Raw genomic sequence first — 57,671 nt, 5'->3', positions numbered from 1 at the left:
GGAAGGGCTGAACGGCATCGCCATAGACTATCACCGCTTTGTGGATGCGGTGCTTCCCACCACCCTGTGGCCCCGTTACGGCATTGTGCAGGATCGTGAATATCCGGCATGGGACTATGGTTATCATCCCGCCATGCTCAGGAAGTTCAAGGAGCAGTATGGCTATGACCCGCGCGAGCAGGCAGACCCTTCGCTCGATGTGAAGTGGCGTCAGTTTCGCTGTGAACAGATTACGGAAGTGGCGAACATGATAGCCGAAACAGTACATTCTTACGGCAAGAAGATGGCGGCTTCTCCCTTTCCTACACCGAAGATGGCTTCGCGCATGGTACGTCAGGACTGGAAGAAGTGGAATCTTGACATTGTGTTCCCAATGGTCTATCACACTTTCTACACAGAAGATGTCAGCTTCATCTCCGACTGCACTATCGAGAACGTGCGCGACAAGAATGCCATGACTACCCTCTATTGTGGAATGACTGCTACCAACGGGCCGGAAATGTTCCGTTGTATGGACGCCGCCCTTGATAACGGGGCGCAAGGCATCGCTGTCTTTACGGTGAACAGCCTGCGCTCTCCCGAGGTGCGGCGGCAGTTCAAGGCCTATGCGGACAGTGCAAGAACCGTGCGTCGGGCAAATGGCGGTGTGCTGAAAGCGGTTCACTCCACGGTGGCGGATGCCAATCCATTCAGTCACCAAGGCGTGATGAAGTTAGTGCGGCAACGCATGCGGCAACTTGCGGCCAAGTCGGCGGGCAAGACGGAACTTGCACCCCTGTCTCTTGGCGAGTACGAGGAAATGGATTCTTATGATGCCACACGTCGTTACCGGGTGGTGGACGCTAACAGTAAGACCGCTTTCTGCGTGACATTCTATCTCTATGGCGATGTGCTTTCCGGCTGGGATGTGACGGTGTCCGATGCCTTCTGAGGCATTTCATTGCTTTTACGTCTCACTTATATTAGGCTGATAGCTGTGTGTTTTTCTCTTTTTTTTCATACCTTTGCGGCTCGAAAGACAGAATTTGAGGAAAAGATATGATTACCGCAGAACAACTGAAAGATATCAAAGAACGTACCGAAGCGTTGAACCGCTATCTTGACATCGAAGGCAAGAAGATTCAGGTGGAAGAAGAACAGCTACGCACCCAGGCTCCCGGCTTTTGGGAAGACCAGAAGGCGGCCGAAGCCCAGATGAAGAAAGTAAAGGGCTTGCAGCAGTGGATATCCGGTTATAACGGAGTGAAGACACTGACGGACGAGGTGCAGTTGGCGTTCGACTTCTATAAAGACGAGCTTGTGAGTGAAGAAGAAGTTGATGAGGCCTTTGCCAAAGCGTCGGCCGCCGTCGAGGCGCTCGAACTCAAGAATATGCTTCGCGAGGAAGCCGACCAGATGGACTGCGTCCTGAAGATCAATTCCGGCGCCGGCGGCACGGAAAGTCAGGATTGGGCCAATATGCTGATGCGCATGTATCTGCGCTATGCCGAGACTCACGGCTACAAGGCCGCAATAGCCAACCTTCAGGAAGGTGACGAGGCGGGCATCAAGACCTGTACCATCGAAATCTCCGGCGACTATGCCTACGGCTATCTCAAGGGGGAGAACGGTGTGCACCGCCTGGTGCGTGTTTCTCCCTACAACGCCCAGGGCAAGCGTATGACTTCTTTCGCTTCCGTGTTCGTCACTCCGTTGGTGGACGATACCATCGAAGTAGATATCAAAGTAGCCAACATCTCGTGGGATACCTTCCGATCCAGCGGGGCGGGCGGACAGAACGTGAACAAGGTGGAGTCGGGCGTGCGCTTGCGCTATCAGTTCAAAGACCCTTATACCGGTGAGGAAGAAGAAATCCTGATCGAAAATACCGAGACGCGCGACCAGCCCAAGAACCGTGAGAATGCGATGCGGCAGTTGCGCTCCATCTTGTACGACAAGGAGCTTCAGCACCGCATGGCGGAACAGGCTAAGGTGGAAGCGGGTAAGAAAAAGATAGAATGGGGCTCACAGATACGTAGCTATGTCTTTGATGACCGCCGTGTGAAAGACCATCGCACCAATTTCCAGACCAGTGACGTGAACGGAGTGATGGACGGAAAGATAGACGGCTTTATCAAGGCATATCTGATGGAGTTTGCGGGAAGTGCCGAGTAGTGCCGTTCATGATAATTAAAGCGGAATGATTCTTGCTGCAGGATGGACGATGCGGATGTGCTACACATCCGCATCGTCTATTATCAAGAAGCGGTCCCTAATTCCCATGAATCTTTCCATTAGTAGCAATCACGTTTGCTATCTGCAAGGGGTACATGCCTTCGGGCAAGTCCTGCGCCGCGCCGCCCGCCGGTTCATCGTTGGCACAGGGGTGAGCATGAGGCACACTAAATTAAATTTGTTCCTTCATTCGTATGCGTTCCTACCGGCATATTGGGAAAAACGAACGTCCCGCCCTTCTCCTTGCGGTGAGAGGGGCGGGACGGGAAACTTTCTTTGTATCTTTTGATGAATATCAGTCTTGCATACTGTTCTTGTTATCTGCCAAGTCAAAATAGAGCAGACGTGTCATTTCGCCATCGTCTTCTTCCAAAAGCGGAAGAAAGCCGTTCTTTTCGTAAAAGGGCATGGCGGAACGGTAGGCATCCACCGTGACGAAGCGGCATCCAGTCTTGTTGTCGAAGATGAAAAAGGCTTTGATGAAGTCTATCAGGAAAGCGCCCAATGCTTTTCCCTGATAAGTATGGTTCACTCCCAAACGGCAAAGCTTGCTTGCCGGATAGCTTTTCATGCGTTTCTCATTAGGAAAGCGTTTACGGCGAAATCGGTTAAACTCTGTTTTATCCGTAAAGTCGGACAATGATACACGGTCGTTTGCCAGACTGAAATAGGCGGCTACTTCTCCGGTTGTCTTATCCTCGAATACGTAGCTCACAGCCAGTAGCGCTTCCCGATAAAACAAGGACTCATTTAAAATAAAATCGTTCAGATCTGCGTCTCCGCAATCGAACGATTCTATTCTTTCATCAGATTCCAGTTTGCGAATCTGAAACGTGGATTGTATGTATTCGTTAGTCATCTTTCCCTTTTTTGAAGATACTCATGGCTATACGATAATGTTCGCGCACGCGCTCTATTTCTTCCTTCGGCACGGTGCGTTTCTGCTTCATCCGCTCCTCAAACCGCCGGGCATCATTGCCGAAGAGTATCGGAGTTTCTTTGATGGGTCTTGCCATAACTGTTTTCCTTTCTTTCTGTTTACGTGTGCAAAGATACGCACAATTCCTTGCGGCACAAAGAAATGCAGTGGAAAGTTTCTCGTTTCCCAATATGTCAAAAAGCGTTTCGTAGCCTTGTTTTCAAGCATATATCTCAAAGGCCTTTTACCAAAACTTCATTGCCTGTTTTTGGGATATTAGGGAATCTGCTTATTTGGCAATCTGTATAAGGGTCATCACTTTGTGTAGTGAGATCCACGGTCGTTGTCCCTTCTTTGTTCACCATAATCGTAAAAGAGTACATCCTCCCGGCTTCAGTAGTTTCAATGGCAGTCGTTGTGGCAGAAACGGTATTGTCCCCGGCGGTAATCTCGAAGCAATCGGCGGCAAGCGTAGTTCCGGGCACAATGTTGGCTTCATAATAAGTCTCGCCGTCGTAGGTGGCCTTGCACATGGTGATAGAGCCGTTGCCCGTACCGGGGATGACTTCTCCATTATCGCTGATGGTGCAATCGGTGTATTGGTTCTTTATCGTCACGGTGGCATCACTTGTGGAATGCCAATAAAGTCCCTTGCCACTTACGAGGGTAAGGCTTGTTTTATCGCTATCCGGCGTATATTGTCCTTTTGTCGTATAGGACGTACCGTCAGCCTTTGTACCACTTAGCTGCACCGTTATTTCTTCACCGCCTTCCCATAGGCTGCTCTTTCCGTCCGCACTTTCCGTCACACGGCTTTGCGGGCTGTCTGCGCCCCACGGCTCGGCACTGCTTTCTGCTGTTACGCTCACGCCTGCTATCTGCAAGGGGTACATGCCATCGGGCAAGTCCTGCGCCGCGCCGCCCGCCGGTTCATCCTGCGAGCAACCACCCATTATCAAGACGGAGGCCAGCAGCTATATTGTATGGAAAAGAATGTTTCTGTTCATTCGCTTACATTATTATAGATGGTTCATTCTACTTTTAGTCTTACTTTGTCATCTGGCAATACATCCCGTCTATCATGGAAAGGAACTGACAGCGTTGGGCATGTCCGTCGGGATGCTTGTAGCCCACGTGCATCCAGGTAGGCACTCCCTGCTTGTTCTCGCCCTCAGAAATGAGTTGGTCAAACGGATGTCCGGCGGACAGAAACCGACGGCAGAAATGCTTGAACTCCACCATCTTGTTGGTTTTCATGGCAGGCGTATCCGACTTTCCATATACCGGAACCAAGTCGAAGGCATAGCCGTGGCAATGCGCGGAAGTGGTGGAGCCGCCCACCGCTTTGTTCAGTGCCGGGCCGCGATAGCCCGAGGAAATGCGGATGCCGGGCGTGCCCAGTCCATTCTCATTGCAATGCTGTTCCCACGCATCGTGCAGCGAGTCTATCAGCGTTTCTATACTCTCGATGATGTGCGCCTTGTGTTCTGTACCCGGTGTATTGTCTATGCCTTTGGCAATCGCCGTATTGGAATGTGTACAATCCTCCATTGTAAAATGTTTCATAGCTCAAATCTTTAGCTGTTTATATTTAATTTGTTCCTTCATTCGTATGCGTTCCTACCGGCATATTGGGAAAAACGAACGTCCCGCCCTTCTCCTTGCGGGGAGAGGGGCAGGACGAAATAATGGGGGGGATGAAGCAAGGTTTACAGCAAATCCGTAATGGCTTTTGCCGGAATGCCCAACTTGGAGAAGGCGAACATCTTTTTTCCCAAGTCCTTCAGCGAGGCTCCGATGTGGTACACATCCGTACTGTCTATTATCAAAAAGCGGTCGTGGGCTTTTTTGTAGGCGTGCACCGCTATCGGAGGATATTGGCTGTTGTGCCGCTCCAAGTCCAGTTGAAGCTGTCGGCCTATTGTCTGTGTGTAGATGTCGGCTGTCACTCCGTTGTTCCGCTTGCTGAACATCAGTAGTACGGATTCGTCCACATAGTTATCTATCAGCAGGATGGACTTCTTTGCCGTCCGTATCAAGTCTGTGGCGAACTTGTAGGCATCGAACAGTTGACCATCGTAGAAGATACCCTCTATGGGTGGCAGCGAGGTGCGCACGAAAAATTCTACTTTATCTGTCAGATATTCAATTTGTTTATCATGCTTTTGAAGTCTTGTATCCATCTGTTCCAACCGATGATTGACAGAATAACCTTTCAGCAGATATTCTTTCAATACCATATTCGCCCATTGACGAAATTGCGTACCTCGGTAGCTCTTGACACGGTAGCCTACGGAGATGATAACATCAAGATTGTAATAATCCACCTGATAGCTTTTGCCATCGGAGGCAGTGTAGGCAAATTTTGCCCAAACTGACTTTTTCATAAGTTCACCTTCCTTGAAAACATTACGAATATGCTTGCCTATCACGCTAATATCTCTGCCAAACAATTGCGACATTTCATCGATTGACAACCATACAGTCTCGTTTTCCAATCGCACTTCCAGTTTCACCTCGCCATCGGGCTGATAGAGTATGATTTCCCCTTGATTCTCCATTTATAATGTTTCTGTTTTGTTCGGTGGGTAAAGGTAGTATATTTTATCTGCCTATCAGCCAATAGCTATTGCTTTCTTTCTTTATTTCGTTTTCCCAACATGTCAAAGAGCGTTTCGTAGCCTTGCTTTCAGGCATCTATCTTCATTATCTCTTTGTTTCTTTCAATTTATACTTTCATTCGTATGCGTTCCTACCGACATATTGAGAAAAACGAACGTCCCGCCCTTCTCCTTGCGGGGAGAGGGGCGGGACAGGAATAGATTATTATCTTTCTATATAAATCAGGCTTGTGTATCGGCCACAGTTTCCAAGTCAAAATACAGCAGGCGTGCAGTATCTTCCTTGTCATCATCATTCAAAGCCACAAAACCATTCTTCAGATAGAACGGAACTGCGTCCGCATAAGCATCCACCGTCAAGAAACGGCAGCCGGTCTTATTGTCTGTTATGAAGAAACTCTTGATAAAGTCCACCAAATAAGAACCGAAGTGCATACCTTTTGCCGAAAAGCTGACTGCCAAGCGACATAGTTTACCGGCAGGATAACTCTTCAGCCGTTTATCGTTGACAAAGCGATGCTTGCGGAAACGGTTGAACTCCGTTTTGTTCTCAAAATCACTCAATGAAACACGGTCGTTCGCCAAACTGAAATAAGCTAATAGTTCTCCTGTCGGAATATCCTCCAAGATATAAGTGACCGCCAACAATGCCTTGCGGTATAGGGAGGCTTCTTTTAAAATGAATTCATTCAAGTCCGCGTCTCCGCAATCGAATGACTTCATATCTTCATCCGGTTGCAGCTTACGAATTCTTACTTGCTCGTAATTCATCTTCGTATTTCTTTCCGTTTTCAAACCACTGCATCACTACGTGGTAATGCCTTAGCCTTCTTTCTCTTTCTTCCGGAGATTCTTTGGGCGGATTCTTCATCCGTTCCTCAAACCGGCGGGCATCTTCACCAAAAAGTATAGGTGTCTCTTTTATCGGTCTTGCCATCGTTGCTTTCCTTTCTTTTATTGAACGTTGCAAAGGTAGTGCATAATGAACGAACCGCCAAAGATACAATACATTATATTCTTTTTCCCGTATCGTTTTCCCAACATGTCAAAGAGCGTTTCTGTTTTTTTCTTATTTAATCCCTATATTGAATGCTCTACCATTTCAGTATGAACAGTTTTAACTTTCTTATGTCTGCCATAATTATCATTTTTAGCTATTACTGATTTTGTTCCATCGGGTTACAAATCCTGATACTCATGATCGGCGAATTACAAATTCGCCGGAACGGGCACTGCTGACAGCTTGTTGCAGCCCTTTCAGTATATCTGATAGTGCGTATTTCGGTTTCTTACTGAATATTCCGACGGTTATCATCTTTAAAAGACATTCATTCTTTTGTGAATATGACGTATTTGCACTATCTTCGCACTCAAACAAAGCGTGATAATGGAAATTACTTTTGAACAAGAATATTTGCGCGATATGTACCGCACGGGGAAGTCAACCGACAAAAAACATCGGTTTCAGCCTGAAATTATCCGCAAATACAGAAAGGTTGTCGATATTATGATAGACCAAACTGACACCTCGGATTTAAGAAAATACAATGGCTTGAATTACGAGCAACTGAAAGGAGACAAGTCCGGGCTTTCTTCCGTAAGGGTAAACGACCAATACCGCATTGAGTTTGAAGAAAAGACCGTTGGCGAACAAACCATTGCCTCGATTTGTAATATAACAGAATTGTCTAATCATTATAAATAAAGAAATTATGATTACTATTAAAGGGGTTGCCCCAGATATGATTGCAAACAACATTGAGCCTTTCGAGCCAACCCACCCGGGCGAAGTTCTGAAAGATGAGATAGAATACCGTGGCATTTCACAACGCAAACTTGCCGCAGAAATGGGTGTGTCATACACGCAACTGAACGAGGTGTTGAACGCAAAGCGTCAGTTGACCGTGGAATATGCCTTGTTGATTGAAGCCGTATTGGATTTGCCTGCCGAGCCCCTGATTAAGATGCAAGCACGTTACAATATGCTTACCATGAAGCGCAACAAGACCTTCGCCCAACGTCTTGAAAAAATCCGCAAGGTTGCGGCAATGCTGTAAACTCAAAAAATCCGATTGGATTGACTATGAGGATTTTTAATCCGGATTATTATTTCGGATAACAACCCCTGATACTCACGACCGTTGAATTGCAAATCGGCGGGCGGAATGACTGCCAACGAAGCATAAAAATAGAAACGGAATGATTGGTTATTTGAATCTTTAGGCTATATTTGCGCTATTACTTTCATCAGCATTTGGGGATATGGAAAATCCGTGGGTGATAGCTTCTGTAATAGTAGCATCAGCCGTCACATTAATAACCGGTCTTTGGCTCGTAAAGACTAAAAGCGGAAAGGAGGAGTGAATATGGGAGCAATAGCAGTTTCAGTATTTGTTACGATTGTAGCCATTATCGGTGCGATATACTTCAAGCACCAAGACAAGCAAGCCGGAGCATGAAGCTCCGGCTTTTTCATTATAAACTCTGATACTCAATCATTCGGATGACATACCCGGAAGGACGACGACGACATCCGCCGGGACGTATGATATATACGGAAGGACGGACAGAGGAAAGGCGGACTACTGAGCGAACATAATCAGGCTGCATTGGGTACGACCGAACCCGGACAGATAGACGTCGTCTTTCACAAATGTCAACGCGTCAGCAGAGTTAGGTCCAGCAGGACTCCGCAACCAATACTTGCCCCTAATGCCTGCTTGGTAGAAGACGTAGTAGCCTGTTGCAGGCAAGAAAAAGTATTTGTCGATATCTTTTGCTGCAGGACGACCAGGCGTAGCGGAAACTTTATTCTTCAATTCTGTATCCGAACTTAGATTTATATGTTGCATCTTCATCAGCCACAAGCCGGAATGATAAGTAGTTGTTGTACCATTGCTCCCACTAAGAGTGAAAGTCTGCTGATTTTCACCTGCATCCCCTGCGTCCCAATAAACACCTGCAGTCAAATACTTACAGGCCTCATCCCAAGTAATAGCGTCCTTACAAGAGTTGATGGCTATCTCTTTCTTTTCGAATTCGTCAAAACTCTTGTCGGGTGTCCAAGAAGTATCATCATCCCAATAGAAGTAATTAGCAATGGTAAATCTACCTACGAAATTAGCCGGTCTCTCCGCTGCAATGTCGTAGGTATAGCAATTCGCTGCTTCCATTGTCAGGTTGGTTGTGTTATCGGCACTCTTGGGAGTATAGTAGTAGATGCCGACATTGGGTACATCTATCTTGACGAAGTTATCGACTACTTGGCCGGGCAGCAGGAGCACTTCGTAATACTCTCCGTTTTTGTAGGGAGTAATGTCTTCGGCTACGGCATCGGATGCAGCTTGAATCTCTCCATTGGCGTAAGTGGTCTTGGCAATGCCTTTTACTGTGACGGTGGGGGTCATGTCTTGCAGTTTGGCGATGGGGTTGATGCCTTCTTGTGTGATGGCGTTTCCCGTCAGCTTGAAGCGGAACTTTGCCAACTTATGCGCGAACGGCAGTGATGGCGTGGTGTTAAAGGCGGCCGTTGCGGTGGCCTTCAGCACGTAGGGCAAAGCACCGGATTGGTCTTTCAAGTAGTCGGAAGTGGCAGAAGCAGGATACCATGCGGTGATGGTCTGTCCCGGTGCGTTGCTCTGCCAATAGACGGGCGTGTTTGCGGCTTGTGCATTGATTGTGCCATCAGCTTTTAGGGTATATGTACCCACTGTGCCGTTGCCTATCTGCACTTTAATTGGGTCGCCATCCGTCCACTTGCTGCTATGAACACCGTTGTCGTCATAATCAGATACACGTGTTTGCGGTGTTGCCACCACTTCGCCCCGCGTGGCGGTGAAGGTCAGCGGATACATGCCTTCGGGCAAAGTTTCCACGGGGTTGTCCGTCATGTCTTCGCTGCTGCACGAGGCAAGCGTGGCGGTGACGGCCATTGCCAGCAGCACAATAGCGCGGACGCTGCGCCTGCGGACAAAAAGAGAGAATGTTTTCTTGTTCATATACGCTTAATTTTAGATTTCGTTCCTTATTAAGCGTTCTGTATGAAAGGGGGAGTGTTGGAGGAGGGGCTATTCGTCCGCTTCGTCGTCTACAATCGTTTCCAAATCGAAATAGAGCAGACGGGTGTCGGCATCGGCATCTTCGTCGTTCAAAAGGATAAAGCCATTCTTCAGATAAAAAGGTATCGCATCAGCGTAAGCGTCTACGGTAAGGAAACGGCAGCCGGTCTTGTTGTTCACTACAAAATAGCTTTTAATGAAATTCAAAAGAAATGAGCCCAAGTGCATTCCTTTCATTGATGAGCTAACTCCTAAACGGCATATTTTCACAGCAGGATAACTTTTCAGACGCTTCTCGTTGACAAAACGATGCTTACGGAAACGGTTGAATTCTGTCTTATTGGCAAAGTCCGTCAAAGACACCCTATCATTCGCCAAACTGAAATAGGCAGATACCACGCTGCTGTCTTGTTTGCTTTCCACGATGTAGCTGACCGCCAAAAGAGCTTGCCTATAAAGAGCTGATTCCTTCAAAATAAAATCGTTCAAATCTGCGTCTCCGCAATCGAACGATTTCACCGTTTCCTTTCGTTTCAATCTACGTATGTCATACGCAGATGCAAGCTGTATTCTATGTTGCTGCTCCATGCTGATTTATACTTTTAGCATCTTCATTGCAGTTTCATAGTCTTTCAGTCTTCTTTCCCGTTCTTCCTTTGTTTCCTTTGGGGGATTCTTCATCCGTTCCAAGAATCGGCGGGCATCTTCCCCGTAAAGTATCGGGGTTTCCTTAATCGGTCTTGCCATTTTGATTGTTCTCCTTTCTATTGGTTTTTGTTTTCCAAGACAAAGGTAGGCTTTTTTTCCTAATCTCCAACACAATCTTTCAAAGAACGCTTGTTATTCAACTATTTGTGTGCCACCGGCAGCGGCGAAGCTGCCCGTGTGCTACCTTGTGGGGTTGCTCGCTCCGGGCTTGCGCACTAAAGTGCCCGGCGATGGCTGTGGATTGTAAGGCTTTATTATTGCATTTCGGCGTTGCCAGTGCCTGTTTTTGGAGTCCACGGAGTGATTGTGGAAGTTATGTCCAATGAGGTCAGATTAACCGTTATCGTATAGGTGTAAACATTGCCGGAGGTAAGTGCAACACTGTTGATGGGATTACCACTACCGTCTTTCAGGTCTTTTGAAGTCAACACTCCGCCATTTGCCAACGTCACTTCAATGAAACTGGTTTCAAGTGTCTGCGGAACAACGATGGCACTTCCTGATAAGGCTGAATTGGTCTTGGCCTTAACGATGATGCCTTTAGCATCTCCGCTGGCTGTGGCTGCTATAGTTCCGGCACTCGGATTCAATGTAGTGGAAGGTAGCACATTCTTCAATGTCACAACGGCATCGGTTAAACTCGGTGCTCCACTGCCTTGCACCAATGTTATGGTGACCTTGGAAAGTAGATGTGTGAAAGTAAGTGTGGTGGGTGAACTGGTCCGGGCTACGGGATTCTGTGCAGGCTTTCCATACATCAAGTCACTCGCCTTGTAGTTCGCATCATCGTTTTGGTTTTCTTCTACGCTGAAAGTAAGGCTTGTGGCAGCGATATCAGTTACCTTTCCCGACGGGTAGTAGGCATAGATATTCACGCCGTTGCCACTGGCGGGGAAGTAGGGCTGACTGCCGGTGGGAGCACCCATTACACCATTGCTCCCCGTTGTATAAATCAGGGGCTGGCCATAGATAGTGGTAGTGGTAGCATCCTGCCCTGCTTGCGTGTTTTCACTGATAAACACATCAATTTTCTCTCCGCTGGCAAACTGGCTGCCTTGGATGTCGGTGGCAGCACGTGTGTCGGTCTGCTGCACCGTCAGCCCGCTACTCAGGCGGATTTCTCCTGCCCAGTTATCGCTCTCATCGTCATTGTTGCACGCTGCCAGCACCGTTGCGGCAGCAGCCATCATCATCATAAATTTTGCTTTCATTGTCTTTTTACATTTAAAAATTAGGGAAAATATTATTCTGTTTTTAGTTTCTCTTTTTTCCGGTTTCCTCAACGGGTTAACTGTAACCAGTCTCCTCTACCGGTGGTGTGGTATTATTCCGCACTGCCCGTCTCGCCTTCTTCACCGTTGCCCGCAGTCCAGTCGGTGACGGTGGAAGTCACGTTGACGGCGGTCTTGGTCACGGTAATCTTGTAGGTGTACTTCATGCCCGCCTTATACTCTAAGGACAGCTTGGCACTGTGAATCTCCCAAGTGAACGGCGTGTCGATGCCTTCCAGCGTGAAGCGCAGGTACATGCCCTCGGTGGAAGCATTGGGCAGCACGATGCCCTCGGCGGAGGTTCCGTCGGCATTGGTCAGCAGGGTGATGTCTTTAGGCTCTGCCGGAGTAGCTACGTTCACGTTGCCGCCATTCACCACGTCGTAAGTGGCGAGGACGGGCTGGTTGGTAATCTCCACTTTCAAGTCTTTCATGTCCTCGGCGGTCAAAGATGTGCCGTCGGGCAGGATGGTCATTTCCAATTTCACTAATTTGTGGGCGAACTCGAATGCTACGTCCGCATCGTTCTTGTTCTTGCCCGTCACTTTGGCGGCTCCCATCAGGTCGATGGCTTTCTGTGAGGTCTGCGTAGTCACGTCCACCGGATAAATGCCGTTCGCAATGGTTTCCCGGTAGGGATAGTAGGCGGCGAAGTCTCTCGTATCTCCGTTTATCGGGAAATAGATGGTGTTGGCGGCATCGGCCTTGAATGTGCCGCTTGTGCCGTTTTTTTCGGTGGTGTACTTGCAGTTCTCCGCTTCCGCCGTCTTATCGTTCAGCATGTAGATGCCGATGGCATCACCGCTTTCCCAAGTGTTGTTGTAGGCACGGGTTTGCATATGGATGCCGCTGCTCACTTGCAGAGCCACGCGGTCGCCACCGTTCGGGGGCGTTCCCTCGTTGTCGTTGCCGCAACCTGCCATCAGCAGGAGGGCGGTTGCCATAAAGATGTTCTGTTTATTCCTTCTCATATTTTTTATTATTTGGTTTTTATTCTCTGTTATTTGATTTCTAACTATCACCTAATTCAAGTTTTGCAAGTTCCTGTTTTCGGGAGTTAAGGAGTTAAGAAGTGAAGGAGTGAAGGAGTGAAGGAGTTAAGCCGATAGTCTTGTGATTTATTACCTATTAACTATCATCTATCAACTAAAGAAGACTATCGGCCTTTAACTCCTCAGCCCGCTTGCGGGCGATAACTCCCTCTAACTCCTTCTAACTCCCTTAAAAAAGACAACTCCTTCTAACTCCTAAAAGTTTTGCTACTTGCGAAACTTGAGTCAGTTTACCGTAATGCCCCCGTTATCCACCGTGTTCCAGTCGCTGATGGTGGCGCTCACACCCAGCTCGGCGGGCAGCGTCAGCGTGGCATCCAAAAACAACGGCTCGATTTCTCCGCTGCCGAAGTTCTTCAGGGCTTCGGTGAGGTCGGTCTTGATGGTCTGCACCGTGCCGTTGGTAAGGGCTACGGCGATGTTCAGTTCCTGCTTCTCACCCGTCATTACGCCGAGCAGTCGCAACGAAGCCGCCAATACCGGATTTCCCGTGGCGCGGGTTGTTTTGCAGGCGACAGACGGCGATGCCGAAGTCCCTGCACGTGCCTTTCCGTAGGCGGCAGTCCCTAATGTGAATACGGGGACAACCGCCTTTCCTTCCGTTGCTGCCACGTTTCCGGTAGTCAAATCCACGGACGGAGCGATACCCGTCAGCGTGGCGGTGGTTCCGGCTATGCGCTGCTCGTCGCCGTTGTTCAACTTCAGCGTTAATGTCAATGTGCGGATGTGCTGCATCATGGGTACGGTCACTTTCAGCGTATCATCCTTCGGTATAGTCAGCTCTTTGGCCGCCGAGAACAGGAAGCCCGGCATGGGGTTCAGCGTTCCGTCTTCCAATGTGTTCACCGTGGCGGTGGTCCCATTGATGGTGATGCCGTCCGCTTGGTGATAGACTAACAGATGTTGAGTGCTTGGGGTAAGCAGCGACTTAAAGAGGTTCGTTTCGCCGCTTACCGTCTGCTCCTCGCCGCCCGTGCTTCTTGTGGCAGGCTCCACGCTGCCGATACGCAGGATATAGCTTTCCGGCAGCACGGCATCCGAGGATCGCCCCGTCCAGTCGGTGGTAATCTGCACCGCACCCTTGTCGGGATGCGGGGTGTTGTAAAGCTCGTCCTTCACGCAAGCGGTCTGCAAGAAAACCGCCGCTAAGGTAATCACTGCGGCACATGCGGAGAAAACCGTTTTACGAACAGCGTTTATTCTTGATGAGCGTCCGTTTTCTGTCATTCTTTTCTGTATTCTTTCCATATATCTCTTCTCCTTTTCTTTCAAAACAGTTTCCACATCAGTGTCACTCCGGCAGATACCGGGCCCCACCGGTTCTTGCTTTCGCTGCCTTGCTTCACCCTCACGCCATCGATGACCACGTACTCGTCATAGTCGGTACGAATGTAGCCCAAGCCGAGCGAGAAGTCTATTGCAAGTGCACGGCTCAGCGGCAACTGCCATCCGCCCGTGATGCCGCCGCCCTGCAAGTCGCCCTGCTTGCCTGTGTCGCCAAGCTTGTAGTTGAACTCTCCGAAACGGTACATCGCTCCGAGATAGGCGCGTTTCTCCTTACCTATATAATAGCGCACTTCGGGCGACACGCGCCAAAGGGCATAGCGGCGGTTCTTGTTGTCCCAGCTCCACGAGGTCCGGCTTCCGTTTACTAAAATGCCCACGTTGCGGTTGATGCGCCACTCCACGCCGAGGTCGGGGGTGAGCGTAGCCCAGCGCAGCAGGTTGGCACGGAGAGCCAATGTATAGGGGGTGGCTTTCAAATCTGCCAAGACAGAAGAGGACTCGGCGGCTTTCAAATCTGCCGAAACAGAAACGGTGTTTTCCGAAACGGATGCATTTTCCTCCGGCTCTTTCTCCGTAACCGCTTGTCCGGCCACAGCCGAAGCGTTCTCTTCTTTCGGCTGCACCGTCGGTTTGTCTGCATCTTCCGTAAGAGTAGCCGGGAAGATGATTCTCACCGTCACAAAGTCGCCGCCTTCGGCATGGTTGCGGGTGATGAAGCACTCCTCACGCAGCCCGTTGTGCAGTATTAGCAGTTCACTTTTCACCCGGTTGGAGCGCAGCTTCGCCACGGCAAGGTTAGCCTTTGCGCCCGCAAGGGAACTGCAATATCCGTCCACGTGGAGGGGCAGCCTGCCGTCCGCGATTTCCTGCCGGTATTGCCCTACAAACCGGGACAGGCGTTGCATCTCGGACAGGTTGTCCTTGTAGGGAATGAAAAACACGTCTTTCTGGGGTACGAACCGGAATTCGTACACGCTGTCCGCCTCTGCGCTTTGGCTTTGCGCCCGCAAGGGCAGCACTGACAGCATGACAAGCGGCAGCCACATCATTCTTTTCAACATTCTATTTATGATTTGGATAAATTCAGCAGGAGACACGGGGGCTTTCATCCGGTTCACGGCGGGACGCTTGTGGGGAGGCGCAAAATCCTTCACGCCGGGATAGGCACAACTTCCCGCTATGCCCGTTGTCACTGCACCCGCTGTTAGGACAGGGCAGTTAGAAAGTGTTGGATGTAGGAGAATACCTCTGCTATTAGAAAGTGGAAGGGCTTGTTTTTCAGCCGATTTTTTATTATAGAGAGGTGGTAAGAATGTGTGTGTGTGTGTTTACACAAATATCGGAAACCGCCAAATTATCAGCGACATATTTTTCCTGAACAAGAATATATTCTATTCCTGCAAGAGAATTTCTGCTGTATGTCATTGTTCCGTTCATCTTTGTTTCCGCCCTTTTCACATGTATGAAGAATGAGCTTGGGGCATAGTTGTCGGTAAAGTAAGTAATGAAAATATTGTTAAGCAACTTTAGCGGCTTATTTAACATAAAAAAATCTCTTTTTGTTCTAAAAGTGTTCTATGCTGTTGGTGCATAAAGAGAATGTGGAAGACCTTTTTTATCGGGTTCTTCCACATTCTCCGGTTCTTGTCCGCGTTTAGCGCATCGTTGCATGCACTCCCAACGTGCTGGCGATGGCGGCAATAATGGTTCCTATTACTTTAAGGATAGTCTTCCAGTTTTCTTTGCTTATTTTCATGATGTCATGGTGTTTTTGGGGTTCGTTATAATTCTTTTGCCACGTCAAAGCACGGGCACTGCTTCGTCCATTCGCATGCTTCCACTGTTCCGTTGCCGTCGAGGTCGGGGCTGAGGTCACGGTGTCCGCAGAGGCGGGCGTTGCGGAACTGCTTCAGCAATTGGTGTATCAGCAGGCGCAGTGCCCACCGCTGTTCCGGCGTGCGGGTGTCTTTGGGGTTGCCCTCTGCATCCAGCCCGCCTTCATAGCAGACGCCTATCGAATGTGCGTTGTGTCCGCGGCAGTGCGCGCCGGCCAGTTCCAGAGACCGCGTTCCGAGCACGGTTCCGTCGCGGCGGATGTAGTAGTGGTAGCCCGTGGTGCTGAAACCGCGGCGGCGGTGTTCGGCTTCGAGGGCTTGGAGGGTGAGCGCGTGTCCCTCACGCGTGGCGCTGCAATGCACCACGATGTAGTTGATTTTTCGCATGTCGATGATGTTTTTTTGATGATTGGTGTTTGATGTTCTGTCATTCAAGATTGTCGGTGTTTTGCCGTTGTGTTGTGTCTGCCTCCGTTTCTTGTTCGGAGGGGAGTGGCGGCCGTGTTAGCCTAATGGATTCTCGTTCTCGTCACCACCGCCCGAACCGCTGCCCGATCCGCTGCCTGTGCCTCCTGCGGCTGTGGTGTCTTTCAGGTCGAAGCGCACGCACTTCACGCCGCTGACCAGCGAACGGGTGGATACACTGCCATTGGCCTGGCGGGTGGATGCAGGCAGAAACCGCACGTGCAGCGAGGCTTGTGTAGCCGATACCTTGGTCTCGTCGGCCACGCCGTTCTGGGTGGATTTCATCACGAGGCGGAAAGTACCGAGCCCGTCCAGCGTCACGCTTTCGGACGACTGGAGGTGGCGGGTGAGCACAGTCACCAGGTTGTCGATAACGTTCTTGGAGTCACCGGTGGAAAGAGAAGAAAGCTCCGCTATTTCACGGGCCACCTGGGTGGTTCCCACGTTTCCCGTCAATATCACGCGGGGATAGAAAAGCTTCTGGCCTGCCTTGTTGGCAAGGATGGACTGGAAAGATTTGTAAATTACTGGCATAGTCGTTTTGTTTTTAAATTGTTAATGAAATGTTTTTATGTTGTGTATTTAAGCTTAACCACATTGCAAAGATAAGGCTTTTTGCAGAGGGATGCAAATTAAAAACGCCGTTTTTCTTCATGTTTTTGCCTCTGAATGTTCACGTATTTAAATCTTTGTGTTCCCCTGTCTTAATCGGTGCGTACTTTCGGCCTGCTTTGTTCTTCTGCTTCAGCTTGTGCGTACTCTCGCTCTGCTGCATACCTCTTGCTTCAGCCTGTGCGTACTTTCAGGAACTTCCTTTGGGATAGCACAGGCTCAGCAGATAGCGTCCCGGCTGGCGTATCTTGCCGTGGTCGCTCCGCAGCGTGGAGAAGCCTTTCCACATGGGATGCCCGATGGCGCCGAAGTTGCTTTTCAGAACGAGGGCATACTGTTCTGCCGCAGGAATGCGGAATTGGCGCAGGCTGAGCAGAAGCCCTTCCAGATTGCGCGGCGTGCCATCCTGCGGAGGCTTCATCTCGCAGATCTTCTTGAGATATTCCTCCTCTGCGGACGAAGAGTCCGCAACCTCAGAAATTCCCCCCTCTGCTGTGCCGGGGGCCGAAGGAGGGGGATATGCTTTGCTTTGATGTGCTATGCTGTGCTGTGCTATGCTATGTGTACCCGATGTTACATTTTCGGGCGTTTGCGTTACATTTCCGGGTGTTTGCGTTACACTTTCGGGAGTAGAGGGCGATGTGCCTTCTTCCGTTTTTCCGGCGGACGGCTCCTCGTCTTCTTCCTCATCCGTGAGGCGATAGAGGGGGTCGATGAGCGTAGATCTCCGGCGGCGGGTGCTGAAGATGTACTGGCGCTGTATCTCGGCGGAGGTCAGTATGCCGTACTTTTCAAAGAGGGCGGCGTCGAATATGCCGTACTCCACGGCCAGGGCGAGTATGCGCCGCACGTCTTCCTCGTTTTTCTCGTAGAGGCAGGAGGAGATGTCTTCGTAGAACAGGTTGTCGGTGCGCACATAGTAGCCCTCGCCGGCATAGATGCACGACAGGGCGCCGAGCAGGATGGCCAGGGCGCCGTCGCCCTCGCGCTTCATGATGCGGCGCGTCAGGCGGTCGTGTATGAAATCGGTGTTCAGGGGGAAGTAGTCGAGCCCCCGTCTTTTTACTCTTGCCATAGGATCGAGGTGTTAAGGGTGGATGGTCGGGAGGATGGATTCTCTTTCAGACGCTCGCGCTTGCGCTCCACGCTTTCGCGCACCACCTGCTTGGCGTGCAGGATGAGCAGGAGGCGGAAGGGGCGGTCTGCCAGGCGGGTGATGACGGGATAGCGGCACGCTTGTTGTCGTTCTTCTTCTCCGGCCTTGGTGTCCTGTGAAGATCGGTAACGGTTGTGGCTGAACGAGCGGCGGCATTCCTTGCAGTAGTTGTCCGGCAGTTGTGTGCGCTTGTCGATGTAGAAGGCCTCCACGGGCAGTGGCCTGTGGCAGCATCCGCAATGGCGGACGTTTTTTTCGATGTTCTGTTGCATGTCTTTCTTTTCTTTGTTGTAAATTATTGATTCAGTAGGCGTGTCCGCATATCCTGTTCTCAGGTGTCTGTGGGCGGGGTGTGCTGCATCTATATATCCGGCGGGCTGCATCTATATATCCGGCAGCCTGCATCTATATAAGAAGCCTGCCGCAGCTATGCGGCTTGCGGCGAAGGGCCCGGCGGACTTCTTTTTGTAAACATTCCGGTTTGCAGGGCTTTGCTGCCGGAGAAGGGGGGAGGCGTGTTTTCCATAATTATCCATCTTTATAATTTGCATTTATAAAACAAATGCGTACTTTTGTCTCGGCAAATATAAGATGATTTTTATATTGAAAACAAATGTTTTCAGGATGAAATTATTAAAAAGTTTGCAATCCTTTGTCAGTCAGCCTCCAAGCTGTTTTGAGAAGTTTTTACGGAAAGAATTTTTATATATCAACCAAACCATCCAAAGAGATGAACGAAGAAAAAGACCGGATGTTCTGTGCCGCCGAAATAGTGAAGCGCGCCAAGTTGGAGAAGAATTTTAAGACGGACAGTGAGCTGGCCGCCTTTTTAGGTATTTCACGCTCTACGTTGAGCAACTGGATTGCCCGCAACAGCATCGATTTCCCCTTGGTGTTGGGCAGGTTTGGCGATGTGGACTACAACTGGCTGCTGACGGGAAACGGAAGCCCCGCCCTTCGCCCCGCATTCTGCGAAAGCCCTTTGGCGAGGGGGGAAGTCGAGCTGATTCACAATCCCAAAACAACGGAGGCTTTGGACGACCGTGACGTTTCACTATACGACATCTCCGCCGCCGCCAACCTCAAGACGCTGCTCACGGACAAGTCTCAGCATATCTTAGGCAGCATCCGCATTCCCAACGTGCCCCGTTGCGACGGCGCCGTCTATGTGTCCGGCGACTCGATGTACCCCATTCTCAAGGCGGGCGACATCATAGGCTTCCGCAGCATACAGGACTTTGCGAGCGTCATCTTCGGCGAGATGTACATCGTCTCCTTCCAGCGCGACGGCGACGAGTACCTCACGGTGAAGTACGTCAACCACTCCGATGCGCCCGACTGCCTGAAGCTCGTCAGCTACAACCCCCACCACGACCCCATGGACCTGCCGCTGAAGGACATCAACGCAATGGGCATCGTGAAGTTCTCCATCCGTAAGAACCTCATGATGTAGGAGGGGAGGAAAGATGTCAGTATAAAAAAATCTCCCTCTTTCATTTGCATTCTTCCCGAATTTGCTTTTACTTTGTTCATCGTTGCGTTTCTCTCAGGAGAAAAGGCGATTAGGATTGTTGAACTTTAAAACTATCAAGAAACACCATGAACAAGAACAAGAAAACAATGCACAGCCGGAAGGAAGAAGAACAGGGCAAAAGAGTGATGATCACCATCGGCATCATAGCCGTGGTGCTGGTGATAGCCATGTTGGTGGGCTATTCCGTGCTGGGCAAATAAAAGAAACGGAGCGTATGCCGCAAGAGATAGAACGCAAATTCCTCGTGACGGGAGAATACAAGTCACAGGCCTGTTCGCAGAGCCGCATCAGGCAGGGGTACATCAGCAGTGCGCGCGGGCGCACGGTGCGTGTCCGCATCCGCGACGGCAGGGGCTACCTCACCATAAAGGGAGCTTCCGACGCATCGGGCGTCAGCCGCTATGAGTGGGAGAGGGAGATCCCTCTGCGCGAGGCCGAAGACCTGATGCTGCTTTGCGAGCCGGGCGCGATAGACAAGACCCGTTACCTTGTGCCCTGCGGCCGCCACACCTTCGAGGTGGACGAGTTCTATGGCGACAACTTAGGGCTGACCGTGGCCGAGGTGGAGCTTGCCTCGCCCGACGAACCTTTCGAGAGGCCCGGCTTCATCGGGAGCGAAGTGACGGGCGACGTGAGATATTACAATTCACAGTTGATGAAACACCCGTTCAGGGAGTGGTAAGAGGAAAGGGGCATGGCTTCCATAAACAGAAAATCACCCTCGTCACAACTATCGTGGCGAGGGTGATTCTGTATAGGCAAAAGCGAGTCTCTATATGTGCTTTATGGGCAGAGAATCTCTTATTCGTTGATTGTACAGATGCTTACACGGTTCCAGTCGGCTTCTTCAAACATGTTGCCTACGCCCTGTCCTTCGGCTTCGATGCGGCCGGCGGCAATCTTGTACTTGCTTATCAGTGAAGATTTCACGGCTTCGGCACGCTGCTTGGCGATGCGTGCGTTCACCTCGGCGCTGCCTTCGGGTGAAGCATAGCCTTTGATGACAACCTTGGCGCTCTTGTGGTTCTTCAGGTAAGTGGCGATGCGCTCAACGTTGGGCAGTTGTGAAGCGTCGATGGCAGTCTTTCCCTGACGGAAAGTGATGACGGACTCCAGAGAGTGCTTGCTGTTGTCGATGGTTTCTTTCACTACCTGCGGAGCCTTGTTCTTCTCGGCGTTCAGTGCGTTCTGCAGATTCTCCACATCCTGACGGCTCTGCTGCAATGCGGCGGCTGTGTTGCCGGCTTCCTGACGCAGTGCGTTGATCTGTGCGTTCAGGCCGTCAACCTCTGCCTGATTGTAAGGCTTCACGCAAGTGAAGTGATGCTGGCCGTTGCTGCTCTTGAAGTGGTACACCAGTCCGGCAGTGATTTCCCATGCGGCCTGGTTGGCGTTGAAGCGGATGGAGCTGTTGTCCTTCTGGTGCAGGTCATAGACCAGCGCCGGGCGGAGGGCTACCGTCCAGGCCTTGCTTTCGCCCAGGTTGAAGTTGAGGTTGAAGCCGTATTTGGCTGCCAACGTGTTGCGGTCGGCGCCGTTGGCGGCGTTGTTGATGTATCTCATCCAGCCGAAGCCTGCGAGGGCTTCCACTTCAAACAGGCGGGGAGTGCCTTTATATCCGGCGAACAGGTTGTTCAGGTTGATGCGGCCCAGCAAGTTCAGGCTTGCATTGTCAAAGGCAGTGCTGCTGGCGCTGGTATTGATGCTTCCCATAACTTCACCCGTCAATCCCAAAACCGGAGTAACCTGCTTGTTCAGGTTGAGGCCGATGACCGGACGCATGTTGTTGAAGAACGCGCTGTGTGTCAAAGGAGTGGTTCCGCCGACGTTGATACCGATAGACCAGTTGTCTGTGAACTTGTTTCCTTCCACTGCTGTCTGTGCAGAGGCGCTGAGCGTGAATGCGCAGACTACTAAACCTACTAAAAATCTTTTCATAAATCTTATGTTTTAAAATTCGGGCGGCAAAGTTATGGAATAAATCCAAAGAATCAAGGGTTAAGTGGCAAAAACTCTGTCTTATGTGACATTTCAGCGAATTATTCCTATATTTGTTCCATTGATAACCCGAAGATTTATGGAAAGACTTTATGAATATCTGCCCCGCGAACTGGTGACCTTCGTCCTTGTCACCGTATTCTCCTTGCTTATAGGGCTTTCGCAACGCAAAATCAGCTTGAAGCGCGAAGGCGAGACCACGCTTTTTGGAACCGACCGCACATTTACCTTTATCGGCATACTGGGCTATCTGCTCTATATCCTCGACCCTGCCGAATACCGCCTTTTCATGGGCGGAGGCGCTGTGCTGGGGCTTCTGTTAGGGCTGAACTATTACGTCAAGCAGTCGCAGTTCCACGTGTTCGGAGTCACCACCGTAATCATCGCCCTCATCACGTATTGCATCGCGCCGATAGTGGCTACGCAGCCTTCGTGGTTCTACGTGATGGTGGTGGTCACCGTCCTGCTCTTTACGGAATTGAAGCACACCTTTACGGAACTGGCGCAGCGCATGAAAAACGACGAGATGACTACCCTTGCCAAGTTCCTCGCCATCAGCGGCATCATCCTGCCGATGCTGCCCGATGACAATCTCATTCCCGGCATCAACCTCACGCCTTACAGCATCTGGCTGGCCACGGTGGTGGTGTCCGGCATTTCCTATCTTTCCTACCTGCTCAGGAGGTATGTGTTCCGCGAGTCGGGCATTCTGGTGTCGGGCATCGTGGGCGGGCTGTACAGCAGCACGGCCACCATCTCCGTGCTGGCGCGCCGCAGCCGCAAGGCTTCCGCGCAGGAGGCTCCCGAATATGCGGCAGCCATGCTGCTGGCGGTGAGCATGATGTTTCTGCGCTTCCTTATATTGATAGGTATCTTCAGTGGTATGATTCTGGAGGCCGTTTACCCCTATCTGCTCATCATGTCGGCGGTGTCGGCCGGTGTGGCGTGGTTTCTGCACGGCAAGCGCAGGCGGGTGGAAGATGCCGGACGCGCGGAGGAAGAAGAAGACGGCAGCAATCCTCTGGAATTCAAGGTGGCGCTCATCTTTGCCATGCTGTTTGTCATATTCACGGTGTTGACGCATTATACACTGGTATATGCCGGCACGGGCGGACTGAACTTGCTCTCTTTCGTGTCCGGCTTCAGCGATATCACCCCTTTTATCCTGAACCTGCTGCAAGGCACAGACCGGGTGGCAGTGTCGCTTATTGCGGCTTGCAGCATGCAGGCCATTGTCAGCAATATAGCCGTGAACATGTGTTATGCGTTGTTCTTCGCCGGCGGAAAAAGCCCCCTGCGCCCGTGGGTGCTGGGCGGATTCGGATGCGTCATTGCGATGAATGTCTGTTTGTTGATTTTCTTTTATCTACTGTAAATCTGCTCCTTTTTCGCTTTTTTAACTCCGTAAGATTCGTAATTGTAAGAAAAGAACATACTTTTGCCACTTTACTTGTGACAAATCTTGTACGGGAAGCGTCTGATACCAAGACAATAATTGAGAGTAATCACTAAATAGAAAAACGCAATGAGAATCAAATGGACTGTGCTACTGTGGATGCTGATGGTATCCGGGCTGACAGCGGCGCAAAACACGGCAAACATTTCTTTTCAAATCAAGGGAATTTTGCTTGACTCGCTCACTCAAGAGGGAGAGCCTTATGCCACAATCAAGATCGTAAAGAAAGAAGCACCCGCAAAGGCTTTGAAAATGCTGGTGACGGACATGAAAGGCCGCTTCCGGGAGAAAGTGCCCGGTTCGGGCGACTTCGTGATGACCATCTCCTCTGTGGGACGGAACAGCATCGTGAAGAGTTTCTCCGTGCAGCCGGGTGAGAAGGAGGTGGATTTCGGAACGCTCTACGTTACGGACGCTTCCAAGGAGCTGGGTGAGGTGGAGATTGTAGCCCAGAAGCCTTTGGTAAAGGTGGATGTGGACAAGATAGAGTATAACATAGAAGACGATCCCGACTCGAAGACCAACTCCGTGATAGAGATGCTTCGTAAAGTGCCCCTTGTGACGGTGGACGGAGAAGATAACATCAAGGTGAACGGCAGCAGCAGCTTTAAGATACACGTCAACGGCAAACCCAACAACATGATGAGCAGCAACCCCAAGGATGTGCTCAAAAGCATGCCCGCCAATACCATCAAGTACATAGAGGTCATCACCTCGCCCGGAGCCAAATATGATGCCGAAGGCGTGGGAGGCATCCTGAACATTGTGACCGTGGGCGGCGGATTTGAAGGATATACCGCCTCCTTCAGCGGGCGCGCCGGCAACAGGGGGCTGGGTGCAAGCACATGGGCCACCATCAAGCAAGGCAAGCTGACGCTGACCGGCAATTATAGTTACAGCTACAACGACTCTCCGGCTTCCTACTCGGAAGGCCAGCGCGAAGACTATGGCTCCACCGACAGGAAGTATCTGGATTCTGAGTATTCCTCGAATTATAACGGAAGCTTTCAGCATGGAGACGTGGAGGCCAGTTATGAGATAGATACGCTGAGGCTCATCACCATGTCGGTGGGTATGTATGGCGGCGGAAGCAGCAACGATTCGGAAGGCGGCATCGCCATGTGGAATGCAGCGCGCGACACAAAGGCTTACAGCTACCGCAGCCTGACCGAAGGAGACGGCTCGTGGTACTCCGTCAGGGGCAACATAGACTATCAGCGTACCTCGAAGCGGAACAAGGACCGCATGCTTACGCTGTCGTACAAGGTCAATACCCAACCGCAGGAAGACGACAACTATAACCGCTATCTGGACCGCTATCAGGTTCCCGAAGTCTTTCAGCTATACAACTCGCACACTTTCGGAAAAACAAATACCACGGAGCATACTTTCCAGGTGGATTATACCACTCCCATAGGCAAGTTGCACACCGTAGAGACGGGCGTGAAGTACATCATCCGCAACAACGTCAGCAAAAACACCTTCGAGGAAGACAAGAGCAGTGACGGCAACGGCCAGTATGTATATAACGAGGGGCGTAGCAGCCATTACAAGCATCTGAATGACATTGTGGCGGCCTATTTAGGCTACACGCTGCGCTATAAAGGCTTTTCCTTCAAGCCGGGGCTGCGCTTTGAGCATACCGCGCAGGATGTGCGCTATATCGTAGGCGTGGGCGAGAACTTCAAGGTGAACTACAACAATCTGGTTCCTTCCGTGTCATTGGGATTCAAGTTGAGCCAGACCCAGACGTTGCGCGGAGGATATGACATGCGCATTTACCGTCCGGGCATCTGGTCTCTGAATCCTTATTTCGATGACAGAAGCCCGATGTCCATCAGGCAGGGAAACTCATCGCTGTCAAGCGAGAAGAGCCATGCGTTCAGTTTGAATTACAGCAGCTTTGCGGCCAAGTTCAATATCAACGTAGGATTGCGGCATTCGTTCAACAACAGTGGAATCGAGAGCGTGAGCCGCTTGATAGGCGAAGGCGGTGAAGATTTTGACAACGGAAAGCACCATGCTTCCGAAGGAGCTCTTTACAGCACGTACCAGAATATAGGTAAAAGCCGCCGTACGGACATGAATCTGTATCTCAACTGGAATGCGTCATCCAAGACCCGTCTTTACGTCAACGGAAGCGGCGGTTATTCTGACCTGCGCAGTCCTGTGCAGAACTTGCACAACTTCGGCTGGCAAGGTTCCATGTATGCCGGCATACAGCACACCTTCCCGTGGAAGTTGCGTGCCAGCCTGAATGCGGGCGGAAGCACACCCTACATTTCTCTGCAAGGCAAGGGTAGCGGCTACAACTATTATGGCCTGAGCGTGAACCGTTCGTTCCTCAAGGATCGCCTGACGGTGAGTGTCTATGGCTCCAACCTGTTCTCCGAATATATTAAATTTGACAATAAGACTTTTGGCGAGAATTTCTATTCTACCAGCAAGAGCCGTTATCCCAACCGTTCGTTCGGCATGAGCATCAGTTACCGCATCGGCAACTTGAGAGCCAGCGTGAAGAAAGCGGCCCGTTCCATCAACAATGACGATGTGAAAGGCGGCGGTGGCGGCGGTGAAGGCGGCCAGGGAGGTGGCAATTAATGCCTTGAACCGGATAAAGAGATAAAAAGATCTGAAGCGGACAAGCGGAAGCCCCCATCATGATGATGAACGGGACTTCCGCTTGTCTGCTTTTAGGATTGGTGGCGAATAGCCATAAAAAAAGCCCACTAAAATGACCGTTTTAGTGGGCTTTTGTCTCTATAAGACTGAATATGTGTGCGGGTGATAGGACTCGAACCTACACGTCTCACGACACCAGATCCTAAGTCTGGCGCGGCTGCCAATTACGCCACACCCGCGTAATATTCTACTAAGCGGCGGCAAAGATAGGAATATTTTTTATTCCGACAAACTCTTTGGGTAATAAAGTGACTTAATGGGCTGTTTTCAGCAGCTTCCGCGCTTCCTCGATGATGGTGTCTGTTCCGCCGGGTTCGTCTTTTTCCTTATCCATGTCTATTTTTACGTCCGGATCAATGCCGAATTCGATGTGCCGCTTGTCTGCATCCAGATGCGGACTGGCGGAAAAGCGCACTCCCCATCCGTTGGGAAGTTCGGAAGAAAAAGGAAGCCCTGAGCCGCCTCCTGTTTTGTCACCTACCAAAGTGACGTTGGGAAAGTAGCGCATGGAATTTACAAAATCGTTGGTGGCGCTGTAAGAGTGGCGGTTGGTCAGCACGGCTACTTTCTTTTGCCACCGGATGCTGTTGGAAGGTTCTATATAGACGGGCGCAGGCTCTGAAAAGTCGCTGTGCCCTGTGCCTGTCTTGTGTTGTATGTAGCTTGTCAGCACTTTCTCGTTGGTGAAGCGCTGGGCCATGAGAGTGGCGTAGTTCAGGTTGCCGCCGCCATTGTTGCGCACGTCGATGATCAGTCCGTTGCAGGCGGAGAGATAAGAGAGTATCTCGTCCAGATTTCCGTTGCCGATGCCGCTGGAGAAGTCTCCGTAATAGATGTATCCTATATTGTCTTCCAGTATGGTGTATTTGGCTCCTCCGGCTATGCGGTAGTTGCGCCCGAGATACTGTTCGATGATGCTTTCGTTGAAGTTGCGCGGATAATCCAGATACCAGTCCCAATAGCGTGCCATGTTGGAGGAGCTGTACAGGTTGACATGCCCGTCCTTCAGTTCGGCAAGCATGTTGCCGAGTATCTCGAACAGGCCTTCATTGCTCATGTTGGGGGTGATGAGCGGCCGGTATTTGTCATGGATGGCATCCCAGTCTATCTGTTTATAGTCGAGGAAGCAATATTGCTCGTCGATGATTTTCCATAATGCTTCGAAGTTGCCTTCGGGGGTATTGTCGAATTCTTCCTCACGGATGCAGCCGGCAAGCCACGGCAGCAGGCAGAGAAGGATGAAGCAGGCGCTTAGAATCTTTTTCATAAGTAAATGAACAAAACAAGTTTATAATATTCGGTATGCCCTTATTCTTTTCCTCGGCATCGGGATGCGTCAGTGACGGGGCTTTATCAGGTAGAGCTCTTTTACGAATCCCACCATGAACGCATGCGAGTAGGTATGTGTCTTTATTCCGTTCACTTTGGACTGTTGCGCGTCCCATATATAAGCAAGGCGCATCTTGACCTGCCCCACGGGAAAATCCGCGGTCAGCATTTGCCTCAGTGAAGGCTGGTTGTGCAATGAGGTGAAGTTGATGACTCCGTCCCAATGTCCCAAAGAGAATATCTCGTAGTAGGACTGTCCGTAGTTGGGCATGAACATGACGCCTGCCAACGGTAAGTTCAATTGGTAGCGCAGGGTCAGCGGGCGGTTTTTGACGCGCAGATTCCAGATGGCCATGCCCGAAGCGTCGAGGTTGATGTAGGCGCGCGCCTGGGCAGGGTTGTTGCCGTTGCGCAGGTTATAGACAAATCCGCCGTTGAAGTCTGCCACTCCGCCGGCAAGCAGCTTGAAGTTGCTTGTAACGTGGAAATTGTAGTGCAGTCCGTAGTTCCAGTTTGTCAGTACGGAAAAGGTGTTGTTGTTGTCTGCCCGGTTGTGCGTATATCCTAAGTCTGCCTGGAAGAAAGTCTGTTGTGACAGGTTGCCGTCCATCAGCCGTGTCATCCGTGTGCTTTCGCGGGAGACACGGAAGTCAACGCCTTTATATTCCTGTGGTGACAGATAGGTGTCGAATACATTGGTGAAACCTGCTCCATATAGGGTGGCGCGGGTGATGAAGCGGTTTCCGGCGGCGGAGTCTGTCCGGAGTTCCTTCAAAGTCCGGCTTTCTGCATCCAGCTCTTGCGGTTCCTGGCTTTCCGCTGTCTGTGCTAACAGCGTTCTGCCCGGCAATAACATCAAACATCCGGTTATGATACAAATCCTGTAAATCTTCATTCCTCCTTCTTATATATTATAAAGTATGATCCTGATACGGCATGGCTTTAAAACAGTTTCATCTGTCCGGTCATTTCATCCAGAATGTCTCCTTCGCTTTTTCCGTGGTCAGGGTCCAGTATTTCCGGTTCTTCCGGCTCTTCTTCTTCCTGTATTTCCGCAGCCTGCTGTATATCCGGTTGGCGGGTAGGCTCCAGTTCGTTGATTGTTTCGATGGCAAAGGTTGTCAGGCGTTTGCCCTTAGCTTTGAAGCCTTTCACGGAGATAAACTCGTCGGCTTCCACGATCATCGGTTCGCGGAAGTTGTCGTGTCCGCCGAAAACCACTTCCAGGCGGGGATAGCATTCGTCGGTCAGCAGGATGAGACCGGTATCCTTGTTGTCGCCCAGATAGTTCTGCTTGCGCGAGGTTGCCTCGAAGCAGAAACGCTTGATATACGGATAGTTCTGCTGGTCGGCATCATAGAGGACGGCAGTCCATACCTTGTTCGGGTCATATTTTTCCAGTACGCGGATGCTGTCTTCGTAGTGATTGTTAAGGTCGAAGTTGGTGGTATAGAATTCACCGCTGTTCAGTACCACCAGAATGGTTTCGTCACTCTGGAATTCGCCGAGGTATTCTCCGCGCTCGTCGTAGTTGAGGCGCAGCACGTCGCGGTCAAACCACACCTTGCGTCCGCCCAGGGTAGATCCGCCCCGTTGCTTCAGGGCTATTTTGTGTACCGGGTTGCGGGTAAGTATGTTGCCCATTGCCTGGCGTCCCTTGATGTTGATGGCGCTGAAGTCTTCTTCAAAGATGATGCGGCGTATGCGCGGGTTGGGTTTCAGGGTCACCTTGATGACTTCGGCCTCGCCGTTGGGATTGGCGGTGAAATAGGTGATGCGTGAGTCGGGCGTTCCCTGTGTGACGTCGTATTCGCGGTCGCGCACCACGCTGGTCACGGCAAAGCGCTTGATGTAGCTGGTTCCCTCCTTGCCGTCGCGGTAGCACACGTTGTAGATGGTGCGTTTGTCGTTCTTCTTGAATATATTGGCATAGAGTATGTTCTTTCCCACAAATTTCTTTTCGGAAACCGGGGTGATGATATACTTCCCGTCACGGAAAAAGATGATCACGTCGTCTATCGGCGAGCAGTTTCCGATGAACTCGTCTTTTTTCAGTCCGGTTCCAATGAAGCCTTCTTCACGGTTGATGTATAGCTTTTCGTTTGCCTCGATGACTTTGGTGGCCTCGATGGTGTCGAAGCTGCGCAACTCTGTGCGTCGCGGGAAGCCTTTACCGTACTTGTCCTTCAGCATGCGATACCAGTCAACGGTGTATTCCACGATATTCGCCAGATGGCGGTCTATCTCCTCGATGTCGGACTTCATGCGGGCTATGAGTTCTTCCGCCTTGTCGGAATTGAACTTGAGGATGCGCGCCATCTTGATTTCCATCAGCCGGAGGATGTCTTCCTTGGTCACTTCGCGGATGAAGGTGGGGTAATAGGGTGTCAGGCGCCGGTCGATATGTTCGCAGGCTGCATCCATGCTTTTCGCCTGCTCGAATTCCTTGTCCTTGTAGATGCGTTCTTCGATGAAAATCTTCTCCAATGAAGCAAAGTGCAAGCTTTCGCGTATCTCGTTGCGGCGGATTTCCAGTTCCAGCCTAAGCAGGTCCAATGTGTTGTCCACGGATTTTCGCAAAACGTCGCTCACGGTGAGGAAATGCGGCTTTTGGTCGTCTATCACGCAGCAGTTGGGTGAGATGCTTACTTCGCAGTCGGTAAAGGCATAAAGCGCGTCTATCGTTTTGTCGGACGAGACGCCTGCCGCCAGGTGTACAAGTATCTCCACGCTGCCGGAGGTGAGGTCTTCCACCTTTCTTATCTTTATCTTCCCTTTTTCGCTGGCTTTTACAATGGAATCGCATACGCTGGCAACGGTTTTCCCATAGGGTATTTCTTTGATGGCAAGCGTCTTGTTGTCTATCTTTTCTATCTTGGAGCGTACACGTACCGTGCCTCCGCGTTCGCCGTCGTTGTACTTGGATACATCGATGCTGCCGCCTGTCTGGAAATCGGGATAGAGTTTGAAGCCTTCTTTGTGCAGGTAGCGGATGGAGGCATCACACAGTTCGTTGAAGTTGTGGGGCAGTATTTTGGAGGACAGCCCTACGGCGATGCCTTCCACTCCCTGTGCCAGCAACAGGGGAAACTTGACGGGGAGTGTCACCGGCTCTTTGTTTCGTCCGTCGTACGAAAGCTTCCATTCGGTGGTTTTGGGGTTGAACACCACGTCAAGGGCAAATTTGGAGAGGCGTGCCTCGATGTAGCGGGAAGCCGCCGCACTGTCGCCTGTCAGGATGTTACCCCAGTTTCCCTGGCAGTCCACTAACAAGTCTTTCTGTCCGAGCTGCACCAGGGCATCGGCAATGGATGCGTCTCCGTGCGGGTGGAACTGCATCGTATGCCCTACAATGTTGGCTACCTTGTTGTAGCGTCCGTCCTCCATGCGCCTCATGGAGTGCAGGATGCGCCGTTGCACAGGCTTCAGTCCGTCCATGATGTGGGGCACGGCACGTTCCAGAATCACGTATGAGGCATAGTCCAGAAACCAGTTCTGGTACATCCCGCTTAGCTGGTGCTTTACGTTGGTGTCTTTGATGTCTGCAGGTTTGTAATCCGAATGTTCTTCGTTGAAATCTTCGCTCATATTTGTCAGGGAATTGTCTATTCTATGATATTGCTGATTTTTCAGTTGCAGGCAAAAATACAAATTTTATCGGGAAAACCTGCAAAGAAATCCGATAATGCTTGTGTATTCGCTGTTTTTGCCAGTCACGGTGAATTTAGGATGTCTTGCCTCGGTCTCTCTGCTTTATGCTTTATATTTATTGGGGTAGAGACAATTCCGATTAACTATGTCCGTTCTTCAATCGTTTCTGCTCTTTCTCGAAATTTTCAATGAAATGAATCTCTACGGGTGAGAGATCCAAGCGGCTACGCTCCTTGAACTTGTCATACTCTGCTTCGGCTTTCTCTTTGGCCAGTTCTGCCGATACATAGCCGGCATGGGTCAGCAGTTCCTGACCGGACAGATGCAGGAAGTCATCGAGTTTCTGAATCCAGTCGCGCATATACATGGGCTTGTGTTGCTTGGCTTGCAGTTCGGCAAAGTCCAGATAAAGGCTCACGATGCGGTTCAAGGTATCCAGTTCATCATTGTTCAGATAATTCTTGGCTATCTTGGCATCATCACGTTTGGGCATGGCTCCCGTCCATGAGGTTAGTCCCATAAAGTCTTTGTCGGCATTGGCACGCTCGTAGATTACTTCGGCGGCTGTATGTCCGTGTGCCGAGAAGTGCATTTTGTTTTGCACAGTCTTGAAGAAGAGTTGGGTGGACGATGCGCGGGGGTCGTAGTCGATGCTGAGGGCATAGACTTCGAGTATCTTGCGATAGAACACTTTCTCTGAGGAGCGTATATCGCGAATACGGCTCATCAGTTCGTCGAAATAATTGCCGCCGCCCGCGTTCTTCAGCAACTCATCGTTTAGGGCAAAGCCTTTCACCAAATATTCACGCAATACTTGGGTCGCCCAAATACGAAACTGAACGCCACGATGGGAGTTGACGCGATACCCGATGCTGATAATCATGTCGAGGTTGTAGTAAGCTACTTGGTGGACTTGTTTCTTTCCTTCTATCGCACCGTGTTGAGTGGTTGTTGCAAAAAATGCAACTACCACTTTGGCATCCAATTCTCCACTATCCAGCACATTCTTGATATGGCGTGAAATGGTGGACTTGTTGCGCTGAAACAACTCTGCCATTTGGTCGGCGGTGAGCCAAACGGTGTCTTGGCTGAGTGTTACTTCTATCTTCGATTCCCCGTCTTGGGTTTGATAGAGAATAATGTTGCCTTTGGGTTGTTCCTCACTCATAGTTGTCTTCCTTTTTCTGTTGCAGGCAAAAATACAAATTTTATCGGGAAAACCTGCAAAGAAATCCGATAATGCTTGTGTATTCGCTGTTTTTGTCGGTTGCATTGAAGCAATCTTCAGCATGATGAAAAGAAAAAACCGTCTCAAGATGCATCTTGAGACGGTTTCCTGATTTAAATAGATTATGAAAAGGATGGCAATAAGCGGATTGCCGTCACTTACTTGCAGACGTTGAAGTCAACGCCGTTTTTCAAAGTATTTCCATCCACCTTGATGGTGAAGTTTGTGCTGGCTACAACTCCGGCAACCGGTTCTACCAAGCCGCACCATTTGCATCCCCCGACGTAGGTTCCGCTGAGATAGCTGGATTTTTGCTGGCTGATGACTTTGCCGAAATCCAGTGCCGTCTTTTCTGCATCGGTCAAGTCGTCGGTTGTACAACTGTTTATCAGGATTTCACGCTTGTAGTCCACGGCTATGTTCGCAATGTCACCGATGAACTTGGATACATAGCCGCGGTATGCTGTTGCATCTTTGTTCAGGGCCAGAGTGATGCCTGATGTTTTGCAATTGGTGAACGTGGCGCTGTCGTACATGGAACCCACCAAACCGCCATAGCTGTAAGAGGCGGAAATGGAAGCTTTGTTCACTTCGCATCCTGTCAAGGTTACTTTGCTTGGGTCGCCATCGGCGGCGGATTTCTCGATGTAGCCAATCAATCCTCCGACGCGGATGGAAGTTTTCCCCTGTGCCGATATATCGGCATTCTTGACGATACAGTCGGTGTAGGTTGTATTGCCTTTTGAGTAGCCCACAAGTGAGCCTACCCATTTGGGTGAACCTACCGGCTTGATGGATACGTTCTCCAGCGTGATGCCTTTGACGGTGGAAGCTCCATATACTGCGGCAAACAGTCCGATGCAGGCCTGCGGGGAGAATGTGGTCTGCTGTTGGTCCAAGATGTACTGACTCATGTTCAGGTTCTTGATGGTATGTCCTTGTCCGTCGAAGGTTTGGTCTTTGAGCACCATGCCCAGCCAAGGCTTATTGGCAAGGTTGATGTCGTTGCAAAGCACGGCTTTGGCATCTAAGGTAGCCGGAAGATTGCCTGCTGTTGTCTCTGTCGGAGCTGCTTTCGATTGGAAATAGGCCAGTTCAGCGGCAGTCTTTATCTGATATACATTGTCTATCTTGCTCGGCTGTTTTTTGCTTGTTCCATCCCAGCCGGCCGACTGTATGGTGGTAAAGAGGTTGTAGTCTTTGCCGTCTGTTAATGTGCTTCCGGCTACTGTGACTTTACCTCCGTCCACACAGGCGGGCAGGAAGATGTTGCCGCTTGTCAGTGAGTAGTGTGGTGCATTGCTTATGGCAGCGGCTTTAGTGGCTGCATCGGCAGTCTTGGAATAGCTGTATTTTGCCATATCGCTGTACCCGAATGACGCTTCTTCTGTCTTGGTGAAGTTTCCGCCTGCTACGCTGCACTGGCTGTCGATGGTGATGGTGTTAGAGCCAATGTTCACTTCTCCGATGAACTTCGACATATAGCCTGCCCAATATCTGTAAGGAGCAACGAAAGTTGTGTCGGAAAACGCCCCGTTCAGCGCGGCCGATTTCGCATTGACGGCCAGGGTGATGCCTTCTGTTTTACAGTTGACGAAGCTTGCGCCCTTCTTTTGGATGGAGCCTACCAAACCTGCCAGGCAGAAGCCGGCTTTGATTTTGACGTTTTTGGCGCTGCAATTGGTCAGTGTAGGGACAGCACTTTCATTTCTTAAGAAACCGATCAAGCCGCCTATGCGATAAGAATTGTCCGATTCGCTTTCAATCGTTACATTCTCCACATGGCAGTCTGTGAAGGCAGCTCCTTGTGAGAGTCCCACCAAAGCGCCGCTCCATTTGGCATTGGCGCCTGCGCCTTCGGCCTTGAAACCGTTTATCTTAACGCCTTTGATGATAGAACCTAATTTGCTGGCTGCAAACAATCCTACACAAGCTTCGGGGGTGTATTTGCTTGTTTCGCTCAATATATGTTCCGTTACCAGAATGTTGGAGATGGTATGATCGCCTCCATTGAAAGTCTGGTTTTTATCCAAAACCATGCCTACCCAGGGCCGGTTGTTAAGGTCGATGTCGGCGTAGAGCGTGGGTGAAGTGGTGATGGTGGCGGACAAGCCTATGCCGGTGGTACTGACGGGAATGTCCGTGGACTGGTAAGCAGCCAATTGTGCGGCGGTATAGATACTTTCACGCTTGGCGGTTTTTGAAGTGCCGTCCCAAGTGGCGGTGAACTTGAAGTTGGCGGGCGTATCTACCTTTTCAATATCTGCTGCATCGAAAGATGCCACTTCTACTGTTGCATTATTGTTGGTGTCACGTATCAGTTCCTTCACTGTTCCGTATATCACCACATTGCCGCCTGCAATGATCAGCTTCTCAACGGTAACGCCTGCCTTTACTACCAGCGTATTGGTGGCTGTCTTGGCAATGATGGTATTATAGGTAGTACCTTCCGTTCCGTTTGCATCCAGTTCTACGGTTGTCTTAGGCATGGTGATGGTGATGCTGGGAGCCGTACTTGCTTCTGTTACTTTGGGGATGGCTACGGTTACGGTGTTGACGGCAGCAGTAGGAGTTGTTGTTGCAGTGCCGCTTTCCTGCAATACCAAAGGCTTAGTCGCTGTTGTTGTGGGAATTTCTTCTAAAGACAACGTTACGTTAGAATTCTGTACAGCCGGAACTTGTAGCGCAGTAGCGTCAGAGGCTGTTGCGTCAATCTTTGCGGGTACTGCTATCTCGTTGGTGATGGGAGTTGCCGGAGCCTCAGTAGGTAGCGCGCTTGATATGGCATCACTGATGCCTTTACCTGTTGCAATACCGGCATCAATTTTTATGTAGCCGAAGGCTGCGGTGAGCATACCTGCCCGGGTAACGGTGACGTCCTTCCATTCTTTCGGAGTGTAAAGTTCCTTATCGCTCTCACCTAACAGTTTTGCGGAAAGTGTGGCGTATGTACCTACGGGGATAGGGATAAAGAATGTAGTGGGATTCCTGTCTGCCGTGAAGCTGAGTGTGACAGTGATGGTCTTGCTGTTATTTGTATCATCAGCTACTGCCAAAACAGGTTCCGTGTCAGTGGTACTCAAGTTTGCCGTGGCAGTGCCTGCAATAGCCTTGTCTGCCGTGATGACGAACTTCTTGGCTGTACTTCCGATAGCGCTGCTGATTTGCAGTTTCAGCAGTCCGGCCAGATGCTTGAAGCTGATGCCATTGCTGTATGTGGAGGCATCGGCATACATCGGCCCGTTGCTGGCCTCTGTATAAGCAAACTCTTTGGGCAGGGTGGTGGTTACGGTAGCGCCGCTTAGCTGCATGCCTGCCTGATAAGGATATACGGCGTAAGAGGTAGTGACACCATCGTCCAGAGTTCCCGTGAACGATGCTGTGGTGCTTGAGCCGTCGGCAGAGGTGGTGGTGAATTGTGCCACCGCCGGTGTAGTATTTGCAGTAGTTGTGTAGAACAGTCCGAAGGTGTCATTCGTGTTCCATACTACATCACCGTTATCTTTCACCGAGGTACGTGTTCCGGCTCCCGGAGTCTCGAAAGAAGCATTGATGGTGGTGTTGCCGATTGGGGCTTTTCCGGTTAAATCTTCTTGGCTGCAACTCAGTGCGGTCAAGGCAGCCACTGCCATGCAAGTGGCTTTCAAAGAACTTTGTAGTTTCAACATAATTCTTCCTCCTTAGTTTTCTACGGTTAAAATGTCGTTGATCATGTCTTCCAAGTCACTGCCGGATGCGGAGTTGTAGCTGTGGTTTCGGCCGGTGCTGCTTAGAGGGGTAGATGTGTAATTTTCGGTTGAACCGCTGGCCACCATTACCGCTCCCTCATTTTCAATTTTGATTACTTCGATAGACGGGGCTATATAGGCTTCTCTACCGTTTTGCATGTTTTGTTTCATACACAAACTATTTAAAGTTGAACAATAAAAAACGTGAGTAACTTTATTTGTATATTCTCCATTCAGGCCTTCGCATTGCCCGGTATCTGAATATACAACAGTTACTCACGTCGTTTGTGTATATACCATTCCCCCTGCGGGAGAAAAACATATAAACATAGACGTGAGCATCCTTGTTGTTATCTTCAGATACATTTTCAAAGTTGCGAAGTTTGAATGGAGAAGATAATTTCCAATTATGCTCTTACTAAAATGTAATGAGTTCGCTACGCTTTAGTGAACTTGCCACAAATATAGTTATTATTCCTTTAGTTGTATCATTTTTTTCTATCTTTTTTTATTTATCTGATTTTGGTGCGCTGTGGCGGACTTTTACTTCAGCTTCATCAGTACGGGTTGCTTCACCGTTCTGACTTCGGTTTTCGGTTTTTCGTTCAGTTGCTCGAAGATGACGATTTTGTTTTCGCCCTTCTTCAGCCATACCCCCGGTATGTAGAGGGTCTGCTGCGGGCCTGCCTGCCAGTAGCGGCCTATGTTGATGCCGTTGACGAAGATGATGCCTTTCCCCCAGTCCTCCATGTCGATGAAGGTGTCGCCGGTCCGGTTCAAGGTGAAAGTTCCTTCGTAGGCCACGGGGCTTCCTTTCAGTTTGCCGGCCTGTGCGGAGGTGTTGGGGTATGCGTTGCGCCCTGCCTTGGCCGCTTCGGGGGCTTTGCTCATGGGCAGCGGGTACATGTTCCATCCGCCGGTGATTTCCTTGCCGCCGATGGTGACGGGGCTGATGATGCCTTTCGTGTTGTGCACTATCTCGCTGCCGTAGTTGATGCGTCCCATGTTCTCCACAAGTATCTGCAGGGTGGCGTTGAAGGGTACGTCTATCTCCATGGAGTAGGTCTGCGTGTTGCGGTTCAGCACTCCCGCCTTTTCACCGTCTATATATACCACTGCATAGTCTCTCAGTCCGTCTATCTGCAAAGTGCCGCCGATGGGCTGGTTGAAGTGGCGGGTATAGAGCACGTATCCGTAGCCCTGGTTCAGTTGCTCAAAGGTCATCGGGGTGTCGTTTACCGTCGGTTCCGTCGTTTCGGTGTATGCAAGCATGTCCGTCACTTTGTCCAGCTTGATGGACGGTATCTCTATGACAGGCATCGGGGCGGGGGCGGCGGGCACGGGATACTTCACATACCGCTTGATGACGGCGCGTATGGAGTCGTATTTCGGTGTCACCCATCCGGCTTCGCTGATGGGGGCGTCGTAGTCGTAGCTTGTCAGGTCGGGCTGTATGTCGCGCTTCTTGTCATAGTTGGCGCCGCTGGTGAAGCCGAAGTTCGTGCCGCCGTGCACCATGTAAACATTGAACGACACGTCGTTCTTCAGATAAGATTCTGTGGTGCGGGCCACGCTTGAGGCGGACACCTGCGGAAACGGTTCGGCCCAGTGGGACAGCCAGCCGGGATAGAATTCGGCCACCATGTAGGGGCCTTGTCCGCCGTGGTACTGGTTCACCACTTTCTTCAGGTTGGCGATGTCCGTCTCACCGTTGGCCGTGGGCAGCGCGCCTTCCGTGCTGCCTCCCTCGAACAGCCAGCTTCCGTCCGAGGTGAACAGGGGCACGTCGAAGCCTGCGTCGGCCAGTTGTTGCTTTATCTTGGCGTTGTAGGCGCGGTGCTCTTGCAGCGTGATGTCCTTGCGCTGGGCCACGTAGGAGCCGAACTCATTTTCGCACTGCACCATGACGATGGGGCCGCCTTTGGTGCACTGCAGATGTCCCACCTCTTTGTAGAGCCGCTGTATGTAGGCTTCGGTGTGCTTCAGGAATTGGGGGTTGTCTCTCCTGATTTCCATTCCCGGCACGTTTTGCAGCCACCAGGGATATCCGCCGAACTCCCACTCGGCGCAGACGTAGGGGCCCGGCCGCAGGATGACCATCATGCCCTCTTCGCCGGCCGTCTTGATGTATTCGGCCAGATTCTTGTCGCCGGTGAAGTCCCACTTTCCGGGCTCGGTTTCATGGTGGTTCCAGAATACGTAGGTGGCCACGGCGTTCAGTCCCATGCCTTTCATCATCTGCAGGCGGTGTCGCCAGTACTGGTGCGGGATGCGGGCATAATGCATCTCGCCCGAGAGGATGGGGGTCTGCTTCCCGTTCAGGTAGAAGTGCCCGTCCTTGATTTCAAACGGATTTTTTGTCTGCTGGTTCTTTTTCTGCGCCATGCCTCCCAATGGCAGGAGGAGCATCAATAACAGGTAGAAGAATTTCATTCTCATGGTAAACTTTGAATATGTGGTTAAAAGGTTTATGTGAGGCAAAGATAAGGGCTTCTTTTCATAAAACCGTGTATTAAAACGTTAATTTGCAAACACGGGCGGGATATTTTATATCCGTCGGGCCCGGCGTTTGCGCACGCTTTTCCGGGCTGTATGCTCCGGCCTTGCTGCATCTATATACGCAGCGCGCTGCATATATAGATGCAGCAAGCGGGATATATAGATGCAGGTAGGCCTCTGTTACAGGCATTTGCGTCCGTCACGATACACGGCCGATAAGATAAATTAATACCCTCCGTGACCTACTTACGATATAAATCCCTATCTTTGTGCCGCTTTACGGCAGAAAACAAGAATCAATTTAATTTATATACAACAGAAAATGGCACAGGAAGACGTTTTTAAGAAACTCGTTTCACACTGCAAGGAATATGGTTTCGTATTTCCCTCCAGCGATATTTATGACGGATTGGGAGCTGTATATGACTACGGCCAGATGGGTGTGGAACTGAAAAATAACATCAAACAATACTGGTGGCAAAGCATGGTGCTGCTGCACGAAAACATTGTGGGCATCGACTCCGCCATCTTCATGCACCCCACCATCTGGAAAGCCAGCGGGCATGTGGACGCTTTCAATGATCCCTTGATAGACAACCGCGACTCCAAGAAGCGTTATCGTGCCGATGTGTTGATAGAAGACCAGCTTGCCAAGTATGACGACAAGATAAACAAGGAAGTGGCCAAAGCCGCCAAGAAGTTCGGCGAGGCTTTCGACGAGGCGCAGTTCCGCAGCACCAACGGCCGCGTGCTCGAACACCAGGCCAAGCGTGACGCCCTGCACGAGCGTTACAGCAAGGCGCTGAACGAGAACAATCTGGAAGAACTCCGGCAGATCATCATCGACGAAGAAATAGCCTGCCCCGTCAGCGGAACCAAGAACTGGACGGAAGTGCGCCAGTTCAACCTGATGTTCTCTACCGAGATGGGCTCTACCAGCGACGGAGCCATGAAGATATACCTGCGTCCGGAGACGGCCCAAGGCATCTTTGTGAACTACCTCAACGTGCAGAAGACCGGCCGTATGAAGATACCTTTCGGCATTGCCCAGATAGGCAAGGCTTTCCGTAACGAAATCGTGGCGCGCCAGTTCATCTTCCGCATGCGCGAGTTCGAGCAGATGGAGATGCAGTTCTTCGTGAAACCGGGCACGGAGCTTGAATGGTTCAAGACCTGGAAGGCCACCCGCCTGAAGTGGCACAAGGCCTTGGGCTTCGGCGACGACCATTACCGCTATCACGACCACGACAAACTGGCGCACTACGCCAATGCCGCCACGGACATAGAGTTCCTGATGCCTTTCGGCTTCAAGGAGGTGGAAGGCATACACAGCCGTACCAACTTCGACCTGTCGCAGCACGAGAAGTTCTCCGGGAAGAACATCAAGTATTTTGACCCCGAAACCAACGAAAGCTATACGCCCTTCGTCATAGAGACCAGTATCGGCGTGGACCGCATGTTCCTCAGCATCATGTCCGCTTCCTACTGTGAAGAAACGCTGGAGAACGGCGAGACGCGTGTGGTGCTGAAGCTGCCCGCCGCGCTGGCCCCCGTGAAGCTGGCCGTCATGCCGCTGGTGAAGAAAGACGGACTGCCCGAAAAGGCGCGTGAAATCATCGACGACCTGAAGTTCCACTTCCACTGCCAATATGACGAAAAAGACTCCATCGGCAAGCGTTACCGCCGTCAGGATGCCATAGGCACTCCCTACTGCGTGACCGTGGATCATCAGACACTCGAAGACAACTGTGTGACCTTGCGCAACCGCGACACCATGCAGCAGGAGCGCGTGGCCATCTCCGAACTGAATAATATCATTGCAGACCGTGTCAGCATCACATCCTTGCTCAAGACACTGCAATGACCCCGACAAGTAATCAACAACAATAATAATTGAACCGAATGAAAAGACCATCCCTATTGTTTTTGCCTCTCTTGCTGCTTGCGGCAGGTATGCTTGTATCTTGCGACGAAGTGACGGAGGCAACCAAATATGATAACTGGCAAGAACGCAACGAGGCTTTCATCGACTCGATAAAGGCGAAGACCGGTGACAGCTATGTGGCCACGCCGGATGCGGCCGATGCGATGGAACTTGATAAACTGTATGCCATACAGATACCTACGGGCGGAACCACCGCTGGCTCCCAATATGTGTATTGCAGGAAGCTTGTGAAGAATGCGCAGGGTGAACGCCCGTTATACACCGGATATCATTCGACGGTCAAGGCGCATTACTACGGTACGTTGATCAACGGCGACAGGTTTGACGGCACTTTCGAGGGATACGGCGCTCCGGATGCCCGGATTCCGCTGGATGCGCTGAAAGAGCCTACCTCTTTCGAGTCACCTGCCACCTTCGCCGTGTCGGGTGTCATTGCCGGATGGACGTGGCCTTTGCAGTACATGCGCCGGGGCGAGCGCTGGATGCTCTATATCCCTTGGCAAAGCGGGTATGGCGCAAGCGGAAACAGTTCTATCCTGGGATATTCGGCACTGACGTTTGACTTGATGCTGACCGGTGTTGAATAAAAAAAGCAAAGGAGGGTTTCGATACACCCTCCTTTGCTTTTTTACAGTTCCTTTTTACAGTTCCTTTTTACAGTTCCTTTTTACAGTTCCCTTTTACAGTTCCCTTTTACAGTTCCCTTTTACAGTTCCCTTTTACAGTTACAGTTCCCTTTTACAGTTCCCTTTTTACAGTTCCCTTTTACAGTTCCCTTTTACAGTTCCCTTTTACAGTTCCCTTTTACAGTTCCCTTTTACAGTTCCCTTTTACAGTTCCCTTTTCAGCGCCTTTACCCAAATTCCGTAACCTTTCTCATTCAGGTGCAATCCGTCGGTTGTGAGGTCTGCACGCAATATGTCGGTTCCCTTCTCTGTGAAAAGGGGGAAAAGATTGATATAGGTGATATTCTTCTCCTTGGCCAGTACCTCCAGCCGGGAATTGATTTCCGGTATCATGGCTGTCTTTCCCTCAAGCCTCTTGTAGCGCCCGAAACTCTCGTTGATGGGCAGCAGGCTTTGCAGGCAGAGCTTTGTTTCGGGAGATTCTTTGCGGATACGCTCCACCGCCGTGCCGATCATGTCTGCTATGCTGTCTGCCGTAAGGCCGTGTGAAACGTCGTTGACACCGATAAGCAGGAACAGTTTTGCAGGGTGTCCGGGCAATATCTGATGCAGCCGGTCACAGACTCCGGACACTTCATCGCCGATGATTCCACGGTTGCGCACATTCTTCTTTCCAAGGCGTTCGCCCCAGTCTCCACCCCCTTCGGTCAGGCTGTTGCCAAGCATTACGATGTCTTTCGGAGTGATGGCAGGTTCGTCCATGAACCGGAGAAAGCGCTCGTAGTAGTGGTCTGTATATGTGCGTGCGGCGGGACAGATGGAGGCCGCCACTGCATTGGCCACCAATGAGCGCAGACGCACCACGCTGTGCCCGTCTGCGGGATGCACCGCATTGGTCAGCAGTATCACGGAGGTGTCGTTGTCCGGGTCGATGACGATGGAAGTGCCCGTATATCCCGTGTGGCTGTAAGTGCCGGGGCCGAAAAAGTCTCCGTTGTTGGAGGCATAGGCCGTGAAGCAGTCCCAGCCGAGGGTACGTCCCAAAGTGGCTGTGGCGCGGGGTACAGTGCGCATCGCCTTTACGGTGAGTGGGCTCAGTATGCGGTGTCCGTTCCATTCCCCTCCGTTCTGCAGGGCGGCGCATAGAATGGCAATGTCTTCTGCACAAGAAAATACGCCGGCGTTGCCGCTGATACCTCCGTTCAGGATGCGTGCAAGCGGATCGTGCACCTGTCCGCAGAGCACCTGCCCGTCCGGTTGCTTCTCGGTGGGGGCTGTGTCTTTCGGCGGCAGCGGGCCGGTGTTTGTCCATCTGCCGTCTTTGCCGCGCTTGCAAGGCAGGTAGTCAGTGTGTGCCATGCCCAATACGCCGAACAGGTTTTCGCGGGCGAAATCACGCAATGATTTTCCGCTTACCGCCTCTATGATATGCTGCAAGGTGATAAAGTTGAGGCAACTGTATTGGAAGCCGGTCTGCGGCTTGAAGTCGCGTTTGCAGGTGGCGATGTATTCCATCAGCCCTTCGGGGGCGGGTGAACCGTATTTTTTCTCCAATTGGGCGACAGGGGCATAAGGAGGAAGCCCGGAGGTGTGCGTCATCAGGTCGGCGATGCGGATCGTCTTGTTGTCCTTGCCGTCTTCGCTTTCCCAGTTCCTGAAACCGGGTATGTAGAGGCTGACGGGGTCCTGCATGCGCAGCTTCCCCCGTTCGGCCAGAATCAGGACACAGATGGCGGTACTCATTGATTTGCTGCACGAGGCCATGTCGAATACGGTATTTGTGGTCATGGGCTCCGCGTCAGGATAAATGCGCCTGTTGCCGTAAGCTTTCAGGTAAGCCATCTTGCCGCCCCGCACCACGGCAAGCACAGCGCCGGGGATGTCTTTGTGGGCAATGGCCGTTTCAATGGCTTCGTCGGCGTACATCAGCTTGCGTGAATCCATTCCCGCCTGTTCGGGAGCCACACGCTGCAAAGGCTGGGCGGTGGCGGTATGAAGGCCGAGGAGAAGAAAAAGGAAAAAAGAAAATGTTTTCATGCCGGATGTTATTTAAATGATTCTGTACTATACCGTTTTTTCCCGGTAGGCATCCACCGCCTTCTTCACCGACCCATGCATCAGCAGCAGTGCTTTGGACTTGCCGTAGTCCAGGCCGAGCTCTTCTACGATCATGCGCGTGCCGCGGTCTATCAGCTTTTTGTTGCTGAGTTGCATGTTCACCATTTTGTTGCCTTTTACGCGCCCCAACTGTATCATGACAGAGGTGGTGATCATGTTCAGAATCATTTTCTGCCCAGTGCCCGACTTCATGCGTGAGCTGCCTGTCACGTATTCCGGCCCCACGATCATCTCGATGGGAACATCGGCTTCGGCGGCCATCGGAGAGCCGGGGTTGCTGGTGATGCAGCCGGTCAGGATGCCGTGTTCGCGCGCCTCATGCATGGCTCCGATCACGTAGGGGGTCGTGCCGGAGGCCGCAATGCCGATCACGGTATCTTTGTCCGTAACGTTGTGTTCCGTCAGTTCTTCCCAACCGCGGTGAATGTCGTCTTCCGCATTTTCCACAGGATTGCGCAAGGCTGTATCGCCGCCGGCAATCAGACCGATGATCAGTGTGGGGGGCATGCCGAATGTGGGGGGGATTTCCGAAGCGTCGAGCACTCCGAGGCGTCCGCTTGTGCCGGCGCCCATGTAGAAGATGCGTCCTCCCTGCTTCATGCGGGGTACAATCCGTGTCACTAACTTCTCTATCTGGGGAATCGCCTTCTGTACGGCAAGTGCCACTTTCCGGTCTTCCGTGTTGATGTCTTCTAAAATTTCACGTACCGACTTCTTTTCCAAGTCATTGTAGAGCGAAGCTTGCTCTGAGATTTTTACGAATGCCATAGATGTTGATGATTTATGCGTGATATTTGATCAGCCCTTCCATGGGGCTCTTGATTACGGTTCCGAGCCGCACGTCCAGTTGCTTTGCCACATCTTCCAAGACTTCCTTGTAGTGGAAGGCTACCGAACCTATGAAGTGTGCTTTGTTGTGCCGGTAGTCGTACTGCATGATATTGCGCCTTAGGAATGCCTCGAAGCTGCCGGCCACCACCTTATACACGCAAGGCTGATCCAGATTCTGCGCGAGGAACGGAGACAGGCTTGCCAGAAAGCGGTTTGGAAACGGCTTCCGGTAAACGCGGTCTATTATCTCGGCAGGGGTCAGATTGAATTGCGTGAGGAATTTCTCTTTCAGCTCCGCTGTCATCTGGTTTTTGAGGATATCACCCACTAACAGCTTGCCCAGGCACGCCCCGCTTCCCTCGTCTCCGAGAATGAAGCCCAACGGCGATACATTGCTCACGATTTCCCTGCCGTTGTAGTAGCAGGAATTGGAGCCTGTGCCCATGATGCAGGCTATTCCGGCGTCATGCCCGCAAAGTCCGCGCGCAGCCGCCAGCATGTCGGTGTTGACTTCCACATTGTCGCCTTTCACTTTCAGGTGCTTGGTTATGGCACGGTGCACCATGTCTATTTTGTCGGGAAATCCACATCCGGCCCCGTAGAAATAGACAGCTTCCGGTTCGTCGGTCTTTAGTTGAGGCAAGAGTGCCGCCGCTATTTCGTTACTGATTTCTTCTTCCGACTGAAAGAAAGGGTTTGTTCCTTTCGTGAATATCTGTTGGAAGACCACTCCATTTTCTACAACACACCAATCGGTCTTTGTAGATCCACTGTCTGCTATTAGAATCATGTCTTTATGGTTGTTTTCTATATTTTGATGTATATTTTCCGTTTGTATAGCTGATATCCGATGCACCAATTGATTGCTATGAATGCCAAGGCATAGGCCAGCGATCCGCCGGTTTCACCGAACAGGGGTGCGAGAAGCACGTCATACAGAATGCCGTGTATGGTGATGCTGCCCCCATCCCACGGGAAGCTGACAACACCGAAAAGTATGGCAAGCACATCGCCCGCCACATACATGAACAGTGGGTTTACACCGAACGACTCGAAGAAAACGCTCCACTTCCTGTATCCCTTCACATCGACAATCCATATAAGCAGTGCCAGGAAGCTGGAGGCCATTCCGCAAGTGACGAGCACGAAGGTAGGCGACCATATTTTCTTGCTGATGGGGCATCCGTAGCTCAGCAGGAAACCTGCGAAAGTGAGGATGGCGCCTGTGAGCAGCAGCTTGATGAGGTGTGAATCGAGCACTGCCATGCGGTCTGCCTTGGCATTGCGGTCGTCACCAAGCATCATGCGCCCCACGCAGAAGCCCAACAGCACGTGGGCAATGGATGGAATGGTACTCAGAAGCCCTTCCGGATCGATGCCGTTGTCCTTGTACATGTGTGCGGGAGTCAGCACGGCACGATCCACGACGGACAGTATATTGGTTTCGTTGTAGGCGAAGCCGTTGCCGCACATCAGCAGAATGAAATAACTTATCAGCAGGCCTGCTATCAGATAGGGGATATGCCGGTGTTTCATGGTCAGGGCAATGATGGAGGTGGCTCCGTAGCATAGTGCCAGCCGTTGCATGACGCCCAAGATGCGCATGCGGTCGAAAGTCCATACGGAAGCCCACAGGTTTTCGCCGAAACTCAGTTCGCCGGGGGCGGCGGCCCAATAGTAGCAGAGCCGTGCAAACCATCCGATGGCAAGGCCGATGAGGAAGATGATGGCCGTACGTTTCAGTATCTTGAGGGCGGCCGAACGGCTGAACTCGAAATCGTACTTCTTCAGGGAGATGTAAGTGGAGATGCCCATGATGAACATGAAGAAGGGGAAGACGAGGTCGGTAGGAGTAAGCCCTATCCATTCGGCATGTTCCAGCGGGGCGTAGATATGCCCCCAGTTTCCGGGATTGTTGACCATGATCATGCCTGCGATGGTAATGCCCCGGAGGATGTCGAGGGCAAGGATGCGTTTGCTCGTTTTTGGATTATTCATTATAATACATGTGTTAAGTTGATTATTTGCTATTCATTGCCGGCATCGGCGGGCCTCGTGCACTCGTCCACCAGATAGACGATGGAGACGTAGGGGATACCGGAGTTTGTTGTGAGTCCTATTTCGCAAGTACGGCTGTTGGAGTAGCCTGTTTTCACGCCTGACGCTTCCACCTGCGGACGGAGCTTGCGCAGGGCGTAGGCGTTCAGTTCGGGATGAGTGAAGCCGCGGTCGCCGGCAAAGCCGCAGCAGCCTACTTCTTCGGGCACGAGGACGCGGGTGGAGCAGAGGCCGGCAAGGGCGGTAATGGTATCCGCAAGCCCCATTTCACGCATGGAGCAGGTGATGTGGACGGCTACGGGACGGTCGGTGGGAGTGAATGTCAGTTTGTCGCGCATGAAGGTATAGATGAATTCTGCGGGCTCGTACAGCTTCATCTTCTTGATGTGCCGGCGCATGCGGTGCAGACAGGGACTTTGGTCGCAAAGGACGGGATACAGGCCTTGTCCGCTGGCCTCCCACAATGCTGCTTCGAGTTCTTCCGTCTTGCGGTCGGCAATGTCGGGCATGCCCTTGCTTTCCCAGATAGTGCCGCAGCAGAGCCGTTCCATGTTCTTGGGCAAGATGACCTCGTAGCCGGCCTTTTGCAGCAGCGAAAGCATCTTGCGGGCCAACGGCTGCTCTGCGGGTGACTTTCTGGCCTGCCCCATCGTCTGGTTGATGCAACTGGGGAAGTAAACGACCTTGGGAACCGTGCCGCCCCGAACGGAACGGCGGGTGCTTTCCGGGCTGTTTGCTTCCGAGTATTTGTAGGCCTTCGGCATTGCCGGTGTCCATAGAGGTGCGTGCAAGACGTTGTGCATGGTCTTGGCGAGGGCGCTCATGGCTTTTGTCCCCAGCAGGGAATGGGCGGTGTCGGCCAGGCGCAGTACGGGACGTACAGCACTCTTGATACCGGCGAAGTGGTTGGCCGCGAAGCTTCCGGCCTTATATCCGAGACTGCCTTTGGGCAGTGCCTCCTGCCGGATGAGGTGGGTGAGGTCACCGGTATTGATCCCCATCGGGCACGACATGGAGCAGAGTCCGTCTCCGGCGCAAGTCTGGTTGCCGGGGTAATCATATTGGCGTTGGAGTATGGCGAGTTGTTTCTTCATGCCGGCTTGCTTCAGCAGGGACATCTCGCGCTGTGCCACGATGCGCTGGCGCGGGGAGAGGGTGAAACCGCACGAGAGGCAGTTCACTTCGCAGAAGCCGCACTCTATGCACTTGTCGGCGGCAAGGGGCGGGCAGACGGCGACAATTCCCAGTCCATAAGGATTACTTTGCAGTTGGTATCCGATGGCGCGGTGCTCCTCGTCAACGGATATGGCGGGCAGATACTTGAAGCCCTTGATATGGCATTGGGGGTCGTCATTGAAGATGACGCCGGGGTTCAGCAGCCCTTCCGGGTCGAACAGTTCTTTCACGGCTTTCATTGCCCGGTAGGCATCGTCTCCCCATTCGTAGCGGACAAAGGGGGCCATGTTGCGGCCGGTTCCGTGCTCGGCTTTCAGGGAGCCGTCATATTTATCCACTACAAGGGTCTTGATGTCTTCCATCAGGTCTTTGTAGCGGTCCACTTCGTTCTGGTTGCTGAAGGACTGGTTGATGATGAAGTGGTAGTTGCCTTCGAGGGCATGCCCGTAGATGCAGGCGTCGTTGTAGCCGTGGCGGGCAAGGAGTTGCTGCAGGTCGGCGGTGGCTTCGGGCAGGTCTTCGATATGGAAGGCGACGTCTTCGATGAGGCAAGAGGTTCCGGGCTTGCGTGTGCCGCCCACGGAGGGGAATATGCCGGAACGGATGGCCCAGTATTCGGAGTATTCTTCCGGACGGTCGGTGAAGTGCACGGGGATGTAGGTGTCGAAACTTGCCAGACAGGTTTCGATGGCGGCGATGTTCTGTCGCAGTTCTTCGGGTGTGTGCGCCTTGGTTTCGGTCAGCACGGCGGTCAGCCCGGTCTCGTCACCCGGCTCCACGCCGGGGAGGGCGGAGGAGGCTACTTCGCCTTTGTATTTCAGGAATACAGGATCATTGACGGAGGAGAGGCTTTTGTAATCCAGCATCTCGGCGCTCTTTACGAGTTGAGAGTTGAGAGTTGAAAGTTGAGAGTTGGGAGTTGAAGAGAGTTGAGAGTTGAGAGTTGAAAGGGGAGAGTTGGCTGCGCTGTGTTGCGTGGCGCTTTCCTCGCATTCCGCATGGTTACTTTCAACTTTCAACTCTCCACTCTCCACTCTTGAAGCTTTCCACTCTTCACTCTCAACTTTCAACTTTCCACTCTCCACTCTTGAAGCTTTCAACTCTCCACTTTCAACTTTCAACTCTTTCCCCTCTCCCCTTTCCACTCTTTTCATGGCTACCACGGCGCGGCTTGCCTCCTTTATGGTCTTGAAGTAGAGCATGGCGCTTGCTTTGCAGGGGTAGTCGTATTCGGTCTTCATGGTGACGCGTGAGAGGAAGGCGAGAGTACCTTCGGAACCTACCATGAGGTGGGCGATGATGTCGAACGGATCGTCGAAGCGGACAAAGGGCAGGAGGTTGAGCCCGGTTACGTTCTTGATGGAGTATTTGTGGCGGATGCGTGCGGCCAGTTCTTCATTGCCGCGTATTTCGTCGCGCAGTTCGCAGATGCGGCGGATGAAGTCGCGGTGGGTGACTTCAAAGGAGGCGCGGCTCACAGGATTGCCCGTGTCCAGCACGGTTCCGTCTGCCAGCACGATGCGGGCGGAGAGGAGCATACGGTCGCTGTTGGCGTGTGTGCCGCAGTTCATGCCCGAAGCGTTGTTCATTACGATGCCTCCCACCATGGCGCTTTTCACACTGGCGGGGTCGGGGGCGAACTTGCGTCCGTAGGGGGCTAACAGCTCGTTGACGCGCTGCCCGATGATACCGGGTTCGAGGGTGATCTGTTCGTGGTCGGCGGAAATGGAATACTGTTCCCAATGCTTGCCGGCCACGATGAGGATGGAGTTGCTGATGGCCTGTCCGGACAGGCTGGTTCCTGCCGCGCGGAAGGTGACGGGCAGGCTGTAGCGGCCGGCCAGCTTCAATAGTCCGGCCACTTCTCCTTCTTCTGCCGCATGGATTACTATCCGGGGGATGAGGCGGTAGAATCCTGCGTCTGTACCCCATGTCAGCCGGTGGAGTTCGTCGGTGTAAATCCTTTCTTTCGGAATGAATCGCAGGGCTTCCCGCGAGAAATCTGTGTAACTGTCTTTTACCATGATAAATGTTCCTTCCTTTTTCTTGTATATATTCTTTTCTGTTCTTGCATGCCTCCTCAGGGGTATCTGTGGGGCGGTATCGGAGATCTCCTCGGTGAGATACGTATGTCAGCACCCATGAGATACGTATGTCGTCACCCATGAGATACCGTATGTCATCACCCATGAGATACGTATCTCATGACCGGTGAGATACGTGTGTCTCTGCCTCCTGTCCCGGTGTCAGAAAATCTGCCTGATCCCTATCTGTATAGATAGTGCTTCTTCGACAATCTTCTGAAGTCTTCCGCATCCTTATACCAATAGTCGCGTATATCTTCCCAGCGATTACGTTTGGAGAAGCGTTCGCGTATCTGCCGTGAGCCGCACACTTTGTCGAACATCGGGAAGCGTCCCTTGTCGGCGTGGTCAAAGACGGCACGGTCCGGATAGAGTGCCGCCGCTTCCTGCATCACCAGGAATTGCAGTTCGCTCAGGGGCGCTTTGCCAAAGTCCGTGATGTGCACCTGCACCCCTTGCAGCAGTTCTCCTTTCCCCACGCTGTAAAACGGTTTGAGGTACATCGGCCTGAAGACGACGCCCGGCACGTGCAGGCTGTTCAGCCTCCCTGCCAGCTTTTCCGCTTCCATCCACGGGGCGGCAAACATCTGGAAGGGTATGGTGTAGCCCACGCCGATGGACATGTAGCCCAGTTCGCCCAAGATGCCGCTGACGGGATAGAAAAATGCGGAGTGCGGGTGCGGGATGTGCGGGGAAGAGGGGACCCATTGCAGTCCGGTCTGTGTGTAATCCATCTTGCGTTTCCAGCCTTTCATCTTCACCACGTGCAGATTGCACTGCCGTCCTTCCTTCAGCATCCTCTCGCCATTGAGCATCAGTGCCAGTTCACCGCAAGTGAGGCCGTAAAGGTACGGAATTTTGAATTGGCTGACAAAAGAAATGCAATCATCTTCCGTCAGGTTTCCTTCAATCTTCAGTCCGCCCACGGGATTGGGGCGGTCCAGCACGATGAACTCCTTGCCGTTCTCGGCAGCCGCTTCCATGGCCAGCCCCATGGTGCTGATGTAGGTGAAGGAACGGCAGCCGATGTCCTGAATGTCATACACCAATACATCGACGTCTTTCAGCATCTGCGGTGTGGCCTTGCGTGTCTTTCCGTAAAGGGAGTGGACGGGCAGTCCGGTGGAGGCGTCTTTCATGTCCGCCACATGGTCGCCCGCATGTACGTCGCCGCGCACGCCGTGCTCCGGGCCGTAGAGGGCGACGAGGTTCACGTTCGGGGCTTCATGCAGTATGTCGATGGTGGACTTCATGCGGTTGTCCACACCGGTGGGATTGGTAATCAGCCCCACACGTTTGCCTTCCAGACACCGGAAGTTCTGTTCCTTCAGCACTTCGATGCCGGTTTTCACTTTTATCTTTTGTGCCTGCAATGCACTTCCGCAAAGGAGGCACAGGAGGCATATTGTAATAGTCTTTTTCATCGGTAATCATTGATCGTTAAACATATTGTTAGCTTAAGGGAGTTATCGTTCGCTTCGCTCGCTTAGGGAGTTATCGTTCGCTTCGCTCGCTTAGGGAGTTATCGTTCGCTTCGCTCGCTCAGGGAGTTATCGTTCGCTTTGCTCACTCAGGGAGTTATCGTTCGCTTCGCTCGCTTAGGGAGTTATCGTTCGCTTCGCTCGCTCAGGGAGTTATCGTTCGCTTTGCTCACTCAGGGAGTTATCGTTCGCTTCGCTCGCTCAGGGAGTTATCGTTCGCTTCGCTCTCTCAGGGAGTTATCGTTCGCTTCGCTCTCTCAGGGAGTTATCGTTCGCTTCGCTCGCTTAGGGAGTTATCGTTCGCTTCGCTCTCTTAGGGAGTTATCGTTCGCTTTGCTCGCTCAGGGGAGTTAAAGGGAGTTAAAGGGAGTTATCGCCTGCCAAGGCAGGCTTGGGAGTTAAAGGCCGATACTCTTGTGGATTCATTAGTCATAGGTTCTCAATCTCAGAACTATCGGCCTTTAACTCCTTAAGAGAGCGAAGCGAACGATAACTCCCTTTAACTCCTTCTAACTCCTTCCCCCTCTAACTCCTTCTCCCCATAAACTAATGACCTCATAAGAGTATCGGCCTTTAACTCCTTAAGAGAGCGAAGCGAACGATAACTCCCTTTAACTCCTTCTAACTCCTTCCCCCTCTGACTCCTTCTCCCCATAAACTAATGACCTCATAAGAGTATCGGCCTTTAACTCCCTGAGTGAGCGAAGCGAACGATAACTCCCTTTAACTCCTTCTAACTCCTTCCTTCTGACTCCTTCTTCCCATAAACTAATGACCTCATAAGAGTATCGGCCTTTAACTCCCTCTAACTCCTTCTAACTCCTTCCCCCTCTGACTCCTTCTTCCCATAAACTAATGACCTCATAAGAGTATCGGCCTTTAACTCCCAAGCCTGCCTTGGCAGGCGATAACTCCCTTTAACTCCTTCTAACTCCTTCTCCCTTTAACTCCTTCCCTCTGTTTCACTTCTTCCCATATTCCGGATCTATCTTCCGGTCAACGAAGTAGGTGACTGCCAGCGTGGCCAGACAGCAAGCCATCACCATCCAGAAGAAGTTGACGTATCCGATGGCTTCCTCGATATAGCCTGCCACGAATCCCGGCAACATCATGCTCAGTGCCATGAATGCGGTACAGATGGCGTAGTGCGATGTCTTGAACTCACCTTCCGAGAAGTACATCATGTAGAGCATGTAAGCCGTGAATCCGAATCCGTAGCCGAACTGCTCGATGGAGACGGCTATGCTTATCAGGGTGATGCTTGCAGGCTGTGCGATGGCCAGATAGACGAAGGTGAGGCAAGGCAGCGTCATGCAGGCCGCCATGAGCCACAACGAGCGCTTCAGCCCCCGGCGCGAGGCATAGACGCCGCCCGCTATGCCCCCTGTCAGCAGGGCTATGACACCGATGGTTCCATATACGATGCCCACCGTGTCCGTATCGAGCCCCAGCCCGCCGTTTGCAGTGGAATGTACTAAGAAGGGCTGGCACATCTTGATGAGGAAGCCTTCGGGCAGGCGGTAGAGCAGCATGAAAGCTATGGCCAGCAGCACGTTGGGCTTCTTGACGAAGGTGATGAACGAGTTGGCCAGTTCTGCCGCCTTTGATTCCCGCGGCGCACCTGCCTGTGCATGGTCTGCCGGCGTGCGTGCCTTGTCTGCCCCGGAGCGTGGCAGGCAGAAGGTGTGGTAGAGGGTTATCAGCCCGAACACGACGGCGGCGCAGCCCAGTGTCACTTGCCAGGAGAGGGGGATGTTTCCGGTGCTCTTCTCCAGCATGCCGGCTATGAACACCAGTATGCCTTGCACGAAGACGGAGGCCACGCGGTAGAATGTACTCCGTATGCCTATGAAGGCTGCCTGGCTGCCGGGGCTGTGCACCAGCATGTAGAAGCCGTCGGCGGCAATGTCGTGTGTGGCCGAGGCGAATGCGGTGATGATGAACAGCACCAATGTGAAGGTGAACATGCTTATCGGTGTCTGCCCGGATGCTATCGTCTCTTGTGCGGGATGGGGCAGGCTGACCGTCAGCAGCACCATGAGCAGTGCCATCATAGCCTGCATGGTGACTATCCACCAGCGCTTCGTCTTTATCACATCCACGATGGGGCTCCAGATTCCCTTCAGAAACCACGGGAAGTAGAGCAGCGTGGTGAAGAAGGACATGTCACCGTTGGGAACTCCCATCTTGGTGAACATCATCACCGAAATTGTGTTGACCACAAAGTAGGGAACCCCTTCTGCAAAGTACAGTGTGGGAACCCACCACCAGGGACTTTTCGCTCTGGCATCGTAATTTTTCTCTTTTATGCTGTCCATGATATTTGGTTTATTGTCTTGTTATTCATACAGTCTGTCGATGCTTGCGCCCACATAGTAGTGCAGCAGTATCGCATCGTACTTATAGCCCCGTTCGCCCATCACGGCGGCGCCTATCTGGCACAGCCCCACACCGTGTCCCCATCCGGCTCCGGTGAGGATGAAGCGTGCGGGCACTGTCTGCACTCCGCAGCCCTGAGGCGCATCCTTGTCTATGGGCAGGCTCCCTTCCTTGTCTGTCACAAATGCCGAGCTGTACAGGTGAGAGGCGGAAAGTATGCGGCGTATTTCCAGTTCCTTTCCGATGACGAGTGTCTTCTTTGTGCCCACGATCTTCAGTTTCCATAGTCGCCCGCTGGTTCCCCTGGCCATGGGTACGAGGTCGATGATTTGTCCGTAGTCGATGCCTGAGCGCTTCAGGATGAGGGCCGAAAGCTCCTCTTGGGTGTATTCCACTCTCCACCGGTAGAAGTCCGTTGTCTCCCGGTCGTAGTTATTGAGTACCTGCGCGAGAATTTGCTTGTCGGCAGTGTTGCAGAAGGCTTGGGGAGAGGTGCGTATCCAGCGTGCGGCCTCGGCTTCTTGCGTGAGGTCGGGCAGGTCGTTGCAGGGGCTCGCGGCTTCGGCTGCGGAGCCGGCGGCTTGGGAATGGGGGAGGCGGAAGTCACGTTGCTTCAGCAGGTAAGGATGCTTCACGTCTTCCCAGCAGTATTGGAACTCTTCGAAGGCGCCGCCGCAGCATTTGGAGAAGCGGGCGTCACAAATCTTCCCGCCATACGTCAGCACTTGTCCGCGGGTGGCGGCGATGGCTTGCTTCACGATTTCGGTGGATGCGCGCGTGATGCCCTGGTAGCGTTGGCAGTGGTCGTCGGCACAGACATCGAAACGGGTATGGTCTTCGCGGTCGTACCAGCGGATAAACTCCTCTCCGCTTTGGGAAGGGGTGGGGCATGCTGTTTGGGCATGGGCCGTTTCCTTGTCTTTCTGTATTTGTGCCAGCAGCCAGCTCCGTGAGATTACGGCGTGCGCCTTCAGCAATTCCAAGGAGGCGGTGGCGCTCATCTCGGAGGAGATTACGCTGGTAAGGTAGTCTTCTACGCGGATGACGTTGACGGCGGTCAGTTTCCCGTCTTCGGCAATGAACTTCAGGGAGCCCCGGAAGCGTTGGTTTTCTTGGCGCTCCCAGTGGAAGTTGATGCCTATGGTGACATTCCGCAGTTCAAAGCAGCCGGTACTTTCATCGGCGGGGCTGAATTCCAGTTCATCGAACTCGCGGTTGTTCCAGAGCACCTTGCCGTTGCCTGAAGTCACCGCCTGCACCTCTTCTGGGAGGATGGGGGTGGAGGAAGCGTCCTCGCGGCAGTGCTTATGCAGCCGATAGGGGGTGGGAAACGAGAATTCTATCCGTGTGCCGGACATGATGCCTACCCGTACTTCGGGCTCTTCCGCCCGGCGGTTCTCCATGCCGCCGCCTTTTGCCGTATTGTCCTTTGCTCTGCTGTCTTGCGGGGAGGTGGCAAGGGTTTGTATCTGTTGGCGGATGCGTTGCCTCAATTGTGCAGATTCTGCGGCGGAAAGGCATACTTCGCCTAAGATTCCCGCAATGTCTTCCGCCGTTATCTTGACGAAGTCTTTCTCTACGGGCAGTATGAACACACCGCCCAGGTCGACGGATGCCGGACTGCTCAGCAGGTTGGCGTCGCCCTCTGCCGCATAGCAGGCGGGGCGGTGCTTGGCGCGCGCAAAGACGAAGACCGTCCATTGTCCGGCTTCATGCGCGGCCAGCAGGTTCATCATAGGTTCTTCTTGGCCGGGCATCATGGGGAGTGCACGGCAAATGATGCCGAACAGTTCTTCGGCCGCGTCTTTGCTGGGCGACTGAATGACGAGGGTGTTGCGGGGAGCGTCGTCCAGATGCCAAAGCACGGCATTCTTGTAGCAGGCAATCTTGTCCGCCACTTGCCCCCTCCAGTCCTTCTCGATGGGCATGAATCCTCTGCTGCCTGCCTGAAAATGGGCATGGTCGGGCGCGGAGGCGCCGCACCGGGGGCCGTTGTAGAAAACGGTGTAGTCAGGCAAGGCCTGCGCCAGATCCAGCATGTGCCCGAAACGTGCGGCGATGCGTTGGGGCACGTGCGCCGTTTCGGGTATCGTCAGATGGCGTGGAAAGATGGGGAACGGGTTTACCAATATCTGGTAATGTCCCCCGAAAGGTATGCCTTGCTGCATGGGGGGGAGGTTCTCCGGGCACAGGAAGCATTTCCGCTGCTTGATGGACCGGGCATCTACCTTGGCTCCGGAAGACACGATGCGGGCGGGGTTGAACTGTACTTTATAGGGAATGCCGCAGACGTTCAGTTCCTTTGTCCGTACTCCCGAAAGTGCGGCGTAGTTGTCTTGCGCCATCTTCCACGAGGATAGTTGCTCTGTAAAGAATTCTTGTATTGTTGGGCTCATAGCTTTGTTTCTTGTAACTAATTGATGTCTAATGCTTTGCCTTGCACCGGAAGGGGCTTTTGCTGCATCTGTATATCCGGCTTGCTGCATATATAGATGCAGCCGCTTCGGTATATAGATGCGGCGGGCTTCATCTATATGTGGAGTTCGGCTTTGCCGGCGTGTCCGGATTTTTTTGGAAATCTGCCCCGTCTCTGTCCGGTCATCTCTGCCTGTTCAATGCGATACGGGCTTTCAGTTCCCAGGTGCGGATGCGGTCTTTATAGAGATTGTGCGCGTTCATCTTCACGATGTCCAGCGAGGCGTCCGAGTTGTCGTCCCAGCGGCGGCAGAGGTAAACCACGTCGTAAACCCGCCCTATCTGATACCGGCGCGAGAAGTTCAGCCCTAATGCATAGTCTTCGCCATAACTGGTGTTGGGCACTTTCACCTGGCGCAGCACCGGAGTGTAGAAGGCGCGGGGAGCGCCCAGACCGTTGATGCGCAGCGCATTGTTGCGCCCGTTGTGGAGTGTCCATTCTTTGTGGTCGATGATGCCCGGAGCAATCATGTTCATGTCGAAGTCCGTCATCATGTAAGTGCCCACCACCATTGCGCAGTTCTGTCGGTAGAAGGCGCTGACCATGACGGCCAGTGTGTTTTCGTCCTTATATACATCGTCGCTGTCCAGTTGCACGGCAAACTTTCCGCATTGCGGGTGGTGTACGCCCAGATTCCAGCAGCCGCCTATTCCTAAGTCGTTGCGCCGGGGGATGAGGTGGATGAGGCGTTCGTCATCCTTGAATTCGTCTATCGCTTCGGTTGTGCCGTCCGTAGAATGGTTGTCGATGACGATAAGGTTGTATTTGAAGTCTGTCCTCTGGCTTAGCGCGGAGCGTATGGCGTCGCGGATGGTGCGTATGCGGTTTCGCACCGGGATGATGACAGAAGCTTCGTATTCGAAGTTGCCTGCGGAGAATTCGATCCGTTTGAACTCCGGTTCCAGATATCCGCCGATCTCTTTCAGGTGTTCGGTGCAGGCTTCCTCCATTTCAATCTGGCGTTCACGGTTCTTGGGGTCCACGTAGTCGAAGATTTTCTCGCCACTCTTGCGTGTGTCGTTTTCCACTTCGCTGTACAGGTATTCGTTGATGTGCACCAGGTCGGCTTTTTGGCTCAACTTCAGGCGGAGTTCATAGAGCCCCGCAAAGTTATATTCCGACTTTATGCGTCCGGCTGCCTCCTTCAGCTTCGCGGTGTCGAACAGCAGTACGGAGCCGAAGTTGAAGTCATCTCTCAAAGAGCCCTGCTGATAGTCGATGACCGGAGCACCCGTCTGCCTGCCGCCGGCAGTCTGGTAGTGGTCGGCATATACCATGCCGGCGTCCGAGTCCTCCAGGATGCGCATCATGCGGTCCAGGGCAAACATGCCCATCTCAAGCGTTGTCTCCTTGGTGTAGAGCAGAGTGTAGTCGGCCGTGGCCGAATGGGCCATCATCTGCATCGTTATGCTGCTGAAGGGATATTCCACTCTTATGATTTTGCAGCAGGGCAACTCTTCGGGGGCGGTGTCTGTGGCTATCAGGAAGATTTCCTCCACGAGTCCCGTGGCTTGTAGTCCTGCGATGGTTTTCTCTACTTGTTCTTTTCCCGCATAAGGCAGGAAGCAACTGATCTTCTTCATTGTGTATTACGTTTTTTTTTAAGTATATTAATTCATTGATTTGCCCTCAGCAGCCCCACCTCTCCGCTTGTGGCCGTGAACAGGATCTCCTGCCTGTTCAGTGGAACTACGGTGCTGATAAGTGAGTTGCCTGTCTTGTGTTTCCACAGAACCTTGCCTGTCTTGCCTTCCAGTGCGAAGATAAGGCCTTCTTTGGTACTGCCAAACATTACGCCGCCTTTTTCCACCTGCATGGACGGGGCGTGCTCATAGCCGAAGCCTACATCCGATGCCCACAGTTCCTGCGGAGTGTTTTCCATGGCAGAGTAGCAGACGATGCTGTCGTTCATTGTCTTGCTGTAAACACGTTCACCGTCTTCGGACAGTCCGATTGTTTCGCGTACTGCAGACCGGAAGGTGCGCCACACCGTATCGCCTGTCTTGATGTCGATGGCGGTCATGGCGCGCTGCGGATCTGTGATAAACACTTTTCCGTTTGCAGCTACCGGCCATACGGCGGCAGGCGAGAAGTGCATGCGGGTCAGACCTCCGGTCCACCTCCACAATTCTTTGCCGTCCGTCTTGTTCAGGGCATAGAGTGTATTGTCCCATGCGCCGAAGATAACCTTGTC

General features: G+C 52.0%; 48 protein-coding genes and 1 tRNA gene (2 of these 49 only partly in view). 10 read left to right on the top strand and 39 right to left on the bottom strand.

Annotation, left to right across the window (positions count from 1 at the left end; translation table 11 throughout):
• Positions 1-931: the 3' portion of a family 10 glycosylhydrolase gene (locus BACHE_RS02270; RefSeq protein ID WP_013546086.1), read on the top strand. It extends 464 nt beyond the left edge of the window; the window shows 931 of its 1,395 coding nt (coding positions 465-1,395); its start codon lies beyond the left edge, outside the window; its stop codon occupies positions 929-931.
• 107 nt (positions 932-1,038) lie between these two features.
• On the top strand, positions 1,039-2,154 hold the full coding sequence (gene prfB, locus BACHE_RS02265; protein ID WP_013546085.1) for a peptide chain release factor 2: 1,116 nt from the start codon (positions 1,039-1,041) through the stop codon (positions 2,152-2,154).
• Between the two features lie 97 nt (positions 2,155-2,251).
• Here prfB and BACHE_RS17910 read toward each other — a convergent pair whose 3' ends face one another.
• The 8 genes from BACHE_RS17910 to BACHE_RS02235 form a co-directional block, all read right to left on the bottom strand.
• Positions 2,252-2,380: a hypothetical protein gene (locus tag BACHE_RS17910; RefSeq protein ID WP_280956421.1), complete on the bottom strand. Its 129-nt coding sequence runs from the start codon at positions 2,378-2,380 to the stop codon at positions 2,252-2,254.
• Positions 2,381-2,509: 129 nt separating this feature from the next.
• On the bottom strand, positions 2,510-3,073 hold the full coding sequence (locus BACHE_RS02260; RefSeq protein WP_013546084.1) for a GNAT family N-acetyltransferase: 564 nt from the start codon (positions 3,071-3,073) through the stop codon (positions 2,510-2,512).
• Positions 3,066-3,230, bottom strand: coding sequence for a hypothetical protein (locus BACHE_RS17505; protein ID WP_005817492.1), 165 nt, complete (start codon positions 3,228-3,230; stop codon positions 3,066-3,068). Before BACHE_RS17505 ends, BACHE_RS02260 begins: the two co-directional genes overlap by 8 nt.
• A gap of 136 nt (positions 3,231-3,366) precedes the next feature.
• Positions 3,367-4,086 carry a hypothetical protein gene (locus tag BACHE_RS02255; RefSeq protein ID WP_041579136.1) on the bottom strand — a complete coding sequence of 240 codons (720 nt, stop codon included), beginning with the start codon at positions 4,084-4,086 and terminating at the stop codon, positions 3,367-3,369.
• 94 nt (positions 4,087-4,180) lie between these two features.
• Positions 4,181-4,699 (bottom strand): D-Ala-D-Ala carboxypeptidase family metallohydrolase, encoded by a 519-nt coding sequence (locus BACHE_RS16820; RefSeq protein ID WP_013546083.1) that lies wholly within the window; start codon positions 4,697-4,699, stop codon positions 4,181-4,183.
• A 143-nt stretch (positions 4,700-4,842) separates the two neighbouring features.
• On the bottom strand, positions 4,843-5,694 hold the full coding sequence (locus BACHE_RS02245; RefSeq protein ID WP_013546082.1) for a virulence RhuM family protein: 852 nt from the start codon (positions 5,692-5,694) through the stop codon (positions 4,843-4,845).
• Between the two features lie 282 nt (positions 5,695-5,976).
• Positions 5,977-6,525, bottom strand: coding sequence for a GNAT family N-acetyltransferase (locus BACHE_RS02240; protein WP_013546081.1), 549 nt, complete (start codon positions 6,523-6,525; stop codon positions 5,977-5,979).
• Entirely contained in the window at positions 6,497-6,691 is a 195-nt protein-coding gene (locus BACHE_RS02235; protein ID WP_013546080.1) for a hypothetical protein, read from the bottom strand. Before BACHE_RS02235 ends, BACHE_RS02240 begins: the two co-directional genes overlap by 29 nt.
• A 450-nt stretch (positions 6,692-7,141) precedes the next feature.
• Here BACHE_RS02235 and BACHE_RS02230 point away from each other — a divergent pair, with 450 nt between their 5' ends.
• Together BACHE_RS02230 and BACHE_RS02225 are read left to right on the top strand one after the other, a co-directional pair.
• Entirely contained in the window at positions 7,142-7,459 is a 318-nt protein-coding gene (locus tag BACHE_RS02230; protein ID WP_013546079.1) for a type II toxin-antitoxin system RelE/ParE family toxin, read from the top strand.
• Positions 7,460-7,466: 7 nt separating this feature from the next.
• The gene (locus tag BACHE_RS02225) at positions 7,467-7,811 is read left to right on the top strand and encodes a HigA family addiction module antitoxin (RefSeq protein ID WP_013546078.1); all 345 of its coding nucleotides are present in this window, start codon (positions 7,467-7,469) and stop codon (positions 7,809-7,811) included.
• A gap of 525 nt (positions 7,812-8,336) precedes the next feature.
• Here BACHE_RS02225 and BACHE_RS16580 read toward each other — a convergent pair.
• From BACHE_RS16580 to BACHE_RS02170, 12 genes are all read right to left on the bottom strand, one after another.
• Entirely contained in the window at positions 8,337-9,752 is a 1,416-nt protein-coding gene (locus tag BACHE_RS16580; RefSeq protein WP_013546077.1) for a fimbrillin family protein, read from the bottom strand.
• A gap of 69 nt (positions 9,753-9,821) precedes the next feature.
• Positions 9,822-10,400 carry a GNAT family N-acetyltransferase gene (locus BACHE_RS02215; protein WP_013546076.1) on the bottom strand — a complete coding sequence of 193 codons (579 nt, stop codon included), beginning with the start codon at positions 10,398-10,400 and terminating at the stop codon, positions 9,822-9,824.
• A 6-nt stretch (positions 10,401-10,406) separates the two neighbouring features.
• On the bottom strand, positions 10,407-10,559 hold the full coding sequence (locus tag BACHE_RS17500) for a hypothetical protein (RefSeq protein WP_013546075.1): 153 nt from the start codon (positions 10,557-10,559) through the stop codon (positions 10,407-10,409).
• A gap of 215 nt (positions 10,560-10,774) precedes the next feature.
• On the bottom strand, positions 10,775-11,731 hold the full coding sequence (locus BACHE_RS02210; protein WP_013546074.1) for a fimbrillin family protein: 957 nt from the start codon (positions 11,729-11,731) through the stop codon (positions 10,775-10,777).
• A gap of 113 nt (positions 11,732-11,844) precedes the next feature.
• Entirely contained in the window at positions 11,845-12,762 is a 918-nt protein-coding gene (locus tag BACHE_RS02205) for a fimbrillin family protein (RefSeq protein WP_013546073.1), read from the bottom strand.
• A 306-nt stretch (positions 12,763-13,068) separates the two neighbouring features.
• Entirely contained in the window at positions 13,069-14,091 is a 1,023-nt protein-coding gene (locus BACHE_RS02200; RefSeq protein ID WP_013546072.1) for a FimB/Mfa2 family fimbrial subunit, read from the bottom strand.
• A gap of 20 nt (positions 14,092-14,111) precedes the next feature.
• Entirely contained in the window at positions 14,112-15,323 is a 1,212-nt protein-coding gene (locus BACHE_RS02195) for a DUF3575 domain-containing protein (RefSeq protein ID WP_013546071.1), read from the bottom strand.
• A gap of 461 nt (positions 15,324-15,784) precedes the next feature.
• Positions 15,785-15,886, bottom strand: coding sequence for a smalltalk protein (locus BACHE_RS17495; RefSeq protein WP_013546069.1), 102 nt, complete (start codon positions 15,884-15,886; stop codon positions 15,785-15,787).
• 25 nt (positions 15,887-15,911) lie between these two features.
• Positions 15,912-16,352 (bottom strand): N-acetylmuramoyl-L-alanine amidase, encoded by a 441-nt coding sequence (locus BACHE_RS02185; RefSeq protein WP_013546068.1) that lies wholly within the window; start codon positions 16,350-16,352, stop codon positions 15,912-15,914.
• Positions 16,353-16,469: 117 nt separating this feature from the next.
• Positions 16,470-16,964 carry an HU family DNA-binding protein gene (locus BACHE_RS02180; protein WP_013546067.1) on the bottom strand — a complete coding sequence of 165 codons (495 nt, stop codon included), beginning with the start codon at positions 16,962-16,964 and terminating at the stop codon, positions 16,470-16,472.
• 268 nt (positions 16,965-17,232) lie between these two features.
• Positions 17,233-18,117, bottom strand: coding sequence for a DUF4373 domain-containing protein (locus tag BACHE_RS02175; RefSeq protein ID WP_013546065.1), 885 nt, complete (start codon positions 18,115-18,117; stop codon positions 17,233-17,235).
• A complete protein-coding gene (locus BACHE_RS02170; protein WP_013546064.1) occupies positions 18,105-18,470 on the bottom strand; it encodes a hypothetical protein in 366 nt (121 codons plus the stop codon). The genes BACHE_RS02175 and BACHE_RS02170 overlap by 13 nt, the downstream gene beginning before the upstream one ends.
• A 458-nt stretch (positions 18,471-18,928) precedes the next feature.
• Between BACHE_RS02170 and BACHE_RS02165 the strand changes: the two genes are divergently transcribed.
• Both BACHE_RS02165 and BACHE_RS02160 read left to right on the top strand, forming a co-directional pair.
• On the top strand, positions 18,929-19,651 hold the full coding sequence (locus BACHE_RS02165) for a LexA family transcriptional regulator (protein ID WP_041579133.1): 723 nt from the start codon (positions 18,929-18,931) through the stop codon (positions 19,649-19,651).
• A gap of 295 nt (positions 19,652-19,946) precedes the next feature.
• The gene (locus BACHE_RS02160; RefSeq protein ID WP_013546060.1) at positions 19,947-20,414 is read left to right on the top strand and encodes a CYTH domain-containing protein; all 468 of its coding nucleotides are present in this window, start codon (positions 19,947-19,949) and stop codon (positions 20,412-20,414) included.
• A gap of 119 nt (positions 20,415-20,533) precedes the next feature.
• Here BACHE_RS02160 and BACHE_RS02155 read toward each other — a convergent pair whose 3' ends face one another.
• A complete protein-coding gene (locus tag BACHE_RS02155; protein WP_013546059.1) occupies positions 20,534-21,670 on the bottom strand; it encodes an OmpA family protein in 1,137 nt (378 codons plus the stop codon).
• 139 nt (positions 21,671-21,809) lie between these two features.
• On the opposite strand from BACHE_RS02155, the gene BACHE_RS02150 reads away from it, so the two are divergent.
• Positions 21,810-23,105 carry an MgtC/SapB family protein gene (locus tag BACHE_RS02150; protein ID WP_013546058.1) on the top strand — a complete coding sequence of 432 codons (1,296 nt, stop codon included), beginning with the start codon at positions 21,810-21,812 and terminating at the stop codon, positions 23,103-23,105.
• A gap of 150 nt (positions 23,106-23,255) precedes the next feature.
• On the top strand, positions 23,256-25,787 hold the full coding sequence (locus tag BACHE_RS02145) for a TonB-dependent receptor (protein ID WP_013546057.1): 2,532 nt from the start codon (positions 23,256-23,258) through the stop codon (positions 25,785-25,787).
• A 178-nt stretch (positions 25,788-25,965) separates the two neighbouring features.
• Here BACHE_RS02145 and BACHE_RS02140 read toward each other — a convergent pair.
• The 8 genes from BACHE_RS02140 to BACHE_RS02105 form a co-directional block, all read right to left on the bottom strand.
• Positions 25,966-26,047 (bottom strand) — tRNA-Leu (locus BACHE_RS02140).
• A gap of 74 nt (positions 26,048-26,121) precedes the next feature.
• Positions 26,122-27,135: a S41 family peptidase gene (locus BACHE_RS02135; RefSeq protein WP_013546056.1), complete on the bottom strand. Its 1,014-nt coding sequence runs from the start codon at positions 27,133-27,135 to the stop codon at positions 26,122-26,124.
• A 69-nt stretch (positions 27,136-27,204) separates the two neighbouring features.
• Positions 27,205-28,092, bottom strand: coding sequence for a DUF3316 domain-containing protein (locus BACHE_RS02130; protein WP_041579131.1), 888 nt, complete (start codon positions 28,090-28,092; stop codon positions 27,205-27,207).
• A 47-nt stretch (positions 28,093-28,139) separates the two neighbouring features.
• Positions 28,140-30,785, bottom strand: coding sequence for a DNA gyrase/topoisomerase IV subunit A (locus BACHE_RS02125; protein ID WP_013546054.1), 2,646 nt, complete (start codon positions 30,783-30,785; stop codon positions 28,140-28,142).
• A gap of 202 nt (positions 30,786-30,987) precedes the next feature.
• Positions 30,988-32,016: a virulence RhuM family protein gene (locus tag BACHE_RS02120; protein WP_013546053.1), complete on the bottom strand. Its 1,029-nt coding sequence runs from the start codon at positions 32,014-32,016 to the stop codon at positions 30,988-30,990.
• Positions 32,017-32,234: 218 nt separating this feature from the next.
• The gene (locus BACHE_RS02115) at positions 32,235-35,744 is read right to left on the bottom strand and encodes a fimbrillin family protein (RefSeq protein WP_013546052.1); all 3,510 of its coding nucleotides are present in this window, start codon (positions 35,742-35,744) and stop codon (positions 32,235-32,237) included.
• A 12-nt stretch (positions 35,745-35,756) separates the two neighbouring features.
• Positions 35,757-35,963: a hypothetical protein gene (locus BACHE_RS02110; RefSeq protein ID WP_245530909.1), complete on the bottom strand. Its 207-nt coding sequence runs from the start codon at positions 35,961-35,963 to the stop codon at positions 35,757-35,759.
• A 384-nt stretch (positions 35,964-36,347) separates the two neighbouring features.
• Positions 36,348-38,243, bottom strand: a complete 1,896-nt coding sequence (locus BACHE_RS02105; protein WP_041579129.1) for a beta-galactosidase — start codon at positions 38,241-38,243, stop codon at positions 36,348-36,350.
• Between the two features lie 382 nt (positions 38,244-38,625).
• Here BACHE_RS02105 and BACHE_RS02100 point away from each other — a divergent pair, with 382 nt between their 5' ends.
• Complete coding sequence (locus tag BACHE_RS02100) at positions 38,626-40,167, top strand: glycine--tRNA ligase (RefSeq protein WP_013546049.1); 1,542 nt, start codon at positions 38,626-38,628, stop codon at positions 40,165-40,167.
• A 38-nt stretch (positions 40,168-40,205) separates the two neighbouring features.
• Positions 40,206-40,835: a BamJ family beta-barrel-assembly machinery protein gene (gene bamJ, locus BACHE_RS02095; RefSeq protein WP_013546048.1), complete on the top strand. Its 630-nt coding sequence runs from the start codon at positions 40,206-40,208 to the stop codon at positions 40,833-40,835.
• A gap of 243 nt (positions 40,836-41,078) precedes the next feature.
• On the opposite strand, the gene BACHE_RS02090 is transcribed toward bamJ, so the two are convergent.
• From BACHE_RS02090 to BACHE_RS17700, 10 genes are all read right to left on the bottom strand, one after another.
• Positions 41,079-42,911: a serine hydrolase gene (locus BACHE_RS02090; RefSeq protein WP_013546047.1), complete on the bottom strand. Its 1,833-nt coding sequence runs from the start codon at positions 42,909-42,911 to the stop codon at positions 41,079-41,081.
• A gap of 27 nt (positions 42,912-42,938) precedes the next feature.
• Positions 42,939-43,760 (bottom strand): N-acetylmuramic acid 6-phosphate etherase, encoded by an 822-nt coding sequence (gene murQ / locus BACHE_RS02085; RefSeq protein ID WP_013546046.1) that lies wholly within the window; start codon positions 43,758-43,760, stop codon positions 42,939-42,941.
• Between the two features lie 13 nt (positions 43,761-43,773).
• Positions 43,774-44,613, bottom strand: coding sequence for an ATPase (locus tag BACHE_RS02080; RefSeq protein ID WP_013546045.1), 840 nt, complete (start codon positions 44,611-44,613; stop codon positions 43,774-43,776).
• 17 nt (positions 44,614-44,630) lie between these two features.
• Positions 44,631-45,821: an acyltransferase family protein gene (locus BACHE_RS02075; RefSeq protein ID WP_013546044.1), complete on the bottom strand. Its 1,191-nt coding sequence runs from the start codon at positions 45,819-45,821 to the stop codon at positions 44,631-44,633.
• Positions 45,822-45,850: 29 nt separating this feature from the next.
• Complete coding sequence (locus BACHE_RS17705; protein WP_013546043.1) at positions 45,851-49,081, bottom strand: FAD-binding and (Fe-S)-binding domain-containing protein; 3,231 nt, start codon at positions 49,079-49,081, stop codon at positions 45,851-45,853.
• A gap of 242 nt (positions 49,082-49,323) precedes the next feature.
• A complete protein-coding gene (locus BACHE_RS02065; protein ID WP_013546042.1) occupies positions 49,324-50,565 on the bottom strand; it encodes an exo-beta-N-acetylmuramidase NamZ family protein in 1,242 nt (413 codons plus the stop codon).
• A 1,019-nt stretch (positions 50,566-51,584) separates the two neighbouring features.
• On the bottom strand, positions 51,585-52,940 hold the full coding sequence (locus BACHE_RS02060) for an MFS transporter (RefSeq protein WP_013546041.1): 1,356 nt from the start codon (positions 52,938-52,940) through the stop codon (positions 51,585-51,587).
• A 21-nt stretch (positions 52,941-52,961) separates the two neighbouring features.
• Positions 52,962-55,397, bottom strand: a complete 2,436-nt coding sequence (locus BACHE_RS16805; protein WP_013546040.1) for a DUF4922 domain-containing protein — start codon at positions 55,395-55,397, stop codon at positions 52,962-52,964.
• A gap of 202 nt (positions 55,398-55,599) precedes the next feature.
• Positions 55,600-57,060 carry a glycosyltransferase family 2 protein gene (locus BACHE_RS02050; RefSeq protein WP_013546039.1) on the bottom strand — a complete coding sequence of 487 codons (1,461 nt, stop codon included), beginning with the start codon at positions 57,058-57,060 and terminating at the stop codon, positions 55,600-55,602.
• A 32-nt stretch (positions 57,061-57,092) separates the two neighbouring features.
• Positions 57,093-57,671: the 3' portion of an outer membrane protein assembly factor BamB family protein gene (locus BACHE_RS17700; protein ID WP_013546038.1), read on the bottom strand. Its footprint extends 4,227 nt past the window's final position; only the last 579 of its 4,806 coding nucleotides appear in the window; its start codon lies beyond the right edge, outside the window; the stop codon is at positions 57,093-57,095.

The sequence above is a fragment of the Bacteroides helcogenes P 36-108 genome (genome assembly GCF_000186225.1).
GTDB lineage: Bacteria > Bacteroidota > Bacteroidia > Bacteroidales > Bacteroidaceae > Bacteroides > Bacteroides helcogenes.
The sequence above is the reverse complement of the archived record's forward strand: the minus strand, read 5'-3'. Positions and strand labels throughout refer to the sequence as shown.

Bases quoted from the DNA above. Each gene is read 5' to 3' on its own strand.
- prfB (WP_013546085.1), top strand. From the start codon at position 1,039: ATGATTACCGCAGAACAACTGAAAGATATCAAAGAACGTACCGAAGCG.
- BACHE_RS02260 (WP_013546084.1), bottom strand. From the start codon at position 3,073: ATGACTAACGAATACATACAATCCACGTTTCAGATTCGCAAACTGGAA.
- BACHE_RS17505 (WP_005817492.1), bottom strand. From the start codon at position 3,230: ATGGCAAGACCCATCAAAGAAACTCCGATACTCTTCGGCAATGATGCC.
- BACHE_RS02255 (WP_041579136.1), bottom strand. From the start codon at position 4,086: ATGGGTGGTTGCTCGCAGGATGAACCGGCGGGCGGCGCGGCGCAGGAC.
- BACHE_RS16820 (WP_013546083.1), bottom strand. From the start codon at position 4,699: ATGAAACATTTTACAATGGAGGATTGTACACATTCCAATACGGCGATT.
- BACHE_RS02245 (WP_013546082.1), bottom strand. From the start codon at position 5,694: ATGGAGAATCAAGGGGAAATCATACTCTATCAGCCCGATGGCGAGGTG.
- BACHE_RS02240 (WP_013546081.1), bottom strand. From the start codon at position 6,525: ATGAATTACGAGCAAGTAAGAATTCGTAAGCTGCAACCGGATGAAGAT.
- BACHE_RS02235 (WP_013546080.1), bottom strand. From the start codon at position 6,691: ATGGCAAGACCGATAAAAGAGACACCTATACTTTTTGGTGAAGATGCC.
- BACHE_RS02230 (WP_013546079.1), top strand. From the start codon at position 7,142: ATGGAAATTACTTTTGAACAAGAATATTTGCGCGATATGTACCGCACG.
- BACHE_RS02225 (WP_013546078.1), top strand. From the start codon at position 7,467: ATGATTACTATTAAAGGGGTTGCCCCAGATATGATTGCAAACAACATT.
- BACHE_RS16580 (WP_013546077.1), bottom strand. From the start codon at position 9,752: ATGAACAAGAAAACATTCTCTCTTTTTGTCCGCAGGCGCAGCGTCCGC.
- BACHE_RS02215 (WP_013546076.1), bottom strand. From the start codon at position 10,400: ATGGAGCAGCAACATAGAATACAGCTTGCATCTGCGTATGACATACGT.
- BACHE_RS17500 (WP_013546075.1), bottom strand. From the start codon at position 10,559: ATGGCAAGACCGATTAAGGAAACCCCGATACTTTACGGGGAAGATGCC.
- BACHE_RS02210 (WP_013546074.1), bottom strand. From the start codon at position 11,731: ATGAAAGCAAAATTTATGATGATGATGGCTGCTGCCGCAACGGTGCTG.
- BACHE_RS02205 (WP_013546073.1), bottom strand. From the start codon at position 12,762: ATGAGAAGGAATAAACAGAACATCTTTATGGCAACCGCCCTCCTGCTG.
- BACHE_RS02200 (WP_013546072.1), bottom strand. From the start codon at position 14,091: ATGGAAAGAATACAGAAAAGAATGACAGAAAACGGACGCTCATCAAGA.
- BACHE_RS17495 (WP_013546069.1), bottom strand. From the start codon at position 15,886: ATGAAAATAAGCAAAGAAAACTGGAAGACTATCCTTAAAGTAATAGGA.
- BACHE_RS02185 (WP_013546068.1), bottom strand. From the start codon at position 16,352: ATGCGAAAAATCAACTACATCGTGGTGCATTGCAGCGCCACGCGTGAG.
- BACHE_RS02180 (WP_013546067.1), bottom strand. From the start codon at position 16,964: ATGCCAGTAATTTACAAATCTTTCCAGTCCATCCTTGCCAACAAGGCA.
- BACHE_RS02175 (WP_013546065.1), bottom strand. From the start codon at position 18,117: ATGGCAAGAGTAAAAAGACGGGGGCTCGACTACTTCCCCCTGAACACC.
- BACHE_RS02170 (WP_013546064.1), bottom strand. From the start codon at position 18,470: ATGCAACAGAACATCGAAAAAAACGTCCGCCATTGCGGATGCTGCCAC.
- BACHE_RS02165 (WP_041579133.1), top strand. From the start codon at position 18,929: ATGAACGAAGAAAAAGACCGGATGTTCTGTGCCGCCGAAATAGTGAAG.
- BACHE_RS02160 (WP_013546060.1), top strand. From the start codon at position 19,947: ATGCCGCAAGAGATAGAACGCAAATTCCTCGTGACGGGAGAATACAAG.
- BACHE_RS02155 (WP_013546059.1), bottom strand. From the start codon at position 21,670: ATGAAAAGATTTTTAGTAGGTTTAGTAGTCTGCGCATTCACGCTCAGC.
- BACHE_RS02150 (WP_013546058.1), top strand. From the start codon at position 21,810: ATGGAAAGACTTTATGAATATCTGCCCCGCGAACTGGTGACCTTCGTC.
- BACHE_RS02145 (WP_013546057.1), top strand. From the start codon at position 23,256: ATGAGAATCAAATGGACTGTGCTACTGTGGATGCTGATGGTATCCGGG.
- BACHE_RS02135 (WP_013546056.1), bottom strand. From the start codon at position 27,135: ATGAAAAAGATTCTAAGCGCCTGCTTCATCCTTCTCTGCCTGCTGCCG.
- BACHE_RS02130 (WP_041579131.1), bottom strand. From the start codon at position 28,092: ATGAAGATTTACAGGATTTGTATCATAACCGGATGTTTGATGTTATTG.
- BACHE_RS02125 (WP_013546054.1), bottom strand. From the start codon at position 30,785: ATGAGCGAAGATTTCAACGAAGAACATTCGGATTACAAACCTGCAGAC.
- BACHE_RS02120 (WP_013546053.1), bottom strand. From the start codon at position 32,016: ATGAGTGAGGAACAACCCAAAGGCAACATTATTCTCTATCAAACCCAA.
- BACHE_RS02115 (WP_013546052.1), bottom strand. From the start codon at position 35,744: ATGTTGAAACTACAAAGTTCTTTGAAAGCCACTTGCATGGCAGTGGCT.
- BACHE_RS02110 (WP_245530909.1), bottom strand. From the start codon at position 35,963: ATGCAAAACGGTAGAGAAGCCTATATAGCCCCGTCTATCGAAGTAATC.
- BACHE_RS02105 (WP_041579129.1), bottom strand. From the start codon at position 38,243: ATGAGAATGAAATTCTTCTACCTGTTATTGATGCTCCTCCTGCCATTG.
- BACHE_RS02100 (WP_013546049.1), top strand. From the start codon at position 38,626: ATGGCACAGGAAGACGTTTTTAAGAAACTCGTTTCACACTGCAAGGAA.
- bamJ (WP_013546048.1), top strand. From the start codon at position 40,206: ATGAAAAGACCATCCCTATTGTTTTTGCCTCTCTTGCTGCTTGCGGCA.
- BACHE_RS02090 (WP_013546047.1), bottom strand. From the start codon at position 42,911: ATGAAAACATTTTCTTTTTTCCTTTTTCTTCTCCTCGGCCTTCATACC.
- murQ (WP_013546046.1), bottom strand. From the start codon at position 43,760: ATGGCATTCGTAAAAATCTCAGAGCAAGCTTCGCTCTACAATGACTTG.
- BACHE_RS02080 (WP_013546045.1), bottom strand. From the start codon at position 44,613: ATGATTCTAATAGCAGACAGTGGATCTACAAAGACCGATTGGTGTGTT.
- BACHE_RS02075 (WP_013546044.1), bottom strand. From the start codon at position 45,821: ATGAATAATCCAAAAACGAGCAAACGCATCCTTGCCCTCGACATCCTC.
- BACHE_RS17705 (WP_013546043.1), bottom strand. From the start codon at position 49,081: ATGGTAAAAGACAGTTACACAGATTTCTCGCGGGAAGCCCTGCGATTC.
- BACHE_RS02065 (WP_013546042.1), bottom strand. From the start codon at position 50,565: ATGAAAAAGACTATTACAATATGCCTCCTGTGCCTCCTTTGCGGAAGT.
- BACHE_RS02060 (WP_013546041.1), bottom strand. From the start codon at position 52,940: ATGGACAGCATAAAAGAGAAAAATTACGATGCCAGAGCGAAAAGTCCC.
- BACHE_RS16805 (WP_013546040.1), bottom strand. From the start codon at position 55,397: ATGAGCCCAACAATACAAGAATTCTTTACAGAGCAACTATCCTCGTGG.
- BACHE_RS02050 (WP_013546039.1), bottom strand. From the start codon at position 57,060: ATGAAGAAGATCAGTTGCTTCCTGCCTTATGCGGGAAAAGAACAAGTA.